At 43.7% G+C, this 57,671-nt stretch carries 62 protein-coding genes and 5 pseudogenes (1 of these 67 only partly in view); 29 read left to right on the plus strand and 38 right to left on the minus strand.

The window, feature by feature from the left end; translation table 11 throughout:
* A protein-coding gene (locus ACUN2T_RS24990; protein WP_445495555.1) for a Tn3 family transposase crosses the window boundary here: on the minus strand, positions 1 to 2,776 show its 5' portion. The gene continues 191 nt to the left of window position 1, outside the view; 2,776 of the gene's 2,967 nt are visible here — the first part of the coding sequence; the start codon lies at positions 2,774 to 2,776; its stop codon lies beyond the left edge, outside the window.
* Positions 2,777 to 3,035: 259 nt separating this feature from the next.
* On the opposite strand from ACUN2T_RS24990, the gene ACUN2T_RS24995 reads away from it, so the two are divergent.
* Positions 3,036 to 4,085, plus strand: coding sequence for an SIR2 family protein (locus ACUN2T_RS24995; RefSeq protein ID WP_445495556.1), 1,050 nt, complete (start codon positions 3,036 to 3,038; stop codon positions 4,083 to 4,085).
* Positions 4,082 to 4,603, plus strand: a complete 522-nt coding sequence (locus ACUN2T_RS25000) for a hypothetical protein (RefSeq protein WP_445495557.1) — start codon at positions 4,082 to 4,084, stop codon at positions 4,601 to 4,603. The genes ACUN2T_RS24995 and ACUN2T_RS25000 overlap by 4 nt, the downstream gene beginning before the upstream one ends.
* Here ACUN2T_RS25000 and ACUN2T_RS25005 read toward each other — a convergent pair.
* Positions 4,517 to 5,782, minus strand: a complete 1,266-nt coding sequence (locus ACUN2T_RS25005) for an IS4 family transposase (protein ID WP_445497818.1) — start codon at positions 5,780 to 5,782, stop codon at positions 4,517 to 4,519. The two genes, ACUN2T_RS25000 and ACUN2T_RS25005, sit on opposite strands and share 87 nt — an antisense overlap.
* 106 nt (positions 5,783 to 5,888) lie before the next feature.
* On the opposite strand from ACUN2T_RS25005, the gene ACUN2T_RS25010 reads away from it, so the two are divergent.
* Together ACUN2T_RS25010 and ACUN2T_RS25015 are read left to right on the plus strand one after the other, a co-directional pair.
* Complete coding sequence (locus ACUN2T_RS25010; RefSeq protein ID WP_445495558.1) at positions 5,889 to 7,241, plus strand: ATP-binding protein; 1,353 nt, start codon at positions 5,889 to 5,891, stop codon at positions 7,239 to 7,241.
* Positions 7,235 to 7,792, plus strand: a complete 558-nt coding sequence (locus tag ACUN2T_RS25015; RefSeq protein ID WP_445495559.1) for a recombinase family protein — start codon at positions 7,235 to 7,237, stop codon at positions 7,790 to 7,792. The genes ACUN2T_RS25010 and ACUN2T_RS25015 overlap by 7 nt, the downstream gene beginning before the upstream one ends.
* Here the strand turns inward: ACUN2T_RS25015 and ACUN2T_RS25020 are convergent.
* On the minus strand, positions 7,789 to 7,932 hold the full coding sequence (locus ACUN2T_RS25020) for a hypothetical protein (protein ID WP_445497998.1): 144 nt from the start codon (positions 7,930 to 7,932) through the stop codon (positions 7,789 to 7,791). The genes ACUN2T_RS25015 and ACUN2T_RS25020 overlap by 4 nt on opposite strands.
* On the opposite strand from ACUN2T_RS25020, the pseudogene ACUN2T_RS25025 reads away from it, so the two are divergent.
* Positions 7,895 to 8,692: pseudogene (locus ACUN2T_RS25025) on the plus strand (phage portal protein); the annotation flags it as partial. The gene ACUN2T_RS25020 and the pseudogene ACUN2T_RS25025 sit on opposite strands and share 38 nt — an antisense overlap.
* Positions 8,693 to 8,753: 61 nt before the next feature.
* Here the strand turns inward: ACUN2T_RS25025 and ACUN2T_RS25030 are convergent.
* From ACUN2T_RS25030 to ACUN2T_RS25045, 4 genes and pseudogenes are all read right to left on the minus strand, one after another.
* Positions 8,754 to 9,059, minus strand: a complete 306-nt coding sequence (locus ACUN2T_RS25030; RefSeq protein WP_051691050.1) for a helix-turn-helix domain-containing protein — start codon at positions 9,057 to 9,059, stop codon at positions 8,754 to 8,756.
* 14 nt (positions 9,060 to 9,073) lie between these two features.
* Positions 9,074 to 9,403: a type II toxin-antitoxin system RelE/ParE family toxin gene (locus ACUN2T_RS25035; protein WP_445495560.1), complete on the minus strand. Its 330-nt coding sequence runs from the start codon at positions 9,401 to 9,403 to the stop codon at positions 9,074 to 9,076.
* A 388-nt stretch (positions 9,404 to 9,791) separates the two neighbouring features.
* Positions 9,792 to 10,892: pseudogene (locus ACUN2T_RS25040) on the minus strand (DNA cytosine methyltransferase); the annotation flags it as partial.
* A 2-nt stretch (positions 10,893 to 10,894) separates the two neighbouring features.
* On the minus strand, positions 10,895 to 11,122 hold the full coding sequence (locus tag ACUN2T_RS25045) for a hypothetical protein (RefSeq protein ID WP_445495561.1): 228 nt from the start codon (positions 11,120 to 11,122) through the stop codon (positions 10,895 to 10,897).
* A gap of 55 nt (positions 11,123 to 11,177) precedes the next feature.
* Between ACUN2T_RS25045 and ACUN2T_RS25050 the strand changes: the two are divergent.
* From ACUN2T_RS25050 to ACUN2T_RS25065, 4 genes and pseudogenes are all read left to right on the plus strand, one after another.
* A pseudogene (locus ACUN2T_RS25050) lies at positions 11,178 to 11,720 on the plus strand (tyrosine-type recombinase/integrase); the annotation flags it as partial.
* Between the two features lie 331 nt (positions 11,721 to 12,051).
* Positions 12,052 to 12,294, plus strand: a complete 243-nt coding sequence (locus tag ACUN2T_RS25055; protein WP_036811444.1) for a type II toxin-antitoxin system ParD family antitoxin — start codon at positions 12,052 to 12,054, stop codon at positions 12,292 to 12,294.
* Entirely contained in the window at positions 12,287 to 12,571 is a 285-nt protein-coding gene (locus ACUN2T_RS25060) for a type II toxin-antitoxin system RelE/ParE family toxin (RefSeq protein WP_105394682.1), read from the plus strand. Before ACUN2T_RS25055 ends, ACUN2T_RS25060 begins: the two co-directional genes overlap by 8 nt.
* 576 nt (positions 12,572 to 13,147) lie before the next feature.
* Positions 13,148 to 13,423 carry a helix-turn-helix domain-containing protein gene (locus ACUN2T_RS25065; protein WP_036811420.1) on the plus strand — a complete coding sequence of 92 codons (276 nt, stop codon included), beginning with the start codon at positions 13,148 to 13,150 and terminating at the stop codon, positions 13,421 to 13,423.
* Positions 13,424 to 13,567: 144 nt separating this feature from the next.
* Here the strand turns inward: ACUN2T_RS25065 and ACUN2T_RS25070 are convergent, their stop codons facing one another.
* From ACUN2T_RS25070 to ACUN2T_RS25195, 26 genes are all read right to left on the minus strand, one after another.
* Positions 13,568 to 13,786, minus strand: a complete 219-nt coding sequence (locus ACUN2T_RS25070) for an ogr/Delta-like zinc finger family protein (protein ID WP_149616300.1) — start codon at positions 13,784 to 13,786, stop codon at positions 13,568 to 13,570.
* Positions 13,787 to 13,840: 54 nt separating this feature from the next.
* Entirely contained in the window at positions 13,841 to 14,950 is a 1,110-nt protein-coding gene (locus tag ACUN2T_RS25075; RefSeq protein ID WP_445495562.1) for a phage late control D family protein, read from the minus strand.
* Positions 14,947 to 15,411, minus strand: a complete 465-nt coding sequence (locus tag ACUN2T_RS25080) for a phage tail protein (protein ID WP_445495563.1) — start codon at positions 15,409 to 15,411, stop codon at positions 14,947 to 14,949. Before ACUN2T_RS25080 ends, ACUN2T_RS25075 begins: the two co-directional genes overlap by 4 nt.
* Positions 15,408 to 17,864 carry a phage tail tape measure protein gene (locus tag ACUN2T_RS25085; protein ID WP_445495564.1) on the minus strand — a complete coding sequence of 819 codons (2,457 nt, stop codon included), beginning with the start codon at positions 17,862 to 17,864 and terminating at the stop codon, positions 15,408 to 15,410. The genes ACUN2T_RS25080 and ACUN2T_RS25085 overlap by 4 nt, the downstream gene beginning before the upstream one ends.
* Before the next feature lie 8 nt (positions 17,865 to 17,872).
* A complete protein-coding gene (locus ACUN2T_RS25090) occupies positions 17,873 to 18,034 on the minus strand; it encodes a hypothetical protein (RefSeq protein WP_445495565.1) in 162 nt (53 codons plus the stop codon).
* Positions 18,027 to 18,146, minus strand: a complete 120-nt coding sequence (locus tag ACUN2T_RS25095; RefSeq protein ID WP_051560792.1) for a GpE family phage tail protein — start codon at positions 18,144 to 18,146, stop codon at positions 18,027 to 18,029. The genes ACUN2T_RS25090 and ACUN2T_RS25095 overlap by 8 nt, the downstream gene beginning before the upstream one ends.
* A gap of 14 nt (positions 18,147 to 18,160) precedes the next feature.
* Positions 18,161 to 18,478, minus strand: a complete 318-nt coding sequence (locus ACUN2T_RS25100) for a phage tail assembly protein (RefSeq protein ID WP_214089442.1) — start codon at positions 18,476 to 18,478, stop codon at positions 18,161 to 18,163.
* Positions 18,479 to 18,523: 45 nt separating this feature from the next.
* Positions 18,524 to 19,039 (minus strand): phage major tail tube protein, encoded by a 516-nt coding sequence (locus tag ACUN2T_RS25105; RefSeq protein WP_445495566.1) that lies wholly within the window; start codon positions 19,037 to 19,039, stop codon positions 18,524 to 18,526.
* 10 nt (positions 19,040 to 19,049) lie between these two features.
* A complete protein-coding gene (locus ACUN2T_RS25110) occupies positions 19,050 to 20,222 on the minus strand; it encodes a phage tail sheath protein (protein ID WP_445495567.1) in 1,173 nt (390 codons plus the stop codon).
* Between the two features lie 313 nt (positions 20,223 to 20,535).
* On the minus strand, positions 20,536 to 20,982 hold the full coding sequence (locus ACUN2T_RS25115; protein ID WP_445495568.1) for a tail fiber assembly protein: 447 nt from the start codon (positions 20,980 to 20,982) through the stop codon (positions 20,536 to 20,538).
* Entirely contained in the window at positions 20,983 to 22,506 is a 1,524-nt protein-coding gene (locus tag ACUN2T_RS25120) for a phage tail protein (RefSeq protein WP_445495569.1), read from the minus strand.
* Entirely contained in the window at positions 22,503 to 23,111 is a 609-nt protein-coding gene (locus ACUN2T_RS25125; protein ID WP_149616308.1) for a phage tail protein I, read from the minus strand. The genes ACUN2T_RS25120 and ACUN2T_RS25125 overlap by 4 nt, the downstream gene beginning before the upstream one ends.
* Positions 23,104 to 24,012, minus strand: a complete 909-nt coding sequence (locus ACUN2T_RS25130; RefSeq protein ID WP_445495570.1) for a baseplate J/gp47 family protein — start codon at positions 24,010 to 24,012, stop codon at positions 23,104 to 23,106. Before ACUN2T_RS25130 ends, ACUN2T_RS25125 begins: the two co-directional genes overlap by 8 nt.
* A 2-nt stretch (positions 24,013 to 24,014) precedes the next feature.
* On the minus strand, positions 24,015 to 24,356 hold the full coding sequence (locus ACUN2T_RS25135) for a GPW/gp25 family protein (protein ID WP_036773187.1): 342 nt from the start codon (positions 24,354 to 24,356) through the stop codon (positions 24,015 to 24,017).
* A complete protein-coding gene (locus tag ACUN2T_RS25140) occupies positions 24,353 to 24,991 on the minus strand; it encodes a phage baseplate assembly protein V (protein ID WP_445495571.1) in 639 nt (212 codons plus the stop codon). The genes ACUN2T_RS25135 and ACUN2T_RS25140 overlap by 4 nt, the downstream gene beginning before the upstream one ends.
* Before the next feature lie 37 nt (positions 24,992 to 25,028).
* A complete protein-coding gene (locus ACUN2T_RS25145; protein WP_445495572.1) occupies positions 25,029 to 25,694 on the minus strand; it encodes a phage virion morphogenesis protein in 666 nt (221 codons plus the stop codon).
* A gap of 1 nt (position 25,695) precedes the next feature.
* Positions 25,696 to 26,112: a phage tail protein gene (locus ACUN2T_RS25150; RefSeq protein ID WP_445495573.1), complete on the minus strand. Its 417-nt coding sequence runs from the start codon at positions 26,110 to 26,112 to the stop codon at positions 25,696 to 25,698.
* On the minus strand, positions 26,099 to 26,281 hold the full coding sequence (gene lysC / locus ACUN2T_RS25155; protein WP_445495574.1) for an Rz1-like lysis system protein LysC: 183 nt from the start codon (positions 26,279 to 26,281) through the stop codon (positions 26,099 to 26,101). Before lysC ends, ACUN2T_RS25150 begins: the two co-directional genes overlap by 14 nt.
* On the minus strand, positions 26,253 to 26,633 hold the full coding sequence (locus ACUN2T_RS25160; protein WP_445495575.1) for a hypothetical protein: 381 nt from the start codon (positions 26,631 to 26,633) through the stop codon (positions 26,253 to 26,255). Before ACUN2T_RS25160 ends, lysC begins: the two co-directional genes overlap by 29 nt.
* Positions 26,630 to 27,025 carry a structural protein gene (locus ACUN2T_RS25165; RefSeq protein WP_110085764.1) on the minus strand — a complete coding sequence of 132 codons (396 nt, stop codon included), beginning with the start codon at positions 27,023 to 27,025 and terminating at the stop codon, positions 26,630 to 26,632. The genes ACUN2T_RS25160 and ACUN2T_RS25165 overlap by 4 nt, the downstream gene beginning before the upstream one ends.
* Positions 27,018 to 27,341, minus strand: coding sequence for a phage holin, lambda family (locus ACUN2T_RS25170; protein WP_113049722.1), 324 nt, complete (start codon positions 27,339 to 27,341; stop codon positions 27,018 to 27,020). The genes ACUN2T_RS25165 and ACUN2T_RS25170 overlap by 8 nt, the downstream gene beginning before the upstream one ends.
* 3 nt (positions 27,342 to 27,344) lie before the next feature.
* A complete protein-coding gene (locus ACUN2T_RS25175; protein ID WP_323835372.1) occupies positions 27,345 to 27,548 on the minus strand; it encodes a tail protein X in 204 nt (67 codons plus the stop codon).
* Complete coding sequence (locus tag ACUN2T_RS25180) at positions 27,548 to 28,012, minus strand: head completion/stabilization protein (RefSeq protein WP_110085761.1); 465 nt, start codon at positions 28,010 to 28,012, stop codon at positions 27,548 to 27,550. The genes ACUN2T_RS25175 and ACUN2T_RS25180 overlap by 1 nt, the downstream gene beginning before the upstream one ends.
* An 82-nt stretch (positions 28,013 to 28,094) precedes the next feature.
* The gene (gene gpM / locus ACUN2T_RS25185; RefSeq protein ID WP_445495577.1) at positions 28,095 to 28,760 is read right to left on the minus strand and encodes a phage terminase small subunit; all 666 of its coding nucleotides are present in this window, start codon (positions 28,758 to 28,760) and stop codon (positions 28,095 to 28,097) included.
* Positions 28,760 to 29,863, minus strand: a complete 1,104-nt coding sequence (locus ACUN2T_RS25190; protein WP_113049718.1) for a phage major capsid protein, P2 family — start codon at positions 29,861 to 29,863, stop codon at positions 28,760 to 28,762. Before ACUN2T_RS25190 ends, gpM begins: the two co-directional genes overlap by 1 nt.
* Before the next feature lie 12 nt (positions 29,864 to 29,875).
* Positions 29,876 to 30,712 carry a GPO family capsid scaffolding protein gene (locus ACUN2T_RS25195; protein WP_445497980.1) on the minus strand — a complete coding sequence of 279 codons (837 nt, stop codon included), beginning with the start codon at positions 30,710 to 30,712 and terminating at the stop codon, positions 29,876 to 29,878.
* A gap of 142 nt (positions 30,713 to 30,854) precedes the next feature.
* Between ACUN2T_RS25195 and ACUN2T_RS25200 the strand changes: the two genes are divergently transcribed.
* Complete coding sequence (locus ACUN2T_RS25200; RefSeq protein ID WP_445495578.1) at positions 30,855 to 32,612, plus strand: terminase ATPase subunit family protein; 1,758 nt, start codon at positions 30,855 to 30,857, stop codon at positions 32,610 to 32,612.
* Positions 32,612 to 33,496: a phage portal protein gene (locus ACUN2T_RS25205; protein ID WP_445495579.1), complete on the plus strand. Its 885-nt coding sequence runs from the start codon at positions 32,612 to 32,614 to the stop codon at positions 33,494 to 33,496. The genes ACUN2T_RS25200 and ACUN2T_RS25205 overlap by 1 nt, the downstream gene beginning before the upstream one ends.
* A gap of 7 nt (positions 33,497 to 33,503) precedes the next feature.
* On the opposite strand, the gene ACUN2T_RS25210 is transcribed toward ACUN2T_RS25205, so the two are convergent.
* The 4 genes and pseudogenes from ACUN2T_RS25210 to ACUN2T_RS25225 all read right to left on the minus strand — a co-directional run bounded on the left by ACUN2T_RS25210 (position 33,504) and on the right by ACUN2T_RS25225 (position 35,872).
* Positions 33,504 to 33,809: a helix-turn-helix domain-containing protein gene (locus ACUN2T_RS25210; RefSeq protein ID WP_051691050.1), complete on the minus strand. Its 306-nt coding sequence runs from the start codon at positions 33,807 to 33,809 to the stop codon at positions 33,504 to 33,506.
* Positions 33,810 to 33,823: 14 nt separating this feature from the next.
* Entirely contained in the window at positions 33,824 to 34,153 is a 330-nt protein-coding gene (locus ACUN2T_RS25215) for a type II toxin-antitoxin system RelE/ParE family toxin (protein WP_445495560.1), read from the minus strand.
* 400 nt (positions 34,154 to 34,553) lie between these two features.
* Positions 34,554 to 35,642 (minus strand): annotated as a pseudogene (locus ACUN2T_RS25220) (DNA cytosine methyltransferase); the annotation flags it as partial.
* Positions 35,643 to 35,644: 2 nt separating this feature from the next.
* The gene (locus ACUN2T_RS25225) at positions 35,645 to 35,872 is read right to left on the minus strand and encodes a hypothetical protein (protein ID WP_445495561.1); all 228 of its coding nucleotides are present in this window, start codon (positions 35,870 to 35,872) and stop codon (positions 35,645 to 35,647) included.
* A 55-nt stretch (positions 35,873 to 35,927) separates the two neighbouring features.
* On the opposite strand from ACUN2T_RS25225, the pseudogene ACUN2T_RS25230 reads away from it, so the two are divergent.
* Positions 35,928 to 36,470, plus strand: a pseudogene (locus ACUN2T_RS25230) (tyrosine-type recombinase/integrase); the annotation flags it as partial.
* Positions 36,471 to 36,708: 238 nt separating this feature from the next.
* Here the strand turns inward: ACUN2T_RS25230 and cpxP are convergent.
* Positions 36,709 to 37,200, minus strand: a complete 492-nt coding sequence (cpxP, locus tag ACUN2T_RS25235; protein WP_445495580.1) for a cell-envelope stress modulator CpxP — start codon at positions 37,198 to 37,200, stop codon at positions 36,709 to 36,711.
* A 158-nt stretch (positions 37,201 to 37,358) separates the two neighbouring features.
* On the opposite strand from cpxP, the gene cpxR reads away from it, so the two are divergent.
* From cpxR to ACUN2T_RS25320, 17 genes are all read left to right on the plus strand, one after another.
* On the plus strand, positions 37,359 to 38,054 hold the full coding sequence (cpxR, locus tag ACUN2T_RS25240; RefSeq protein WP_445495581.1) for an envelope stress response regulator transcription factor CpxR: 696 nt from the start codon (positions 37,359 to 37,361) through the stop codon (positions 38,052 to 38,054).
* On the plus strand, positions 38,051 to 39,421 hold the full coding sequence (cpxA, locus tag ACUN2T_RS25245) for an envelope stress sensor histidine kinase CpxA (protein WP_445495582.1): 1,371 nt from the start codon (positions 38,051 to 38,053) through the stop codon (positions 39,419 to 39,421). The genes cpxR and cpxA overlap by 4 nt, the downstream gene beginning before the upstream one ends.
* A 416-nt stretch (positions 39,422 to 39,837) precedes the next feature.
* The gene (locus ACUN2T_RS25250) at positions 39,838 to 41,148 is read left to right on the plus strand and encodes a nucleotide sugar dehydrogenase (RefSeq protein WP_445495583.1); all 1,311 of its coding nucleotides are present in this window, start codon (positions 39,838 to 39,840) and stop codon (positions 41,146 to 41,148) included.
* A gap of 13 nt (positions 41,149 to 41,161) precedes the next feature.
* Positions 41,162 to 42,211 carry a Gfo/Idh/MocA family protein gene (locus ACUN2T_RS25255; RefSeq protein WP_445495584.1) on the plus strand — a complete coding sequence of 350 codons (1,050 nt, stop codon included), beginning with the start codon at positions 41,162 to 41,164 and terminating at the stop codon, positions 42,209 to 42,211.
* Positions 42,212 to 42,229: 18 nt separating this feature from the next.
* Positions 42,230 to 42,820, plus strand: coding sequence for an acyltransferase (locus ACUN2T_RS25260; protein WP_445495585.1), 591 nt, complete (start codon positions 42,230 to 42,232; stop codon positions 42,818 to 42,820).
* Positions 42,821 to 42,833: 13 nt separating this feature from the next.
* Entirely contained in the window at positions 42,834 to 43,904 is a 1,071-nt protein-coding gene (locus tag ACUN2T_RS25265; protein ID WP_445495586.1) for a DegT/DnrJ/EryC1/StrS family aminotransferase, read from the plus strand.
* 5 nt (positions 43,905 to 43,909) lie between these two features.
* Positions 43,910 to 45,139: a lipopolysaccharide biosynthesis protein gene (locus tag ACUN2T_RS25270; protein ID WP_445495587.1), complete on the plus strand. Its 1,230-nt coding sequence runs from the start codon at positions 43,910 to 43,912 to the stop codon at positions 45,137 to 45,139.
* Positions 45,136 to 46,242, plus strand: a complete 1,107-nt coding sequence (locus tag ACUN2T_RS25275) for a D-glucuronyl C5-epimerase family protein (protein ID WP_445495588.1) — start codon at positions 45,136 to 45,138, stop codon at positions 46,240 to 46,242. Before ACUN2T_RS25270 ends, ACUN2T_RS25275 begins: the two co-directional genes overlap by 4 nt.
* Before the next feature lie 338 nt (positions 46,243 to 46,580).
* Positions 46,581 to 47,468 carry an O-antigen polymerase gene (locus ACUN2T_RS25280; RefSeq protein ID WP_445495589.1) on the plus strand — a complete coding sequence of 296 codons (888 nt, stop codon included), beginning with the start codon at positions 46,581 to 46,583 and terminating at the stop codon, positions 47,466 to 47,468.
* Positions 47,469 to 47,479: 11 nt separating this feature from the next.
* Positions 47,480 to 48,568 (plus strand): glycosyltransferase family 4 protein, encoded by a 1,089-nt coding sequence (locus tag ACUN2T_RS25285; protein ID WP_445495590.1) that lies wholly within the window; start codon positions 47,480 to 47,482, stop codon positions 48,566 to 48,568.
* 5 nt (positions 48,569 to 48,573) lie between these two features.
* Positions 48,574 to 49,644: a non-hydrolyzing UDP-N-acetylglucosamine 2-epimerase gene (gene wecB, locus ACUN2T_RS25290; RefSeq protein ID WP_445495591.1), complete on the plus strand. Its 1,071-nt coding sequence runs from the start codon at positions 48,574 to 48,576 to the stop codon at positions 49,642 to 49,644.
* Complete coding sequence (locus ACUN2T_RS25295) at positions 49,641 to 50,882, plus strand: glycosyltransferase family 4 protein (protein WP_445495592.1); 1,242 nt, start codon at positions 49,641 to 49,643, stop codon at positions 50,880 to 50,882. The genes wecB and ACUN2T_RS25295 overlap by 4 nt, the downstream gene beginning before the upstream one ends.
* Before the next feature lie 240 nt (positions 50,883 to 51,122).
* Entirely contained in the window at positions 51,123 to 52,193 is a 1,071-nt protein-coding gene (locus ACUN2T_RS25300) for a glycosyltransferase family 2 protein (protein ID WP_445495593.1), read from the plus strand.
* 10 nt (positions 52,194 to 52,203) lie between these two features.
* Positions 52,204 to 53,361 carry a DegT/DnrJ/EryC1/StrS family aminotransferase gene (locus tag ACUN2T_RS25305; RefSeq protein WP_445495594.1) on the plus strand — a complete coding sequence of 386 codons (1,158 nt, stop codon included), beginning with the start codon at positions 52,204 to 52,206 and terminating at the stop codon, positions 53,359 to 53,361.
* Positions 53,362 to 53,973 carry a sugar transferase gene (locus ACUN2T_RS25310; RefSeq protein WP_445495595.1) on the plus strand — a complete coding sequence of 204 codons (612 nt, stop codon included), beginning with the start codon at positions 53,362 to 53,364 and terminating at the stop codon, positions 53,971 to 53,973.
* 9 nt (positions 53,974 to 53,982) lie between these two features.
* Complete coding sequence (locus ACUN2T_RS25315) at positions 53,983 to 55,860, plus strand: polysaccharide biosynthesis protein (RefSeq protein WP_445495596.1); 1,878 nt, start codon at positions 53,983 to 53,985, stop codon at positions 55,858 to 55,860.
* Positions 55,861 to 56,209: 349 nt separating this feature from the next.
* Positions 56,210 to 57,163, plus strand: coding sequence for a DMT family transporter (locus tag ACUN2T_RS25320; RefSeq protein WP_445495597.1), 954 nt, complete (start codon positions 56,210 to 56,212; stop codon positions 57,161 to 57,163).
* Positions 57,164 to 57,671: the final 508 nt, after the last annotated feature.

The following is a 57,671-nucleotide window of genomic DNA, read 5'->3' on the forward strand; positions in this document are numbered from 1 at the left end:
CATTAGATACCAGACTCAGGGCGCTGGCTTTATTCATGATTTCTTCGTAATCACCAGTCGTGAATTCGCCCTGATTTGCAAAAAAGATCCATCTGGGTAACTTATGTCGGTATTCGCCTTTATTGAGCTGAAGCTGAACCGTACGACGCAAATCCTGATCGGTCATATAGCGCAGAATATATTCCGTCTTAATAATTCGCCCCAGATTGGTAAACGCCTTAGAAAGACGATCAGATGGAAAACTGTTGGTGAGCCTCTCTACGATGACATGGGCCGGTGCTGTACGTTCTTTGAGAGATTGCGATACATGGATCATCGCATCCCATTGCTCCTCAATGATGTCCAGATCTGCCGTTTTATTCAGTAATGGTGTGAAAACGCCATAATTAACCGTACGGTCAACCCGATAAAGTTGTTGATCTTTCAAATCTTTTATCCGTGGCATAAAATAATAACCAAGCAGATAACACAGCGCGAAAATTATTTCGGTATAACCGTGGGTATCTGTAGTATGTTCGCGAATTTTCAGGATTGTGTTATTTTCCAGAATCCCGTCAAGTACATATAAGGCTTCTCTTGGATTACAGGAAATCGCTTTGGTGCTGTACACCGAATATTGATCTGATACGTGCGTATATATCCCAATCGCCTTTTCGTAATAACCATAATAGCGGGGGTAATAGGCTGCAAGGAGGCTGTCTGCTCTGATTCTGAAACGCTGTGCATCAGAAGACGACAATTGCCCCGAACCGTGTACCTGACTGAAAGGAAGTTGATGATGCTGATTTACAATTTCTGCACTGGCGGCTTTAATCGTGTCTTCCCGGACGTAAAACTGCAATACATGCCGCAACATGTCGACGCTGATATCGTTAACGCTGGTACTCATAGCCACCACGCCAAGATTGGTTGCCTGTGATATCAGTGCGGAGATGAGAGTCTTATAAAAATGTTTTGGTCTGCTGTTATGCTGCTGATCGGGAATGAAATGCCTGCTGAAGTGAGTTTGCTGATCAACTTCCATGAGTAATTGCTCTATGCGAATAGAGGGCATACTGGCATCTATGACTTTTTGTAGGCGGGTGACTGACTCAGGAATTTCGGCTTTATCGTCCCGTTGAAGCCTCAGGTTTCCCCCTTTTATTTCGGCAAAAGAGTCAAGTTCGAATCGTTTTTCAGCCTCACCAACTATCTGATGGAATTCAAGTATCAGTGCTGTCTTAACGTTTTCCTGAGTTGGCTGTTGCAGCTCTGTATAAGCCGCTTCACGGGTTGCCTGCCAGTGATGTTGATCCAGCATCAGATCCCAGAACGAGACATGTTGTTTGCTCTGAGGGACAAAGAGATCGCCAGAACGAAGCGCATCCTTCATGGCGATAGCTACACCAAGCTCCCATGCGTTTCGTTGTACTTTTCCATCCTTCCTATTCAGTATCCGCTGTAGCTCGTATGGAACAAAATATGTAGGGACATTACCAGGCAATTTTTTGATTTCACCACTATCAAGCTGGCGCAGGAGCATAATAGCGTCCAGGAGTGATTCTGTTCCTGCTTTTGCCCTGAATGGCAACCGAAGAAACTCAGAAAAGTATTTACGGAGTCCTGGATAACGGGCAACCAGAATATCACCAAGACCACGCTCCTCAAGACGTTTAAAAGCATGCAGGTCGTCCACTGACCCCAGTAGTCTTTTTTCGTTAACAGATTGCCAGAGATCTTTTTTAAATAATGGCCCGTCATCCTGACTACCCAGAAGCCAGTTTGTTACCTCAAGTATTGTATCGATTGCTTTTTTCTGTCGTTTACGAAGCTCACGATGTTTCTGTTCATGAAGACGTTTTCCGTGACGTAATAAGTCCATAATAAACTGGTCGTGCATTTTCACCAGGTTATCGAGTAATACCTTCCGGGTTTCCAGCAAAAAACATAACATCAGAGAATAGCGCTTTGGTGCCTTAAAACGCTTAATATCTCTGGCAGAGTAACGACACGCCAGTTTATAGAGGTAACTCATAAACGCGGGATCAACAACAACCGAACTGATAGTATCGAGTTCACAATTATCAAGCACATAATATCGTTTCATATAGCGCTTAATTGACGTGACTGTGGCTGATGGCGGGGACTCCTTGAGCAGATAGAACAATGAGCGTTGATCTCCTGGCAACGTTACCAGCAGATCATCGATAGCCAGCTTAATCCCGGCAGAAAGCTGGTTATGCAGAGTTTCGAACATTCGCTCATGTACCTGAGCACAGATGCTGATAATTAGACGCTCAATTACTGTTGGTCCTGGCAAAATTACCCTGGCAGAAAGTAAATATTGCCCGGCCCGAAGAAACAGATCGTCCGGTAAAAAACCTTTCTCAGCCTGTTTTACTAACCAGATTTTAAGGTCCGACTGAATGTTTTCGTCATAACGGATAAAGCCCAGATAGGTCAGTATATTTTTACGTTGTTCAGCAAGTGTCGCTTCTCGCTCAGGTGAAGCAACGCTCAGTGATGGTGGTAAGGCAAGCTGGTTATTCAGGTAGCTCACAATGCGTGGTGATACGCTACCTATGTCCTGGATAAATCTGCCATAAAGACGGACTGCGCAAATCTGAATGGCGATAAACAGACGGGAACGGGCCCGGTAGCGACCAATTTCCTGTTGATCGGATGTGGTTAGCGTCCAGTCCCTCGCCATTTCCTCGTCAGAGAAATCCTGTGGCAACGTAACCGGCTGGTAACGTTGTCGCTGAGTCAGAAATCTTTCGTTTGCTGACACCGTCACCACCTCCTGAAGTTTACCGTCCCGTTGATATGTTTGTGAGGAACATGGCCGCACTCACACAGTAAAGAAAACCCTGGTTTGTGAGAATCGAATGTGTCGCTTTTCGCATGACGCAGTTTCAGAGTTTAGCGATTCTCGAAATCCATTCTTGAAACTCTATTCTTAATTCACTATGCTCACAATGAGTTTCGATAAAATAAATATTGATATGCTCAGCCGCGCCGATTGGTACCACAATAAGTCAAGGTAAATTGATACTATGGAACACATGGCACTCGATACCATCAAGAAGCATCTTCAGGAGCATTTCAGTGATGGCTTAGTGATGATCGTGGGGTCGGGTCTGTCTTGTGCTGAAGGACTTCCTGGTATGGGAGAATTGGCTAGGCACTTATCTACCGAGTTGGGTGCAGGGCTTTCCGTACCAGATATAGAACTGTGGAATAGAATCCAACCTCGTTTAGCAACTCAAGGACTCGAGGCCGTACTACTTGAAATAGCACCAAGCGCAACACTTGAAGCCGCAATAACGGCCTCAACCGGGGCACTTATAGCCAATAGAGAGAGGCAGGTAGTGTCTGAAGTTTTTAATGGTGGAAAGACGCTTCGATTAACCCGGCTTCTTGCTCATTTACTGAAGCCCCCATCTGGATTACCGATCATAACAACGAACTATGACAGGCTTGTTGAAATTGCGGTTGAAGAGGCTGGGATTGGCGCAGATACAATGTTTATTGGAAGATTTGCTGCTTCTCTGAATGAACGAGAGAGTAAACTGAGTTTTTGCCATAAAGTTACCTGGAAAAAGCCAAACATAACTTATCACTATCGCCAAAGGGCTTTAATCTGCAAACCTCATGGGAGCCTTGATTGGTATCTTCGCAATGGGGGCCCCGTGGCCTACCCTGGTGAATTGGATGAGGTAATACGCCTTATCATTACCCCAGGACAGAACAAATTCAGGAACGGTTATGCAAGTCCATTTGATCATCATCGAAACAAAGCGAATGACTCGATCGATAGGGCAAGTAGATTTTTGATTCTTGGCTATGGGTTCAACGATGATCACTTGGAAACCCATCTGATTCCAGCGATAAAAAACGGCAAGCCTACCCTTATTTTATCCCATACGCTGACGCAGAATGCGGCGAATTTGGCGCTGACATATATGAATGTCACAGCTATTGAAAGTCATACCGAAGCGGGTGTTATCGGAACAAGATTAACGATAAACAAAATGCAGCAGTTTATTCCACACCTGGAAATCTGGGATGTTCACAAATTTATAGATGAGGTTCTTGAACCATGAGCGAAAATTTTGCAGCTCTTCAATTCTCTGATACTGAACAACTAGGTAAGGTTGCTGCGGTCGATACCAGCCGTGTCACTATTGATGTTTCAAATTCCGTTCTTCTAACTCGCCTTGGGATCGGTAATTTGATCGCGATTAGGGGCAGCACCGAAAGGGAGTATCTGATCGCGATGGTGGAACGGGTAACCCGTAGTATGCGTGATGAATTACCCGATGAGCTACCGGAAGAAGGCGAAGATGGAATACTGGTATCTATGCCCACAGATCTGGTTCGGGGGGCTTTGATTGGTACCTTTCGCACAGTTGATGGTGATAAGAAAAATACGTTCAAACGTGGAGCTGATACTTTCCCTCAGATTGACCGTGATTGTTTCGTTATAGACGCGGCAAATTTACAGAGGTTTATGGGTATCTTCATATACAGGATCTTAAGAATTAAGTCGTTCAAAACACGCATCCAATGTTTTGTTTTTAGACGACTTTCTTTGCGGTGTTTTGAATGCATTCTGGGATAAATAGGCTTTGGCTTTTTCCAGCCAAAAACACGTTTCCGACCATGCCCTTTGGAGGAGATTTTCTATTATGGGTTTTAACCAGATCTCCGTATTTTGGGCCGCTTTAAGCAGTGAAACCGCTGGGAATAATCGCCTTGCCAGCGAGCGTCTGAGCAACAACGCTAATAAGCTCAGCCAGATAAGCCCCGTGACCAACGTTTCTTTTCGTGTCGTAAACCGGTGCCAGTTCGTGTGTGATTTGAGTTCTTTAAACAACAGTTCTATTTGCCAGCGGCAACGATAAATATCCATGATGTCATTGGCTGTAAATTCCTCGACTGATAAGTTAGTCAGCCAGAGACAGAAACGTTTTTCTTCAGCAAACCAACGGCGGATCAGGCGAAACTCATAGCCATTACGCCGACAAATCAGCTCCAACACCTCAGAACGATTCGTTCTGCGTGTCACGGATTTCAGGGGCTTATCGGACAGCTTCGATAAGATTTTTCCCTGACCATTGCGTGCCCTGATTATTTGGGGATTAAGCGATTTACCGCCCCGCACAATAAACGAACCGCCTGAGCGTGAGAGTTGTTCAAAATACTCAAAATCGACATAACCGGCATCCGCTAATAATAATTGGTCATGCAATGTTGCCGGAATAGGCAGGTGAGTCCGCTCAGAGGCGGTATCTGCAGTAACAGCCATTTTCACGGGAGACTGGGTTAATAATGACAAGGTCATGTGACATTCCACTGCCGCTGCGGTTGCCTGAAATCGACAAGGAAAAACATCAGCCAGTGCCGAATGGACTTTAAATGAACTGCCATCCTGTAAAATAACATTTTGAAATTTGGCGAGTTTTTTGGGCAGGACGAGGTGCTTTTCAGCCCATTGTGCCATGGCAAACCTGACCAATATTTTGACAAATTCAACAAAAGCCGCTTTCCGTAGCTGATTATAAAAAGGACGGTAGCTAACGTGTTGTTTTTCATCGGGGCACAGGCCATTAAATTTTTGGTGTAGCTGAGCTATAGACGTCACTTTCCCCGAACTGAGCGCTGTGATAAGACTGAGAATAAGCGTATGAGGCTCGATATTTCTCACGCGCTGAATAAACCCGCAGCGAAGCGCCATTTTTTGCAAAGAAACGTCACTGAAGAATTGCATTAATTGGTGTTTTATAGCGATAATCGTCACAGGCTTCATCCGTGGTTTTGGTATTAGTTTGGCGACGATTATCAGATCATAAATGAAGCCTTTTTTCTATCTAAAATATACAGTTACTGCTTAAGAGCCTGTATATGTGGGTATCTTAGGAGCTGAATATCCTGAAAACGAACGTTTAAAGTTGGGGAATTTTGTTGCGGACAGAAAGGCAGAGGCCGTCATTAGTGGGGACAAATTCTTCCAGCGCCACGCCGCTATTTTAGGTAGCACCGGCTCAGGTAAAAGCTATGCAGTAGCTCTTATCTTGGAGCGAGCATCGAAACTAAAATATCCGAACATCGTGGTGTTCGATATGCATGGTGAATACGCTCCCTTGGCTAATACCGAAAAAGGTGGTTTTGCGACACGTTTCCGTATTGCTGGACCAGGGGACCTGGAAAACCCGAAGGGTGATGCTCTTTTTCTCCCTTATTGGTTACTCAACCGGGATGAAATGCTTTCAATGATCCTTGATCGAAGCGATCAAAATGCCCCTAATCAGGCATCACGTTTTACTCTCCATGCCCGGGCTCTGAAACAACTGACGCTAGAAAAAGAGGGGAAAGTCGACGTTCTTAAAACATTCACAGTAGACTCGCCTGTACCATACTCACTTGAGGGACTACTAGAGTTGCTTCGAAAGGACAATGTAACCAAAGGTGTTGGTAAAAATGGTAGCCCTATAACAGGCGAATGGGAAAATAAATTAACACGTTTCATTTCCCGACTTGAAGCCAAGCTCGACGATCGCCGATATGGTTTTATGTTCGCTCCTCCATCAGCAGCGAATGAATACGGATGGCTCGGTACTCAGGTACAACGATTACTTACATCTGATAGTGGTCAGGGAATAAAGATCATTGATTTTTCTGAGGTTCCCTCTGATGTATTGCCTGTTGTTACAGGAACTCTTGCACGGCTTTTGTATGATGTACAATTTTGGACAGAACCTACCAAACGGTCGCCAGTCACACTTTTATGCGATGAAGCCCATTTGTACCTGCCGGTACGTAACGACGCGGATGCAGTACAAAAGCAGGCATTAGGCGCGTTCGAACGCATCGCTAAAGAAGGACGAAAGTATGGATTCTCCCTTTTGGTAGTGAGTCAGCGACCATCGGATGTTAGCAAAACTATTCTGAGTCAGTGCAATAATTTCCTGTCTTTACGCCTTACCAACGATTCAGATCAAGGAGTGATAACTCGTCTGATGCCTGATTCGCTGGCCGGACTCACGAGTATCCTGCCACTTCTTGATACTGGTGAAGCATTGATGTTAGGTGATGCCGTATTATTGCCATCACGGATCCGACTGGATAAGCCTGTAATCACTCCTGATAGTGCTACCCGGGATTTCTGGAAGGAATGGGGTTGCCAACCAGCTAATACCGAAGCTATTAATCTTGCAGTTGAAGCATTGCGCAGCCAGACGCGAGACAAGCCATGTTAATCGGTTACGCGCGGGTTTCAACACAGGACCAATGTCTTGATTTACAGAAAGAAGCTTTAATAAAAGCAGGGTGCGAAAAAATATTTGAGGACACCGTGAGTGGTATGCGCTCCGATCGTCCCGGCCTAGCTAAGGCAATGGAAATATTGCGTAAAGAGGATACTTTGGTCGTCTGGAAGCTGGATCGTCTTGGCCGAAGCGTTAAACAACTGGTAGATATGGTTGGAAATCTGCACAAACAAGGTATCCAGTTTAAGAGTCTCACTGATGCTATCGATACAGGCACGCCATCAGGGCGTTTTTTTTTCCATGTAATGGCTAGTCTTGCTGAAATGGAGCGCGAACTGATTGTGGAACGTACTCGTGCCGGACTAGAAGTTGCCAGGCAGTTAGGTCGTAAAGGAGGACGGAAGCCTAAAATGACCAGCAGCAAAATTGAATCAGCCAAAAAACTACTGGCCGGTGGTATCCCTCCCAGAGATGTAGCTAAAAATCTCGGTGTCTCTGTACCAACGTTATACCGTTGGCTACCGGCATCAAAGCATTCTTAGATTGCATACACATGCAGGAATTTACGGTTTAAATACTCCACAAAAAGTGAAACCGTAAGTTTCTGTTCAAATGCTCCCGCTGGTCCAAAACGCAATCCGGCGGTGAAAACCACGGCCAGCCCATCGATTGAAGCATTCACCTTTGGCGATCCGATCCCCGTCCTTGACCGGCGCGAGGTGTTTGATTATTTGGAATGTGTGCTAGTCGATAATTGGTATGAACCCCCAATCAGTTTTAACGGGCTGGCGCTGTCGTTTCGCTCGGCACCGCACCACAGCAGCGCGGTTTATGTCAAACGCAACATCCTGACCAGTACCTTTATCCCACATCGGCTACTTAGCCGACAGGCATTCTATTCATGGGCGCTGGACTTTATGCTGTTTGGCAATGCTTATCTTGAACAACGCAAGAATCGCCTCGGCCAGCCTTTGAAGCTGCATCATTGCCCAGCCAAGTTCACCCGACGCGGTGAAGACCTGGAAACCTACTGGTTTGTGAAATATGGCTACAACAACCAGCCGTACCCGTTCCCGACGGGGCAAGTGTTTCATCTGATTGAACCCGATATTAATCAGGAACTTTACGGATTGCCGGAATATTTAGCTGCTTTGCCGTCGGCATTGCTAAATGAATCGGCTACGCTGTTTCGCCGCAAGTATTACCTGAACGGTTCCCATGCAGGCTACATCCTGTATATCAGCGATGCGTCACAAAACCTATCCGACATCGACAATATCCGCGATGCGCTGAAAAATTCCAAGGGGCCAGGTAATTTCCGCAATCTATTTTTATATGCGCCGGGCGGTAAAAAAGACGGTATCCAGACTATTCCACTATCTGAAGCCGCAGCTAAAGACGAATTTTTAAATATCAAGAATGCCAGCCGTGACGACAGATTGGTGCGGGGAATGGGGGGTTATGCCCCCTTATGCGCACCCGCAACAAAAGAATAAAAAACGATCACTTTATTAATGATAAGGATATTTTGATATCGTTAACACCACAGGCACGCGCATAGCGACTGAGTGTATCAATGGATGCCTTAACGATATTTCTTTCTATTTTTGATACAGTCGGTGGTTTGATACCCATTTTTTCAGCAACCTGAGCGCTGGTCAGCCCAGCATGTTTCCGCCATTCAGTCAGCATATTCTGCATCTCAATCGCGAACTCAAGCTCTTTCTCCTCTTCCGCTAACGTGGCTTTAAATCGGGGGTTTTCTTTGGTTCTTTCCTCAATGTAGAGGTCTAAGTCATCACGCATCATATTTCCTCTTAATCTCATGATGGTTCTGTCAGTTCATTTTTTCGCGCAATCGCTATCCTGAGTTCATTCAGGGGAGTGGCATTAGTTTTTTTCACAAAGCATCTTAACAGATAGATTTTCTTCCCTGCGGCATAACAAAAAAAACTTCTGGCTATTCCGTCTTTGGCTTTTGCTCTCAACTCAAACAGCCCTTTATATCCCTCTATCGGTTTTGAATGCGGCTCTCTCAGGCTGGTTGGGTTTTCCCTCAAACGCTTAATTAACGCGACCATGCGCAATTCCAGCGAGTCAGGCAGTGATTTTAATTCTTCCTTAAAAGCATCATGAAACTTAATTTCAAACATTCGACAATCCCCGATTGATGCCTAAATAATAGCCCTTGAGCTAAATTAGCGCAAGAGCTAAGTTAGCCCTTGTGCTAATAATATCTAGCATCGACACATAGCAATAACCCGCTTTGAAAGCGGGTTTAGTGATAATCGCGTGACATGTCACACAATCACAACTGCAATTTTAGTTCATACCAGCCCGACGTATTCCAACAGGCAGCCTCGCCAAAGAAGCAGTATTCCGTCACCGGATGCGGATCAGCAACGCCAGATATTCAACCACCTCATAGGGATCGTGCCCCGGTCGTTTCAGTGAACAACTTCGATTTAACGAGGTAATTCATCATTTCCTAGAGTGATACTCCGTTGTAACGCATCATTATTTATTCCTCGCTTGCATTAAAATTCGTTTCCCAATCCATGCTATTACAGGCACAGCCATTGAATTTCCGATTGCCCGGTAACGGTGACCATCAGGACAATCAGCTGAAGCCTTGCCATTCCACGGAATTTGGGTGTGATTATCGGGAAAACCTTGCAACCGCTCGCACTCAATAGGCGTTAAACGACGCACGACACCCCGCGTTGCGATCAGGTCAGTGGCGCTTTTATCGTCTCTAGCTCTCAGGGTTGAGGAAATATCATCCGTTCGGTACTCACCAAACGAAAGCAAACGGTATGTTGATATCAGTCCACTGCCACGCTGGGAAAACAGCTCCTGATTGCTCATTCCGATACCGCCGACATTGTGGCTCTGGTTTAATGTCGGATGCGGGTTTAGTCCTGACTCCCAGTGACTGCCGATAACAGTACGGCTTCCAGCATTTCCGGTAACTGTTTCCCTCGCCGTTCTGCGCGGTTCAGAATCCCGGCACATGCTGCCTGGCTCAAAAAGTATTTTTGCGGGACAGATGTCTGTTTTAGCACTTGCGACAACAAACACACGGCGACGTCGCTGGGCCACTCCGAAATATTGAGCGTCCAGCACCCGCCATGCAACAGCTCTTTGTGGTCCAGACACATAACCTGAGTTCGTCCATTTCTTCCTTGACGACTGCAATGGTTCATCTTCTCCGGTAAGTCCCGCAAGAAAACAACCAAAGGCATTATCCTTACTGGATAGAACTCCGGGGACATTTTCCCAGACGATAATTGAAGGCTGTTCTCCGTTTGCTGCTCTGACTGAATCAATGACATTTGCCAACTCCACGAATGATAATGTTAGTTTTCCCCGCTCATCGTCCAACCCATTACGCAGACCCGCAATGCTGAACGCCTGACAGGGTGTACCACCAACCAGAATATCCGGCGCATCGGCCTGATTTTCGGTAATCATGGCGGGGATTTCAGTCATATCCCCCAGATTTCGGACATAAGGCCAGTGATATTGCAGTACCGCACTGGGGAATTTCTCAATTTCACTGAACCATGCCGGAGACATACCCAGCGGTTCCCATGCCACACTGGCTGCTTCAATACCGGAACAAACCGAACCGAAACGCATATTCACGATAGGTTTTTCCTCATTTCACCAATATTCTTAATCCGCTGCCACAGCACATCACGGCGCTCCTGTTTCTGACATTCCGTTTCTATCGGAATAAAACTGCCATCCGTCCATAACTTGAACGACTGTTCACCTATGTTGATTTTTCCTCCGATGATTAATGACTTCGCCATAGCCCGGCTAAAATCCATGCCGATTGAATCCGCATAATCAATAACTTTTTCCACTAACAGATCACCGCCTCTGGCCGCACTGTCACACCCCGTACAGTTATTGACAGAACTCCAAGGATTAGAACCATTAAGCGAGAAAAATGTTGCTATGACCTATCTCACAACACCAGAGATAGAACTACTGCTTAATTCTCTAAATAAAGAGGAAAAAAAGCTGGCTTTACTTTGCCTTAGCACTGGCGTTCGCTGGGGGGAAGCGGAAAGTCTGGCCGCTCAACAGGTATTAAAAGGCCGTGTAATTTTTCTAAATACCAAAAATGGAGATCAACGCATCGTTCCCATTTCTGACAAATTAGAGAAAGAAATCCGTGGTAAAAAGAAAATGGGCAAGCTGTTCAATGTTGACTACATAAATTTCTGCAAGATCTTACATGTAGTAAAGCCCGACTTACCTAAAGGACAAGCAACTCATGTCCTCAGGCACACTTTTGCCAGCCACTTCATGATGAATGGAGGGAATATAATTGCATTACAACAGATATTAGGGCACGCCAGCATAATCCAAACAATGGTCTATGCACACCTTGCCCCGGACTATCTGCAACATGCCATTACATTAAACCCTCTTAAGGGTGGGATAGACGTAGAATAAAGCTAGAGAGTGTGGCGAGCGTCCACCGAACGTCCACACTCAAAAACTTTCGTATACTTTCTAACCCCTTCATCCTTTTTTATGTTGTTGTTTTACAAAGAAATGCGTTGTAAGTGACTGAAAAAAAAGGCCCTAAAAAGGGCCTGAAAGACAGGGATGGCGTTTGTTTTTCAAACATAACACATTGTAATAAAAGGATTTATTTAAGTAAGTGTCCACACTTTGACCACATCGACATAAGCCCCGATTTTTTTCGGGGCTTCAGGACATTGGTAATGCAGCCTCATTTGCTGTACACTTGATGTATTAACTATTAATACATCGGTGAAATATGAGAAAAATTACTACTGTCAGTATGGGCGAACAACTTGACAGGTTCGTACAGCATATGATTGAAAGTGGCCGTTATGGAAATGCCAGTGAAGTTATGCGTTCGGCGCTGCGTTTGCTGGAGCAACAAGAAGCTTACGATGAGATTGTACGCAAAGCGGTTATTGCTGGCTTGGAAAGTGGGGAAAGCTCGCTGACCCTACGGGATATAGCGGAACAACGGAAACACAGACATAATGTATAAGCTCACGGATCAGGCTGCTGAAGATTTTGCTGGGATTTATGATTATACACTTTTGCAATTCGGTGAAGTTCAGGCTGACCATTATACGGAGGCACTGGAAGCATTTTTTGACACACTAGCTGAAATGCCACATATAGGGAGGGAATACCCATCTGTCCCAGGTGTCATGCGGGTTGAGTTTCACCGCCACACAGTTTTCTATACTATCCGGGATACCGATATTCTGATTGCACGTATCCTTCATCAACAGATGAATCACCCCCGTTATCTTCTTTGAGCGGGCGGGGGATTAGACCGGGTTAATGAGGAAAATGGAGACATTATTATTCATAATGAAAGAAACCCCGTTATTTTCAACGAAGTTTGTCAGCAGTTTGAAACCCCTCATATATGTATGAGGGGTTATAAGCCCTTTGCGGGAGAAATTTTTAACAAAGCCCTCACGGGGAATAATCATACTCTAGTTGATAAAATCCAAAAGTCAACTTTCAGATTTACCGATAAGATTTGATGCTCCAATGATTTTGGTTATTGCACGTTGTATCTTTTCAATATCTTCACACGTCAAATATTGCTGAAATCGTTCATAGTCAAAATAACGTGCTCAAGCATCAAAAATATTCGTTTTTGGTAACTAATCTTCATGCCACTTCACCTTGCCAAAAAATTTATACACAAGCCATTTTTGCAAAAACAAACCAGATTAAATAAAATATATAGCAATTAAATCTTTAATTATCATAAATAACAAATTAAACATTAAGACTATTGTTAAGTAAGTTTTGACAAAAAAAGCACCAAGAAATGTTACATATATCGTCAGCTATATTTCTAATAACTGACGGTTAACTTTATGATTAACAAACGTTTAAAAGCAGCTCGTTTACGTGCAAATATCACGCAAGAAAAACTCGGAATTGCGGCTGGCATAGATGAAAAGTCAGCACGAGCGAGAGTGTCGCAGTATGAAAATGGAACGCATCAGCCAACCTTTGAAATAATGTGCGCATTTTCCAAAGTGTTAAACGTTCCTGAATGTTATTTTTATATTGTAGATGATGATTTTTCTGATGCTGTTTTAGCTATCCATCAGATTTTAGTGAATTACAGACACGCACCTGAAAATTGAATATAGTTTAAGGCGACTATGGGATAAATCCTTTCCCCACCACACCGAGGCCCCTCAGAAAAAATATTTTTCACATAAAAAAAGCGCCCCACTATAAATAATGGAACGCTTTTTTTAATTATTTACTCATCGACAACTATTCGTTCAGAATACCAGCACGGTCTGTTGTCCACTATCAGGATGCGGTGGAACCGCTTCAATCAATGTCGGCTTGGTGACGAACCGCACAAAGGTTTCATGACTAACAAACGTTGAGCCACAATTAATATTTTGGCACTGGTTGTAACGTTCCTTAGTTTGGGTTGTGTGTTCAAAACTGCTGCGAGTGTGGGCGGCATGACCGCATAAGGGGCATCTCATCACAACGCGAATACCTCAACAAGCAGGTTGCCATAGCTGAAACTGGCACTAAAGCAACTATATCATATCTGAATCAGAAATTTTCACTTCCAATTGCAAGGATGACGTTAATCCACTGTCATTCAGTGTGTGTGTGACAGTCACCAGCGTCCAGTCTGCCGTGTCGATTTCGGGCTTAAAGCCGCTCACCCTGACTTTCATTTCAGGGAACAACTCTGGCCGCCCCTTTGCCAGTTGGATTGAGAACGAAGCAACACCGCGCTGAATTTTCTCCCATTCTGCTTTAGCTGCACGTTCGGCATTGGCCTTGTTAGCATAGATGTGCTTCATCACAAAAACGTTGCCCTCACTGCCAACCAGATAATGGTCCTGTTTTTTCTCTTCTTGCTGCTGATTGGTCTTACTTCGCTTGCGTTTGACAGTGATATTCTCTTTTTGCTTCGGGTTACGGATATTAAGCCAACTGGCGGAAACGCCGGTGTAAGCGCCCCGGTCAGCCAGTGAAAAACAGTGACCGTCTCCAGACTGCCGGGTAATGATAACCGAAGGCAGGGACTGTCCGCTGGCGGCTTTGTTCTGCCCCTGTCGGATAAAAAGCAAATAGCCATTCTTGATCATGGCAATGGCACCCTCCTGTTTTGCCAACCGGGTTAGAAAATTGCCGTCGGATTCGCTGGTCTGGTCAATATGACTGAGGGTGATGTTGGCTAGCATTTTGTCCACTTTCGGCGTCAAATCGTTACGCATGGCAATAGTGTGCACAATATCGCTGATCGTTTTCTGGTGATAAGCCACCTCGCGATTGATATTAAGCGTCGCCCGAAAATCTGCACTACGGGCACGGATGATTATCTTGTCCGGCGCACCACTGTATTCGATTTCATCCACAATAAATTTACCTTTGTGGATCAGTGATTCCCCCTGCCAGCCCAGATGCAGAGATAACTCCGTCCCACGACGAGGCAGAGATAACAGACCATCGCTATCATTCAGTTCAATATCCAACTGGTCAGCCTCAAAACCCCGATTGTCGGTTAGATTCAGGGAAATTAACCGTGACTGAATGCGGGCATTGACATTTTTGTCACCAGCACTGAGAACATACACAGGTGTATTAGTTTTGCCGGTTACCCAATCTAGTTTTAGCATATCAGGTAAAGAAATCATGAAAATAGCCCGCCCAATTTGTGTGTGACACGGGTTTTCAAGTCAGTCATTTGGGTGCGAAGGTCGCCGAACATCTCCCCTAAATTGTCATCCACACGGCGCAACGTGACGGTAAAGTCAATTTTACAAGCGGTACCGTCGATAAAAAATTCACTTTTGGTCTGGTCGATACTTTCAATAATAAACATGCCGTAAATCGTGCCGCTACCATCCAGAAATGACCATGCCTTGCCACTCTCAGCCATCAATTGCAGGGCCAGCAAGGACAACCGGCCTCCGGTGATTTCAGGGTACAGGGTACCGGACAGTATAATAGTATCGTTATTTGGCCCCATAAACTGGAAAGCAGGACGGGCACCCACCCGATTGTTAAATCCATAGCGCCATGATTGTTGGTGTTGCAAGCTCTGGTATGGCGTGGTTTTCAGCATAAAGACAAATAAACCCAATGCGGCCATCATGAATAAAAGTCCTCTCTATCAGAAAATGAGCTACGGGCGCGGGCGCGTTGTTGTTGCTCACGGCGATCCAGTTCACGAGCCACCGCCTGAGCAATATCCTGTGCGGATTGTGCGGGAACGGCGTGTATATGAATTTCATAAATGGATCGTCTGTTGTCCTGGATCTGGTTAGCAACTGAAACAACCGATGTCTGATACTGTGACGCGGGCAAACTGTATGGATGCAACGGAGCATTTTGGGCGCTGACTGGCGAGACTGCCCCTACAGATAGGGCCGCGATTGTCGCCAATGCAGCCGTTTGACGGCGACTGGTGACGCGGGCGGGGCCATTGATGATCTCCGGGCCATATTCCCCCACGATACCAATCTTGCCCGTCGGGATGTAACCACCTTTATCGAATCCACCCGCCAGTATGCCGCCAATCGTACCAGTAGCTTCCTTATAAGCATTCAATGCCGCCTTTTGCCTGGGATCTTGGTTTTCTTCCTGCATAAAGTCAGGAGTCAAGGCGTCTTTAACCATCTTGCCCAGTTCGGAGAATTTCTTTTTCAGGGATTCCCATTTTTCCTCAATGCCTGCCTTAAGATTTTCAACAAACTCACCGCCAATCTTCTTAAATTCGGACGGAATTTTTTTCGTGTCAGCGACCAGCTCATTCCATTTGGCTAATGCCCGCTGTTTGATGTTTTCCCATGTGGTGGAAACAGAGTTCGAAATGTTGTTCCATAAGTTCTGGAACCACGGGCCGAGTTTGTCCCAATATTTCCAGATCAGGTAAGCGCCCACAGCAATCAAACCGATAACCGCTAAAATGGGGTTTGTCCACATAACATGCCCCAGCCACATCGCCATTTTCCCAATATAGGAAAACACGTTACCAAGACGTAGCATTGAACCTGCTCCCTTGATACCCAACACTGACAGGCCAAATTTAACGATTGCCAGTGGTCCCAACAGAGCAACCAATGCCAGCGTAATCGCACCAAAAACCGTCAAAATAATACCCAGCCCGATACTCACCATTGTTAACGTTTTGGTCAATTCAGGGTTGGCCTTCATCCACTCACCCGTTTTACTGATAATTTTGGTGATACGCTGGGTGATCCCACTCAAGGGACTGTTCACACCGCCAAAAATTTGAATACCGATATCTTCCCACGCCGATGACAGACTTTTCAGGTCGCCGTCAAGGTTATTAGTCATAGTATCGGCGACTTTCCTGGCCTCACCTTGGGCGTTCTTCAATTCCTTGATGAATTTCTGCAATTCCCCCGTACCGGCTCTTTCAGCCAATACCGACAGAGCGGAAAAGGCTTCTTCCCCGGCAATGGCTTTGAAAATGCCGGCACGCTGAGCGTTACCCATTTTAGTCGTTTTCTTGTCCAGCTCAGTCAGGATATCCGGCAAGGCACGGAGATTACCCTTGGCATCCTTAGTCTGAATGTTCAGTTTTGCCAACGCTTTCGCGGCAGCAGCAGGCGGTTCAGCCAGTCGTCCTAAAATGGATCTTAGGGAGGTACCCGCCATACTACCCTGAATACCGGCATCACCGAGCTTACCCGTCGCCGCAGCGGCGGTTTCAATATCAACCCCTAAGCCTGCCGCTACAGGGGCAACATACTTCATGGTGTCACCCAGCATCATCAGATTAGTGTTAGAACGAGTAAAGGCACCCACTAGTACGTCACTCACCCGTTCCATTTCTTCGGATTTCAGCTTAAAACCCGTCAGGATATTGGAACCAATGTCCGCCGTCGCGGCTAAATCGGTATCACCCGCCAATGACATCGCCAATGTACCAGGCATGGCTGATCGTATCTGGTCTGGAGTAAAGCCGGCCATTGCATAAAAACTCTGTCCCTGCGCGACCTGATTGGCGGTGAATGCCGTTGTTGCGCCTAAATGCCGCGCCTGCTCCTGCAATTTTTTTAGTTCGGGAGAATGCTTATCCAGACGGGTCAGCGCTTGCACCTTCGACATCCCCACGTCAAAGTCATAACCCGGCATCATCACCCGTTTAGCACCATAGAGCGCACCAACACCCGCTGCCGTTACCGCAGCACCGGTTGCCGTCATTTGGTTATGCACATCTTTCATTTTTTGGTAGCGAGAGCGGGCATTAGCCAACCGTTGTTCCTGCTGTCTCAAACGCCCAAGCTGCTGCTCCTGTTGCTGGAGCATATTGGTTGTGTGGTTGATGTCCGCGTTTATCCGTCTCTGCGCCTGTCCAAGCTGGTTAGTTGAGATACCGCTGGCGCGCAAGGCATCACGCTGACGTTGCAGGGACTGACTCAGGGATTGATTTTTTTCCTCGAACTGCCTGGCTGCGTTTTTTGCCCGCTGTAGCTGGTTGATTTGGGCCTGTGTCGGGTTCTGACTGGCGTTAATTTCACGGTTCAGTGCTGCCACGCGTTCGGTAGCGCTGCGGTAAACCTGCCGGGTTTCTAGCAATTGGTGCTTTACCTTGCGAAAACCATCGATCCGTCCTCCCGGAGTTGCTGGCGCGACTGGCGAAGGGTTTCAGCCAGCCGTTTGTTAGAAGCCTGCGCACTCTTGAAAGGACGGGTAATTTTATCAACGGCATTCAGGATAACTTGCAGGCGTAAGTTTCGGTCACTCATTATCGGCCCCACTCCGTTTCATGGCCCGGTAACGCCATGCCAACAATTCAGGCAGGCCCATCTCAGTTGTCACAGCAGGCGGCCAATGAAACACGGTGGCAATATCTGCCACCAGTTCATCAACGGTTATTGATGCTGGAAATCGGACTTCACCGACTTCGGCAACAAAAAATTAACCACCTCAATGCAGAGGTTAATCAGATCGCCGGGCGACATCAGCAACAAATCATTTTTAGTCAGTGCCGGCGCGGTGACACGAGGCAAAACCAACATCATAGAATCGACGTCCATTTCCATCAGGGCCTGCAAACGGGCACCACGCAGTGCGCCACTGTTGGGCTTACGCACAACGACATCGCTGATGGTGGTTGCACCACGGGTAATAGGTTCTTCCAATGTCACTGTAGCGTGTTCCGGCTGGGCAACAGGGGTTTGTTCAATCATGGTGAATGTTCCTATGGTGATTTATAGATGATAAGCGTTCAATTGTTACAAACCGATGGCGCGTCGGTGGGCTTCCAGACGGTCAACACCACCAACGATTTCCACCATATTAACGGTGTCGATTTCGATCAGGACTTCTCCATCCCACGTTAGTTTAAAGTAGGTATTTTTGGCGCTGACTTTGGTCTGGCTGTTGTCGCCCTGTTTGTAGCTGCCGTGGTCAAATTCCAAAAAGCGGCCACGCATCACGACTTCGACCGCAATCACTTCCCCGGTATCATCACGCTGAAAGGAACCGTTAAAGCGCAGAGAAACACCGTCCACTTTCTCAATACCCCACTGTCGGTAAAGTTGGGACTCGACACCACCGAGAGAAAATTCGACATCTAGTGCGCCATCATCCAGCCCCAAGTCCACCGAGGCAGTGCCATTCATACCACCGCCGCGATAGGCTTCAAGCTTACGGCTCAGTTTAGGAAGCGTCATTTCTTCTACAACACCGATGTAATTGTTGCCGTCATTGAACAAATTCAGGTATTTGAGTTTACGAGGTAATGCCACGAGTAGCCCCTTAGCTGTTAATGCCGTTGGCGAAATTCATCAGGTACTGGTCAGTGATGCGCTGGCGCAACAGCAGGTTTTCCAATGGCGGGATCGGCGTGTAGTTGTAATCAATGAACAGTTTGCCTGCTTTCAGGGTGTCCTTGGTGTTAACACTGTCGTCATACCAGCACTGACCGTCGATCAGGTAACCATTGGATTTCAGTTCACGCAGCTTGGCATTAATACCTTCGATAATGTCGCGTACCAGCGAAGGTGTCAGTGGCTTGTCAATCGCCCACATATGCGCATCAGCCATCGTGTCAGCCAGTACCTGCGCCGTGCGTGTGTAACTTTCGAACTGAAACAGTGGATCATCCGAACAGGTGCGGGAACCCCAGAAGCGAAAACCGTCCTTGCGGATCAAGGTCGTAACGGCGCTCTGGTTAAGTAGGTTGGCATCGGTGGCAACATCTTGCAAATCCCAAAAAACATCGGCAGAAATCCCTGTCACACCATTAACACCAACGTTGGACAGGGTTTTATGCCAGCCGGTTTCCTCGTCGATTTTGGCACGCAGGCCCAACGCACGAGCAGTTGCGTATGCAATAGACCCGCTATTTTTGACCGTATCCCAACTGAGGAAGTCCGGCCAAATCAACATCAGTTCGCGCTGGTTAAAGTTGTTGCGGTAGTTGATAGCCTCTGAGATGGTCTTGCAGCCATAGGCGTTTACATAAGCCATTGCCCGCAATTTCTGGGCAATACCCGCGAGAGCCGCCGCAACAGGTTGGGCATCGTGACCGGGTATACCTAGAATGCGTGGTTTAACACCGAGCTGACCTTGTGCCGCAAGCAGCGCCTGCATTCCCATTTTTTTACCATCGTCGGTAACACCGCCAATGATATTCGACGTGGTTTCGACTTCGGTTTCCCCTTGAGCCACACGCACAACAACAGTCACGGGTTTGGACTGGTCGGCAATTGCTCGCAGAGCATGGGACAGTGTGCCCGTTTTTCCAGCCTTACTACTGGCAGTCAGAACGTCGGTTAACAAGACAGGTGTGTTCAAGGGAAAAGTTTTGGTGTCAGCATCATCCGCTGTGCAGACTAGCCCGACAATAGCGGTGCTGACAGTGGTAATGGTGCGCGTGCCCTCATTGATTTCCTGCACGCGGACGCCATGATGATAATCTTGTGCCATAGCGAAAGACTCCCGTAATGATGATTTCGCTATGGTGATCGCTGTGACAATAAAATTCAGTTGATTGGGTAAGTATCAGGGATAGCACAAAGTGGAGGATATCAAAAAAGTCACAAGGACATTTACCCCCTGAGCAATTAATAAGAAGTCATCGAATTAAAAGATTCAGTCGTTACATTACGCACTATGAAACTTAAAATAGAAGAAGTTGCATAAATAGAGATGAGAAATAGGGTAGATACCTCACAGACTCCCGATATCAAATAGTCAGAGCCGCTCAAATAAGAACTAAACTACTGCGGCTCTGATTCCATTATTCTGAGGGGTTTTCAGGCCAATGAATATCTGGTACTAAATTAACATCAACGCGGTTCAGTAATACCCGATATTTTTTCAAAGCGGCTAACAGCGATTTTTCCTCATCACTCGCCATCCCCAAATCTACCGCATCTTGTAACGGGGCTATCTGTTTACCTACCGTGAGCATAATTTGCTGTTTCTTATGTTCTGCTTGTTGCTGCTGTTCCTGCCTAAGTTGTACCTTGCCACTTTCTGATATTGTCCACTTTTCACCATCATATTTATGATAAACGGACGGAGCACGTTCAATGAGTACTGGATAACCCTCTTTATTACTGACAATTGATAAACCGCGCGATTGCCCGGCGAGTAATTCATTGTGTTTTTCTGCTGTTATTTCAACGCATTCTTTATAAGCTTCATTATAAAAAGCGCCTTCTTTTCTGGAGAAATAAACCATTTATACCCCCCAAAATAATATATGTACAACTCTGTCTGGATTCTCATTATTGTTAGGAGTGCCAGCTTGATACTCAAATGTCGATAGTGTTGCATTACGTACTAATGTGTGACCCGTTGATGTATTGATACTCGACATACTAGCAATATAGCCAAAAAACTTATTTTTAAAAGAAATTGGATAATTGACTTTTACCCATGATTGTTGACTGGATGTAACTTTAACCCATTGAATAATTATCCCCGTATCCCCACATTGCCACCAACCATTTTCAGATTTTATCGCTGCATTTTGTAATGCAAGAGTACCACTTCGCTCAGGTATTAATATATTGTAACGCCGCTGATTGCTCGGATCGTTAGAATAAATATGAAACCACTTTCCTTCTGAGCCGTTAATTCCTACCACATACCCATCTTTCGATTTGAAACGCAATTCAGGAAAGGGCGTTTTGCTATCAATCAGTAAACTACCAACGGTGGCGCTTTTATCGCTAGAAATACGCAAGAAAGTATTATCATTCTCTGCTCGCGTATATGCTCCCACATCTCCAGCACTCAAACTTAGATCCCCTGTCAACGCCTTACCGTTGATTTTCCGGTTGCTCGGTACTGCTCCTTTAGCCAACACTACCGTTTCCAACAAATTGAGATTTTTCACAAAAACATTTTTGTCAGGAATGTCAGCGCCATTCTCTTTCCTGGACAATCGACTATTTGCATTATCATTAGCATCGGTCGCATTCTGGTTTGCCGTGTTTGCCAGTATGTTGACTTCATTCACACGAGAATCAATTTCCCCTTTGGTATACGCCCCAATATCCCCCGCATTCAGTGAAATATCAGAGGAAAGCGCCTTCCCGTTCACCTTACGATTAGTAGGCACACGGCCATTAGCGTTATTGTCCGCGACATTTGCCAAGTCATACGCCGCCTTAACCGCCTTCGGGGTTGCCGCGTGGATTTCGCTACTACTGTCTACCGCACTACTCAAAACAACGACACCTTTATCTTTTAGCGTAGCGTCAGGGTGGTTAGGGTTCTTCACATGAGTTTGAATCGACTCGTCCACATATTCCCGCGTTGCCAGCACCACGGAGGGATCAACTTTCAATGTTACTGTGTCAGTGCTGCTGACAATCAAGACCATACGAATAGTCTGTGTACGCCCTGAGCCTTCCTGTAACTGCGGTTTGTAAGTCTCCGCGCAATTTCCGACTGCAATCAGCACGCCGTCTTTATCAAACAGGCCAATTTCCCGTATCCACCAACCACCCTCGTTTTCGGGGATTACCTGCTCGGCAATAATCTGGTTAGTATTCTTGGGATCAACATTTAGCTCATTAATCGCCGCACGACGGCGTTCGTTAACCAGTTTAGTCTGTGCAGTATCTGGTGTCGGCAAGCTTCCGCCACCATCACCAACAGCCATATGGGTGATTTCACTCTTGGTACCCAACGCGGCGGCATTTGCCAGCTTATCCGCGCCCAATTGAGTTAACAGGGCAAAATATTTGGTCCTCATGACTCAATCCTCACATCATCAATAATATGCACTCCAACCCCTACTACATCAGAGCCAATGGCGGTAATTAATTCCGAGATATAGGGGTAAACGGTTAATACATCACCGCTGTAACTGGCGACAGCGCAATAATTTTCGCCACTGGTCTCCAACTGAATAGACATACCGACCAAATGCCGTGAAGCGGGTTTGGCATCAAAAATCAACCGTTCTAGTTCTTGATAGGTGGTCTCGGTGATCCCCGTTTCCATGACGCCAATATCCAACCGGAAAGTACCGGGGACATCATTGGTTTGCCACCATTCGAGAACACGGATGAGATAACCGAATGGTTCCACTATTCGCCGGATTGCGCCAATGGTTCCCTTATGTTTATGAACAAACATCGACGCCTTAATTGACTCGCGTTTAGTATTCTCCGGCCAGTCCATATCCCAGCGGTCAACCGACCACGCCCACGCCAGATAGGGGAGCAACTTCACTGGACACCGCTCAGGACTCCACAAGTCACGCAGGGGAACCGGCACATTTGACAGACTGGCGAGGGCTTCAGCGGCGGCCACTTCCAGCAGTGATGATCCAACAGGTAACAAACGGTTATTCATCCGCTCCCCCAATCACTACCTGCGCACGTGTGCAAAAACTCGCTTGAGTTTTATCCAGAATCTCATCCTGAGCCGGAGCTTTCAGGTGAACACGCTGAACACCGGGCATATGCAAGACAGCAAAAATGGCACTACGCACGATATCGCGGCCAATCCGGTGTTGCTCGGCAGTGTAACGCGCCAGCCGTTCACGCACAGCCTGCAATATCGGCTCATATTCCGGGGTTGGGTACAGGTACAGCACGGCATCAATTTGATAATCGACAATCTCCGCAGACTGTACAGTCAGACGATCCGCCACGGGGCGAACGTTTTCATCATTCAGAGCAGTATTCACGACCGCAATCAATTCATCACTGGCCGCGCCGTTCCCCTCACGTGACAAAATACTGACTGTGACACAGGCAGGCGCTGGGCTGATCACCGATGCATCGGCAACCCGTCCGTCAGCACTGCACGCATGGTATTCATAGGATGCCACAGGGCCGGCGACGCTTAACCCCTCGAACGCTTGCGGAATGCGTACCCGAAAATCAGCGTCAGATTCCAGCACCGCAGAGATAGGCGGTATGGCATGATTGTTAGCGGGCCGTAATACCAAACGCCGCACATTGTTATTCATCCCCAGTTGGTCTAAGTCGCTGCCTGTGGCATACGCCACCATCGCCGCCCGCGCTGCCTCATTGACGCGTTGGCGCAAGAGCAACTCACGGTAAGCATTTTCCTGTAACAACTTAGTAATAGGTTCAGACTCCAGCGTTAAAGTACGGGTGATTGCTTCACGCTGTTCTGGCGGATACAGTGAAATCAGTTTTTCTTTTCGCTCGGCCAGCAGAGTTTCGAAATCCAGCAGTTCGACAACCTCCGGCGTCGGTAACTGGCTAAGGTCGATGGTCGGCATGGTCACCCCACAGGCACAGAAAAAACAACCGGGACATTGGATAGCTGATATTGTCCGCTGATATCAACAATCATATGTCCGGCTTCACCCTGATTGATAGTGATAGCGGTCAGGGTAATGCGGGGTTCCCATCGCTGGATGGCGGTATAGCACGCAGCCATAATTTGCAGACGTAAAGCAGGATTTTGGGGCGCATCAATCAGTTCGGATAACAACGAACCATATTGGCGGCGAGTAATACGGCTACCCATCGGCGTTAGCAAGATATCGCTGACTGACTGGCGAACATGGGCAATATCGCTGATAGCCTCACCCGTCTGTCGATTCATACCAAGGTACATCATGATATGGGAACTCCCGATGTACTGTCACCGGAGCGCACACCGTTGTGTCGGTGCGAATCCACCACAACCCCGTTAGAACTGAATTCACCCCCTACATGAACGATATTGCCACGCATAGTGCCGCCTTTTTGCACTTCCAGACTGCCCGTAGTCAGATGGTGAGTGCAAATGACGGTGGGTGTATCCAATGTGATCTGATTGTCGGCCATACAAGTGATTTCTGGTGCAGTAACATGCACGGAAGCCGACGCGGTAATCGTGGCGGTCTTAATACCTGTGACAGTTAAGGCGCTGATCTGTGGTTCGTATTCCATCACAGCACCATCAGGAAAAGCGATACACACCGCTTCTGGTGATGCCGAAGGGGCTGGAAACTCATCAGAAAAAATCGCAGGCAGTATAAAGGCCGTGGTCAAGTCACCACCAAGGGATAACAATAAAACCTGCTCATCAACACTGGGTACCCACCATGTTCGGGAACTTCCCGCTCTGGATGTCAACCAATGCAACCAGTCAGTTTCAAGATTGCCTGTCATAACCCGGCACATTCCCCGTGTAGTATCTACCTGGGTAATAACACCGATTCGGATCAGGTTGCGCAATCGGCGCAACAGTTCAGTTAATTGTGTGTTCATGCAGACAACAATGTCACCCCAAACCCTCACCTGCACGTCATAGGGTTTGTGTACTGACTGGCACACATCCGTGGGTGAGATGGGAAAGTATCTGGTCTTCGATATGTTGAATATCACTCTGTGTCAGTCCCAAAAGTCGCCGCGATGGATATTTGACTTCAATGTTTTTCCCTTTCATGCGCTCCTTTAACCCGAACTGATGCACACGAGCAACCGCAGTGACTTTCGATGCGAAAAAGATAACGGCTTCCCGATCACTGGCGGACAAACGTAAGTAACGCGCGGTAGCCAGTTTCTTAAACATGCGGGTCTTTTTATTGGATTTTCGGGTACTGATCCGGTCGGTTTTGACGTCCAGAAAACGTTGGATATCGCGTTTGTAAAAAGTACGCTGACTTTTACGCTCAGCATCATAGCCAGTAATCATTTCACCCTTCTTGCCCTCTCGGATTTGCCCATTTTTCAAGGTGCGAGGTTCACCACGCCAGATGAATTTTATACCATGCTGTACAGTGCGGGTTTGTGCCTTGCGTTGGGTAAAGCGGCTGCCGTCAGGGTTACGCTGGGATCGGATACGCTGTATTTGGCTCTGTCGCAAGTCCCGCGCAATATCACGGGCCAGTTGCTTTCGACTGGCGGGAGAAAGTTGATTCAACAGGGCGGTTAGTGCGGTATCCAAAGGCTGCAATGCGTCACTGTTCATCTCACCACCTGTCAAACGGGTTTTCAGGCTCAGAAATGGCGCTCACCGTGCTGACTGGCCCTTGCTGGGTGACCAGTATACGCTCGGTCAGTTTCAGGTCGATACTGATATCAGCGGTGTCATCATTGAGAATATTCACGTCAAAGGTAAAGCCGCTGCGGCGATTGTCAGGATGAGCGAAAATATCTGGCTGGTGCTCGCGTATCCAGTGCCCGATAACCGCCATGAGCACATTCTGATCATCGGGATAGGCTTCAATAATCAGGTTTAGCGTGTATTCATATTCGTAAGACAAGGAGAGCGCCATTGTCGCCAGCACGGCACCATCTTCAACAAACAAATGCAGGTATTCAGGGTTGTCGCACAAGTAGGGGATCTTTTCTGTCAGGACCTTTCGCAAGGCGTTAGGCTTCTTCATGTGTCACCTGTCTAGTCTGTTCTATTTGTCGAATGGCCTGTTTATCCAGATTGCACTGTTCAATAACCGCCAGTAACTGTGCATTCAGCAACAAGCTATCACCCCATGCCATTGAGTCGGCTATGACCGGGGGCAGACAGTCAGCGAGCAAATGCATCGGAATCGGCATCAACGGTACCTGAACGTATTCGGTTCGCGTGCTGCTGCAACCGGATAACAGCCCTATCAGGAGCAGCACGACGGGCGCAATCATTCCCGACAACAGCGGAATTGATAGCCGCCTGAATTTGTGCGGAATCCAGGGCGGATCGCTTCCGATTTTCGTTATTAACCCGTGAGATATCATTGATTATCCTGATGGTCTGGAATGCGTTATCGGTAATGGTTTGCTGTTGCTCATACCGCTGGTTCAGCGTTTGGTATTCATCGCTTTTTTGCTGATACTCACCGTAATAGAACCAGAGCAGGCCAGACACTGCCACCAGCGTACTCAAGGTGAGTATGTGCAGATTAAACCTCATAACAGCGCAAACGCCCGTTTAATGATCGTATCAGCATACGGTTGCTGTCCGTTTTCCATTTGAATGATGGCGCAAACCAATCGGGTCATGATCACCGGATTATCAACATCAATCACCGCATTACAGGGAATACCAACCGCCCGGCTCATATATGCAATGTAATTTTCGGTATCATTTTCATTCGGGGGTGCCCAACGAGAAATTATCTGCCGGATACTGTTCAATCCGTATTTTCGTTCATAATTGCGGATAATCTTGATAATGGCCCGTATGCCGTATTCTGGTGATACAAATTGACAAAATGACGGGTCTGTTTGTGTGTCGTGTAATCCCAGCCATTTATCGCCGTGGCGGATATTGCCCGGATTATGGTTGCGAACACCTCTAGTCATGTGATTTGTCTCCCAAACGTTTATTGATTGCGCGAAGGGCAAATTCACGCAGTTTTTCAACACCAATAAAACCAATGGTGCCTCCCAAAGCCGGTGAAACACTGCCGGGAATGCCAAACAGTTCCAGCCCGCTGGAAACACCCCACGACAACGCGCCACATAGCAACGGTTCAACCCAGCGTTTTTTTCGCGCTACACCGTCATAAATCAGGCGACCATAACAGATCAGTACAGCCAGTAAGGAGCCGGATATCTGCGGCCATGAATTTCTCAGGCCATTCAATAAATCGGCCCATAAATCCGGTTGTTTGTCCATTTTCTAATCCCATAATTGAATGATAGGCGTTACAGCAGCAGGCATTATTTCAGGCAGTTCAATCTCGGTACCCTGCGGCAAGATGGCCCCAACATCGGCCAAACCGGGATTGGCTGCTAATACCCGTTCGGTGACTCCCTGTGTTCGTCCATAGTGGCGCCAGCATAAGGAATCCACGGTGTCATACTGTTGTGCCCTTACCCGCATTAGATCAGCGCCACAATGACATGATCCCGCCCCTGTATCCGGCGCATCGCCCATTGCGCATCCCGCCACAGGTCGTCAATGGTGATTTCCATTGCCTCAGCCTTTTTACTGCCGGTCTGAGTCGTGTCGATATCGCGGTAACGCTCGATCAGATTCGCCTTAGTCAGGCAAAACACCGCTCGACGATAGAGATAAACCAACTCACTCTCGCCATTGAGAGTGCCGGCGGGAATATCGGCCAGTGATGAGTATCCCTCATCAATATGGCTCAGCCGCCAATGGTTCAGCTCGCGATTAACCTCAACAATGGCGTTGGAAATTGCTTGATGTAATCTCGGCGCGGTGACCGTACCATCTGTGCGCATCTCGTCACGGTAACGACTGATCTCAATAGCAGGAAAAAACGGGGCACTGGTCATGGTGGCCTGTTTATCCGTTGCGGGTGCGGTTGAAATAAAATCCATATTGCCCCCTAAATAGGTGGGCGGTGAACAGGGCGTTGAGACTTCGCCACCCCGTGCCGCCCCGGCGCGTTGGCACGTTCGGTTATGTGTTGTCGTGTTTCTGACTGCGGAGCGCTCTGGCAAGTTGCTCTAAGTCTTTTTTCACGCCAACATGATTGTTCAGTTCTAAAGCCCTGCTCAGCGAACAATAGGCAGGCTGCGGCTGATTGTTATCCCGCTGGCTGTAACCGAGCCATTTATATAACTCCGCCCTCACCTTATCGGGCATATCCTGATCGTGGGTGAGATTGGCCGCCCGTTCCAGCGTGGCAAGAGGCACCGGAGATTTAGCGGTATAGCAACGCTGGGCTGCTTCGGCGATCTCTTCTGTAACGGCACAGCCCGTTGTCCGCTCATGATTTTCAGGCATAGCAAGTCGGTGCTGTAACGCATACTCGGCGATATCCAGCGCACCATCATAATCACCGGCATCAATGCGCCACAGCAGGACATACATCAGTACATCATCTTGATGACCTATGCCCCCCTGTAATACCCCAGTAATCCACGGCGCATATTTAGGCAAGATCTGCCTTTTGTGCTGCGCTTTGCGCTCCATAGACTGGATTTTTTTAAGGTGACGGCGGTCTTGCTCCAGCATCAGCAGCATCTGGTTATAACCGCCGTGATTTTGCAGCGCGGGGCTACTCAGTTGAGCGGCCTCGGTCGCCTGTAATCGCATTCGGTGACGCTGCCACGGGCTAGCCATTATGGTTCCTCAGTGTCGGCATTGTGCTCAGGTACGGCATTATCTGGCTGCAATGACGCTGCTTTTTTGCTGGCTGCCAACATCTCGATATTTTCAATCAGGGCCACACTGCGATAGTCTTCAACGACATACGCCTCATTGACTGATTCGTAGTTTTCAATGCGATCACGTTTGGGGTTATCCAGCACAGAACGTCGGCGGGTGCCTTCCTGATAATAGATAGACAGATTATCCAGACGGCTAATTAGCAAGGCTTTGGGCGGGAAATACGGTACACGCACTGCGGGCAAATTACCGATACGTTTCTGGCTGATAATCACATCTGCCGCCATTTTTTCGGTGTTGGGCTGCGACTGATTGACCAACGGGAAATATTTATCAGCCAGCAGTTCACGGCCACAGATGACCACCAGTTCCGTATCATCCTGATATTCTGGGTCGATAGCATTGTTGACGGTATCTATCACTAATGCGTCAAGATTATTAAAATCTCCCCCATCTCCTACACGGATGGTTTCAGATATAACCTTACCGGCTTCGTTAGTGATATTGCTCATAACATGATCCGGTGCATCCTGTCGGATTTTTTCCAGCCAGCCGATATTTACATCCTGCAATAGTGGATATTGAACGCGGTTTGAAGTTTTGGCGCGTTTAACCCCATTCCAGCCGATCATAATGCGGTCCAATGCCTGACGACGGATAATGGCGTTACGGATACGTAACTGGAAATCTTGAAATTTCGCCCACAAGTCAAGTTTTTTGTAAGGAATGCTGGTATCAAAGTTGGTTTGTTCGCATTTATACTCAATAGCGTTGAGTCGGGTCGGATCGGAAGTTTCTCGCTCCTTACTGTCGGTGTCTGTCGTCCCTGCAATAGTCGAACCGACACCTAGCCCAATCGCTTCGCCCGACTGCTCGCTGACGGGAACCATGTTAATTTTTTGCAGAAAATCGGCACTTTGCTGGATTTCATCTTCCAACGTCTGGGCAACGGATGGATTGACTTCTACCTTGCCTGTAAATGCCGTCGCGTCCACACCGTAAATTTCACCCAGACGCATCAGAAAGGCGTTAAATTTAAATCGAGTTTCGTTCTTCATGGGGTTGTTCCATTAACAGTTGGTCAGATGTTTACTGACTGGCGTGTCGGCGTTCGGCGATCCCAGCGAAACCGGTCGGTGTGTTTTCTGGCTGTCTTGCTGACTCAACTGAGTTTTTAAGTCACTAAGCTGGGTTTCAAGTTCGGTCTGCTTCTGTTTGATAGCAGTTATTTTGCCTATTTGTTGAGAAAGTGTGTTTACGGTTTCCACCGTGGCCTGCTGCTCTTGGGCACACAGTTCGACGGCCCGATGGATATCGGTAAAACGAGTATCATCACTCTGCTGCTTTTTCTGGAAGAACGTCTGTACACAGGAAAAGAGAGAGATTTTTTCGGTTTCCTCTGACAAATCAATAAATTCGAGCAAAGTTTCTTCCGCAGCAGTAAAAACATTGTTCGGGTGCTGCTTGCGTGAATTCAGCGGGTTATTGGTCGCATTAGCGCTAAACTGCAACATTTCAGTGCCAAGGCTCGCCGGACTGTCAGTAACGGCCAATCCCACCAGATACGCCCCGCCGAAGTCAGCAAAATCCAGGTTGATTTCGGCGGAGGTGTAAACCTTTTGACGCTTACGGTTCATTTCCACCAGATCATCGGTGGGTAAAAGTATCCCATACAGCCCCAGCTTGCCCGCCAGCGCACCGTCCTTGATTTCTTCGGTAAAAACCGATTCCACATCGCCAAAGCGCGGACTCCACGAAAAATTGTAATGTTCCATGTTGATACGCGCACCGTAGGTCTGCGGGTCATAGTTGGCGGCAATCTGTGTCAGCCATTCGCGCTGAACCTTGCGCCCGTCTGTGGTTGCACCTTCCACACAGATTCGAAAGGGTTTGGATTTCTTCGGCATTGTAAGCCCCAATTATCAATGAATCAGTCATGGCCTACTAGTTTGTATCGTCATGTCGAGGAAACAATAAAATGCGGTTGTGTCTGGGCTGGCACACAGGGCAGACACAGAGAAATGACGGACGGGTCTGTAGTCTGGCAGCATGAAAACAACGCCCGATTTTGATCCCCGTAAGCACGCAATGCACCTGTATTTTAACGGGTACCGGATCGCACGGATTGCGGAAATGCTCAACGAGAAAGCATCAACTATCCATAGCTGGAAACGTCGCGACAAATGGGATGAGGTGACCTCGTTTGAACGAATCGAGTTATCTCTTGAAGCACGGTTATGTCAGCTTATCGCCAAGGAGCAAAAAGAAGGCAAGGACTTTAAGGAAATTGACCTGCTGCACCGTCAGTTAGAACGACAAGCGCGGATCAGGAAATACAGCCGCGGCGGTAATGAAGCCGATCTGAACCCCAAAATTGCTAACCGCAACAAAGGTGAGCGCCGGCCACCGGAAAAGAACGTGTTCAGTGAAGAACAAGTCAAAAAGCTGGAAGACATTTTCCGCTCGACCCTGTTCGATTATCAACATGATTGGTATCACGCCGGATTAGCGCATCGTATCCGCAATATCCTGAAATCCCGCCAGATTGGTGCGACATTCTTTTTTGCCCGTGAAGCCCTGATCGATGCGTTGACTACCGGACGCAATCAGATATTTCTCTCTGCCAGTAAAGCACAGGCCCACGTATTCAAGCAGTACATCCTGGAAATGGCGCGGGAAGTGGACGCCGAACTAAAAGGCGATCCGATCACCCTGAATAATGGCGCCACCCTGTATTTTCTCGGTACCAATGCCCGCACCGCGCAAAGCTATCACGGCAATCTCTATCTGGATGAATATTTCTGGATTCCGAAGTTTCAGGAACTGCGTAAGGTAGCATCCGGTATGGCGATGCACAAAAAATGGCACCAGACTTACTTTTCTACACCGTCCAGCTTAACCCACAGCGCGTACCCGTATTGGTCAGGCAAACTGTTTAACCGTGGCCGCGCCAAGGCCAATCGCATTGACATTGATATTAGCCATCAAGCATTAGCCAGCGGCTTACGATGTGCCGATGGTCAGTGGCGGCAGATTGTCACGGTTGAAGATGCCGTCAGAGGCGGCTGTAACCTGTTTGATATTGACCAGTTACGGCTGGAATATAGCCCGGACGAGTACCAGAACCTGCTGATGTGTGAATTTATGGACGATATCGAATCCATTTTCTCACTGCAACTGATGCAGGGTTGCATGGTCGATAGCTGGGAAATCTGGGACGATGTGCAGCCCCTGATGCTACGCCCCTATGGTTATCACCCTGTCTGGATCGGTTATGATCCCGCCAAAGGTGGCGAGAATGGCGACAGTGCCGGCTGTGTCGTAGTCGCTCCACCGCGAGTACCGGGTGGCAAATTCCGCATCCTTGAACGTCATCAGTGGCGTGGCATGAACTTTCGCGCTCAATCTGACACCATCAAACGACTGACGGAACAGTACAACGTCGAATATATCGGCATTGACTCGACCGGCGTCGGGCATGGGGTTTACCAAAACGTCAAAGAATTTTTCCCGTCCGTGCGGGAATTTGTCTATAACCCCGCCGTTAAAAACGCGCTGGTACTTAAGGCATGGGACATTATCAACCATCGTCGGCTGGAGTTTGACGCCGGCCAGACCGACATTGCACAAAGTTTTATGGCGATCCGCCGTTCTACCACCGCCAGCGGCAACCGTCCGACCTATCAAGCCAACCGCAGCGAGGAAGCCAGTCACGCAGATCTGGCATGGGCCACCATGCACGCCCTGTTTAATGAACCGATTACCGGTGACACTCCCCACCATAGAAATATTGTTGAGGTTTACTGATGAGCCGTAAAAACAGAAAACGCAGCCCGGCGGTGAAAACCACGGCCAGCCCATCAATTGAAGCATTCACCTTTGGCGATCCAATCCCCGTCCTTGACCGGCGCGAGGTGTTTGATTACTTGGAATGTGTGCTAGTCGATAATTGGTATGAACCCCCAATCAGTTTTAACGGGCTGGCGCTGTCGTTTCGCTCGGCACCGCACCACAGCAGCGCGGTTTATGTCAAACGCAACATCCTGACCAGTACCTTTATCCCACATCGGCTACTTAGCCGACAGGCATTCGATTCATGGGCGCTGGACTTTATGCTGTTTGGCAATGCTTATCTTGAACAACGCAAGAATCGCCTCGGCCAGCCTTTGAAGCTGCATCATTGCCCAGCCAAGTTCACCCGACGCGGTGAAGACCTGGAAACCTACTGGTTTGTGAAATATGGCTACAACAGCCAGCCGCACCCGTTCCCGACGGGGCAAGTGTTTCATCTGATTGAACCCGATATTAATCAGGAACTTTACGGATTGCCGGAGTATTTAGCCGCGCTACCGTCGGCATTGCTAAATGAATCGGCTACACTTTTTCGCCGCAAGTATTACCTGAACGGTTCCCATGCGGGTTACATCCTGTATATCAGCGATGCCTCACAAAACCTATCCGACATCGACAATATCCGCGATGCGCTGAAAAATTCCAAGGGGCCAGGTAAGTTCCGCAATCTATTTTTATATGCGCCGGGCGGTAAAAAAGACGGTATCCAGACTATTCCACTATCTGAAGCCGCAGCTAAAGACGAATTTTTAAATATCAAGAATGCCAGCCGTGACGACAGATTGGTGCGGGGAATGGGGGGTTATGCCCCCTTATGCGCACCCGCAACAAAAGAATAAAAAACGATCACTTTATTAATGATAAGGATATTTTGATATCGTTAACACCACAGGCACGCGCATAGCGACTGAGTGTATCAATGGATGCCTTAACGATATTTCTTTCTATTTTTGATACAGTCGGTGGTTTGATACCCATTTTTTCAGCAACCTGAGCGCTGGTCAGCCCAGCATGTTTCCGCCATTCAGTCAGCATATTCTGCATCTCAATCGCGAACTCAAGCTCTTTCTCCTCTTCCGCTAACGTGGCTTTAAATCGGGGGTTTTCTTTGGTTCTTTCCTCAATGTAGAGGTCTAAGTCATCACGCATCATATTTCCTCTTAATCTCATGATGGTTCTGTCAGTTCATTTTTTCGCGCAATCGCTATCCTGAGTTCATTCAGGGGAGTGGCATTAGTTTTTTTCACAAAGCATCTTAACAGATAGATTTTCTTCCCTGCGGCATAACAAAAAAAACTTCTGGCTATTCCGTCTTTGGCTTTTGCTCTCAACTCAAACAGCCCTTTATATCCCTCTATCGGTTTTGAATGCGGCTCTCTCAGGCTGGTTGGGTTTTCCCTCAAACGCTTAATTAACGCGACCATGCGCAATTCCAGCGAGTCAGGCAGTGATTTTAATTCTTCCTTAAAAGCATCATGAAACTTAATTTCAAACATTCGACAATCCCCGATTGATGCCTAAATAATAGCCCTTGAGCTAAATTAGCGCAAGAGCTAAGTTAGCCCTTGTGCTAATAATATCTAGCATCGACACATAGCAATAACCCGCTTTGAAAGCGGGTTTAGTGATAATCGCGTGACATGTCACACAATCACAACTGCAATTTTAGTTCATGCCAGCCCGACGTATTCCAACAGGCAGCCTCGCCAAAGAAGCAGTATTCCGTCACCGGATGCGGATCAGCAACGCCAGATATTCAACCACCTCATAGGGATCGTGCCCCGGTCGTTTCAGTGAACAACTTCGATTTAACGAGGTAATTCATCATTTCCTAGAGTGATACTCCGTTGTAACGCATCATTATTTATTCCTCGCTTGCATTAAAATTCGTTTCCCAATCCATGCTATTACAGGCACAGCCATTGAATTTCCGATTGCCCGGTAACGGTGACCATCAGGACAATCAGCTGAAGCCTTGCCATTCCACGGAATTTGGGTGTGATTATCGGGAAAACCTTGCAACCGCTCGCACTCAATAGGCGTTAAACGACGCACGACACCCCGCGTTGCGATCAGGTCAGTGGCGCTTTTATCGTCTCTAGCTCTCAGGGTTGAGGAAATATCATCCGTTCGGTACTCACCAAACGAAAGCAAACGGTATGTTGATATCAGTCCACTGCCACGCTGGGAAAACAGCTCCTGATTGCTCATTCCGATACCGCCGACATTGTGGCTCTGGTTTAATGTCGGATGCGGGTTTAGTCCTGACTCCCAGTGACTGCCGATAACAGTACGGCTTCCAGCATTTCCGGTAACTGTTTCCCTCGCCGTTCTGCGCGGTTCGGAATCCCGGCACATGCTGCCTGGCTCAAAAAGTATTTTTGCGGGACAGATGTCTGTTTTAGCACTTGCGACAACAAACACACGGCGACGTCGCTGGGCCACTCCGAAATATTGAGCGTCCAGCACCCGCCATGCAACAGCTCTTTGTGGTCCAGACACATAACCTGAGTTCGTCCATTTCTTCCTTGACGACTGCAATGGTTCATCTTCTCCGGTAAGTCCCGCAAGAAAACAACCAAAGGCATTATCCTTACTGGATAGAACTCCGGGGACATTTTCCCAGACGATAATTGAAGGCTGTTCTCCGTTTGCTGCTCTGACTGAATCAATGACATTTGCCAACTCCACGAATGATAATGTTAGTTTTCCCCGCTCATCGTCCAACCCATTACGCAGACCCGCAATGCTGAACGCCTGACAGGGTGTACCGCCAACCAGAATATCCGGCGCATCGGCCTGATTTTCGGTAATCATGGCGGGGATTTCAGTCATATCCCCCAGATTTCGGACATAAGGCCAGTGATATTGCAGTACCGCACTGGGGAATTTCTCAATTTCACTGAACCATGCCGGAGACATACCCAGCGGTTCCCATGCCACACTGGCTGCTTCAATACCGGAACAAACCGAACCGAAACGCATATTCACGATAGGTTTTTCCTCATTTCACCAATATTCTTAATCCGCTGCCACAGCACATCACGGCGCTCCTGTTTCTGACATTCCGTTTCTATCGGAATAAAACTGCCATCCGTCCATAACTTGAACGACTGTTCACCTATGTTGATTTTTCCTCCGATGATTAATGACTTCGCCATAGCCCGGCTAAAATCCATGCCGATTGAATCCGCATAATCAATAACTTTTTCCACTAACAGATCACCGCCTCTGGCCGCACTGTCACACCCCGTACAGTTATTGACAGAACTCCAAGGATTAGAACCATTAAGCGAGAAAAATGTTGCTATGACCTATCTCACAACACCAGAGATAGAACTACTGCTTAATTCTCTAAATAAAGAGGAAAAAAAGCTGGCTTTACTTTGCCTTAGCACTGGCGTTCGCTGGGGGGAAGCGGAAAGTCTGGCCGCTCAACAGGTATTAAAAGGCCGTGTAATTTTTCTAAATACCAAAAATGGAGATCAACGCATCGTTCCCATTTCTGACAAATTAGAGAAAGAAATCCGTGGTAAAAAGAAAATGGGCAAGCTGTTCAATGTTGACTACATAAATTTCTGCAAGATCTTACATGTAGTAAAGCCCGACTTACCTAAAGGACAAGCAACTCATGTCCTCAGGCACACTTTTGCCAGCCACTTCATGATGAATGGAGGGAATATAATTGCATTACAACAGATATTAGGGCACGCCAGCATAATCCAAACAATGGTCTATGCACACCTTGCCCCGGACTATCTGCAACATGCCATTACATTAAACCCTCTTAAGGGTGGGATAGACGTAGAATAAAGCTAGAGAGTGTGGCGAGCGTCCACCGAACGTCCACACTCAAAAACTTTCGTATACTTTCTAACCCCTTCATCCTTTTTTATGTTGTTGTTTTACAAAGAAATGCGTTGTAAGTGACTGAAAAAAAAGGCCCTAAAAAGGGCCTGAAAGACAGGGATGGTGTCTATGGCAAGGAAAAATTCACACTTACTACTACTACTTTGCTCTACTACTACTTTGCTGCTATGGGTATTACAAATCAGTTCGGTAACTGAGACATACGCTGCCGATAATGTTGCTCCAATTGCGCTTGTTGCTCAGGCGTCAACAGTTGGTACATCTGATGATGAATACGGACCATTTCTAGCTGACGTTCCACATTACACCTGACCATCTTTTCAACCAGAGCTTTTACTGCCACTTCATCAAAATCCTTCGCAGTGACCAGCTTACGCATCTCTTCACGTTCTGTGCGACTCATGGACATTGACAAACGCTGTTGATGCTTCTGCCCCACCAAATCACGCATTTGCTGACGCTGTTGCTCAGTGAAAGTGATACCATTAAACATATGGTCATTATCACCGATATCATTATTACGGTAATGATGGCCTCCCTCGCTTTTATAACCACAAGGTGCACAATTACCGGGTACCGTAGCAGCGTGCACTATACTTGCTGTTCCAGCTAAAAATGCGGCCGAACCAAGAACAAATATTGACGCTAAAACTAACACTGCTATGTTACGCATTAAACAACTCCTCGTTTCCCCGAACGATGCTATTCGATTCAAATTGTGGACAACTATACCTACACGGCTGCAAACTAGCGTCAGAGCTTGTAAAAGAACGTAAAGTCGTGGAATAGCAAAGTTTGTTATCGTATTTTTGCTCTTGGAGGAAGTAATCAATGCATAAAATCCTATTAGTTGATGATGACCGAGAATTAACATCACTATTAAAAGAATTACTTGAAATGGAAGGATTTAACGTTGTTATTGCTCATGACGGAGAGCAGGCCTTAAAATTCCTTGACGATTCAATTGATCTGCTACTACTCGACATTATGATGCCGCGTAAAAATGGCATTGCAACCCTGAAAGAACTTCGGCTAGACCATCAAACCCCAGTCATAATGCTAACAGCACGTGGAAGCGATTTAGATCGCGTTCTGGGATTGGAATTAGGGGCAGATGACTATCTCGCCAAGCCATTTAACGATCGTGAGTTGGTAGCACGTATACGGGCTATCCTTCGCCGTTCAAACTGGAGTGAACAGCAACAGGCAGAAAATGGCCCTCCCCCCCTTCAGGTTGATAAACTGCAATTAAACCCTGGCCGACAGGAAGCCAGCTTCGCTAATCAAATATTAGATTTAACCGGAACTGAATTCACCTTGCTTTATTTATTGACTCAACACTTAGGCCAGGTTGTTTCCCGCGAACACATGAGCCAGGAAGTACTAGGTAAACGACTGACCCCGTTTGACCGGGCAATTGATATGCATATTTCCAACCTGCGCCGGAAATTACCTGAACGGGAAGATGGCCTGCAATGGTTTAAGACATTACGTGGCCGCGGATATTTAATGGTTTCCGCAACATGATAAACAGCCTAACAGCACGCATCTTCGCCATTTTCTGGTTTACCCTGGCATTAGTCCTGATGTTAGTCTTAATGGTGCCGAAACTGGATTCCAGACAACTCACCTCCCTGTTGGAAAATGAATACCGGCAGGGCGTCATGCTGGAACAACATATTGAAGCAGAATTAGTTCAAGACCCGGCTAATGATTTACTTTGGTGGCACCGTTTATTTCGCGCAATTGAAAAATGGGCACCACCAGGACAGCGCCTGATCCTGGTGACCAGTGAAGGGCGGGTTATTGGCGCCCAGAGAAGCGAAATGCAAGTTGTCCGCAACTTTATCGGACAATCAGATAACGCGGATCATCCGAAAAAGAAAAAATATGGCCGTTCTGAGATGTTAGGGCCATTTTCTATCCGGGATGGGGAAGATCATTACCAACTTTATTTAGTTCGCCCGGCGAACAGCTCGCAATCAGACTTTATTAACCTGATGTTTGACCGGCCACTATTATTATTAACGGCCACCATGTTAATCAGTACACCATTACTATTATGGCTGGCATGGAGTTTAGCTAAACCTGCCCGTAAATTAAAAAATGCCGCCGACGACGTTGCGAAAGGTAATTTACGTCAGCATCCCGAACTGGAAGCGGGGCCACAAGAGTTTCTGGCAGCGGGTAACAGCTTCAACCAAATGATCAGCGTATTGGAGAGAATGGTCACGGCGCAACAACGGCTCATCTCCGACATCTCCCATGAACTGCGCACACCTCTTACCCGTCTGCAACTCGCCACGGCGTTACTTCGCCGCCGTCATGGTGAAAGCAAAGAATTAGAAAGAATCGAGACAGAAGCCCAACGTCTGGACAGCATGATTAACGATCTGTTAGTGCTCTCCCGCAGCCAGCATAAAAATGAACTCCTGCGGGAAAATACTAAAATAACCGATTTATGGAACGATATTCTTGAGAACGCTATATTCGAAGCTGAACAAATGGATAAAATCCTTGAAGCAACCTTACCACCGGGTTCCTGGACCATTTACTGCAACCCATTAGCGCTTGGCAGTGCTTTTGAAAATATCGTGCGTAATGCCTTACGTTACTCCCACCACCATATTGCGGTCGCATTCCATGCTGATCATCAAGGGATCACCATTACCGTTGATGATGACGGCCCAGGAGTCAACCCGGAAGACCGCGAACACATATTCCGTCCTTTCTACCGTACAGACGAAGCCCGCGACCGGGAATCCGGCGGCACAGGCCTTGGTCTGGCGATTGTTGAAACCGCCGTTAGCCAGCACCGCGGCTGGGTACGTGCTGACAACAGCCCATTAGGCGGCTTACGTCTGGTCATCTGGCTACCGCTTCATGGGCGATAATACAAATATCAAGATCAACTAACCTTATTCTATCAATTCATCAAACAAGTATTCTGTCAGGCTTGACCCGGAAGGGCTGACAGTTTACTCTTTTCAACAATCATTAAAAAACCTTATCTTTTGTTGTTTTTTGTTGCGACAAGCGACAAAGAAAAGTATTGAAAAATCAAAACATTAAATGAACCTATAACATTATATGGATTTCTGGGAACCAATAACCTAGTGCGGTAGCTTTATTATTATTTCACTATTTATTATTTCAACAATAGACCTTACACAAACTATTTAAAAATAGCCTGTTAAAGTTTCATCTGCCAAATAAAACTTATGAAAATAAATAGCACCCTAATTAAACATTTCGAAATGTTATTTATTTTCACAAGTACATTTTCAGGTCATAATATTAAAGGCAAAATATGTCATCACTAAACATTCTCACCGATAAATTTGATAATAAAACAGCCATCATTGCCATTGTTGGTCTTGGTTATGTTGGCTTACCACTAATGCTGAGATATAACGATATTGGCTTTAAAGTTATTGGGTTTGATATTGATAAAGAAAAAACAGATAAATTAAATCAGGGCCAAAGTTATATCGAACATATTCCCGCAGCCAAAATTAACCAAGCCCTCCATTCCGGTTTCGAAGCCACAACAGATTTCGCCAAAATAGCCGAATGTGATGCAATTATTCTTTGCGTCCCCACCCCATTAAATAAATACCGTGAACCCGATATCAGTTTCGTAATTAACACCACGGAGATGATAAAACCCCATTTAAGAGCCGGACAACTCCTTTCCTTAGAAAGTACCACTTATCCCGGCACCACCGAAGAAGAGTTATTACCCCGGGTGGAAGAAAACGGGTTAACAGTGGGTGAAAACTTCTTCCTGGTCTATTCACCCGAACGCGAAGATCCCGGTAATCCTGATTTCGAAACCCGCACCATCCCGAAAGTCATTGGCGGCCATACGGCGAACTGCTTAAAAGCCGGGATGGCCGTTTACCAACCTGCAATTGACCGGGTGGTTCCCGTCAGCTCAACCAAAGCAGCCGAAATGACTAAACTGCTTGAGAACATACACCGGGCGGTCAACATTGGTTTAGTCAACGAAATGAAACTGGTCGCCGACAAAATGGGCATTGATATCCACGAAGTTATCAGGGCTGCGGCAACCAAACCCTTCGGCTTTGTCCCCTATTACCCCGGCCCGGGATTAGGTGGTCACTGCATCCCGATTGATCCCTTCTATTTAACCTGGAAAGCCAGAGAATACGGTATCAATACCCGCTTTATTGAACTCTCCGGTGAAGTCAACTCATCCATGCCCGATTATGTTGTCACCAAAACGGTCTTAGCCCTGAATAAAGTGAATAAATCCATTAATAATAGCCGTATCTTAGTCTTGGGGATCGCCTATAAAAAGAATGTTGACGACATGCGAGAAAGTCCCTCAGTCCATATCATGGAAAAACTCAGGGATTTAGGTGCCAACGTGGAATATTCCGACCCTCACGTCCCGATATTCCCTAAAATGCGTGAACACCATTTTAATTTAATCAGCCAGCCGGTAACTGAAAAGAGTTTAAAAGAATTTGACTGCGTTATTTTAGCCACCGATCACGACAAATTTAATTATGAATTCATCATCAATAACGCAAAATTAGTCGTTGATACCCGCGGTAAATATTCTCCAAATCACCAAAACGTCATAAAAGCTTAATCCAGGAAAAACCATGCTTAACATAATTAAAGACAGAAAAATAAAATTCGCTTTAGTGGGTTGTGGAAGAATTGCTAAAAATCATTTTAATGCTCTGGAAGCACATCAGGAACACGCTGAATTAGTGGCAATCTGTGATAACGACCAAGCGGTATTAACAGCGACGATAGAAAAAACCGGCGTCCCGGGTTTTAACAACCTCAATACCCTGCTGGATAATATCACCGCCGATATCATCATCCTGACCACCCCTTCCGGGCTGCATCCCGAGCAAGCTATTACCTGCTTTAATAAAGGCTTTCATGTCGTCACCGAAAAACCGATGGCGACACGACTGGCCGAAGGCGAAAACATGGTCAAAGCCGCCGATAAAGCCGGAAAACATCTCTTTGTCGTCAAACAGAATCGCTTAAACGCGACATTACAATTACTGAAACGGGCCGTCAGTGAAAAACGGTTTGGCAAAATCCATCTGGTTCACCTCAATGTTTTCTGGACCCGTCCGCAAGCATATTACGATCAAGCCGCCTGGCGGGGCACATGGGAATTTGATGGCGGGGCCTTCATGAATCAGGCCAGCCACTATGTTGACTTAATTGAATGGCTGATCGGCCCGGTAAAAGATGTGCAGGCCATGACATCGACACACCTGGATATCGAGACAGAAGATACCGGCGTACTGAATATCCGCTGGCGAGACGGGACCTTAGGCTCGATGGCTGTCACTATGTGCACTTACCCGCAGAACCTTGAAGGCTCTATCACCATTCTGGGTGAAAAAGGCACGGTCCGGGTGGGGGGTTTGGCCGTCAATGAAATTCAGGAATGGCATTTTTCCGACGAAAAAGAGTATGACCAGCAAGTCAAAGCAACCAGCTATGAAACCACCTCAGTTTATGGGTTTGGTCACCCGCTGTATTACAAAAATGTCATTGATGTGATGAGAGGGGAAGCCCAACCCATCACAGATGGTCGGGAAGGCTTAAAATCATTAGAGTTGCTTATCGCTGCCTATCTCTCAGCCCGAGATAATAAAACCATTTCTTTACCTTTAACGTATTAAATCAAGGGAAAAGGCATCATGTCAGCAGAACACCTAATGATACATCCCAGTGCCATCGTTGATGAAGGGGCCCAAATTGGGAAAAACAGCCGCATTTGGCATTTTACGCATGTCTGTTCCGGTGCCCAAATTGGCGAAAGCTGCTCTTTAGGCCAAAATGTCTTTATTGGCAATCAGGTCACCATCGGCAATCGCTGCAAAATACAAAATAACGTCTCTGTTTATGACAACGTTCATTTAGAAGAGGGCGTATTTTGTGGCCCAAGCATGGTGTTTACCAATGTCTATAATCCACGCTCATTGATTGAAAGAAAAAGTGAATATAAAACCACCCGGGTGAAAACAGGTGCCACGTTAGGCGCCAACTGTACCATTATTTGTGGTACCACCATTGGTGCCTATGCCTTTATTGGTGCCGGCGCGGTCGTCAATAAAGATGTGCCGGATTATGCCCTGATGGCCGGCGTGCCGGCCAAACAGATTGGCTGGATGAGTGAATTTGGTGAACAATTAGATTTACCCCTGCATGGACAAGCCATAACAACCTGCCCGCACACGCAGCATATTTATCAACTCAACCATCATACCGTGACCCGAATTAAAGTATAAAAGGTAAAGAAGAATGCAATTCACCGATCTCGCGGCACAGCAACGCAGAATTAAAGATAAAATTGACGCGAATATCCAGAAAGTCCTCACCCACGGCAAATATATTTTAGGGCCCGAAGTAGCAGAATTAGAAGAAAAGCTGATGACCTACACGGGAGCCAAATATTGCATTACCTGTGCGAACGGCACCGATGCCCTGCAAATTGCCTTAATGGCGATTGGCCTCAAACCCGGCGACGAAGTTATCACCCCCGGGTTTACCTACATTGCCACCGCGGAAACCGTTGCGCTGCTGGGTGGCATTCCGGTCTATGTTGACGTCAAGCCCACAACCTATAACTTAGATCCGGCCCTGCTGGAAGCCGCTATTACACCGAAAACCAAAGCGATCATTCCGGTTTCTTTATTCGGCCAGTGTGCCGATTTTGACGAAATTAATGCCATCGCCGAAAAACATAACCTGACCGTAATAGAAGACGCAGCCCAAAGTTTTGGCGCAACTTATAAAGGGCAGCGTTCCTGCAACTTAACGACGATCTCGTGCACCAGTTTCTTCCCCAGCAAACCCTTAGGTTGCTACGGTGATGGCGGGGCTATTTTCACCAACGATGAAACGCTGGCAAAAATTATTCGTCAAATTGCCCGCCATGGTCAAGACAGACGATACCATCATATCCGAATCGGCATTAACAGCCGCTTAGACACACTACAAGCCGCCATCCTGCTGCCCAAACTGGATATCTTTGAGGAAGAAATGGCAATGCGTCAGATTGTGGCAGAAAACTATCATCAAGCACTGAATAAAATCGGCATCATGACCACGCCATATATTGAACCCCACAATCTCTCTGCCTATGCACAATATACTATCCGGGTTAAAAACCGCGATGCATTACAACGCAGATTAAAAGAACAAGGCATTCCAACCGCCGTGCATTACCCCATTCCCTTGAATAAACAACCCGCAGTGGTCAGCAATATTGTTCTGCCTGTCGGTGACAAAATAGCGCAAGAAGTGATGAGTTTACCTATGCATCCTTATTTATCCATAGATTTAATTAGCAAAATTTCCAGCGCGATTTAAACTCTATGAATAATAAGTTTATAAAAAATTTATCTGGCTTATTACTTTCGTCATTATTAAGCCAGATATTATTACTGCTATCAGTACCTGTACTGACAAGACTATTCTCACCCGAAGAATTAGGAATTTATGCTTCACTTTCATCTATTCTAAGTATTTTGGCCGTAGGTGCTTGCCTCCGTTATGAATTTTCAATAAGTGCATCAGAAAAAGAACGTGAAATCAATTCATTAGTCACATTATCTTGTATAATTTCAATCATCATTAGTTTTATAGCAATCACTATTTTTGCAATATTCAGTATCTCAGAAAAAATAATTATAGGAAATCACATATACTATATACCTCTAGGTATTATTACTTACGGGTTTTATAGAGCAATGAGCTTCAACAGCATAAGAAAAAGACAATACCGCGAGTTCTCTATCACTAAAATAGCTCAAACGGTCACCATGATAAGTATTCAAATAGTTGGGGGAATAGCCAGTTTGGGCGCAAGCAGCCTTATCTTAGGGCAGATATTAGGCCAATCCTTAGGTGTCCTATTTTTGCGTAAAAAATCTCAATATCGCCTGATAATAAGGAAAAACGAGTTTAGAAAAATAAGACTTCTTGCTAAGAAATATTACAAATTTCCAGTTTATGATTTCCCGGCTAGCTTAATTAACACTGTCAGTAATGAACTACCTCAATTGTTTATAATGTCTGCCTACGGACTGAAACCTGCTGGATTTTATTTAATCGCATCTAAAATATCAGGTGCACCCATTACACTGCTAAACCAAACAGTTTCATCTATATTACAAGGATATTTAAAAGGTACGCCTGCATCATCTTTCTTAAAAATCAAAAAAACATTCTATTACCTGGGACTAATTTCTCTTTTATTTGCCATAGTAACATACTTGATTGGAATACCAACCATAACATTTGTTTTCGGTGAAGAATGGCATGAATCAGGTAAATATCTATTATGCTTAATACCCCATTTATCTGGGCAAATAATATATTCATCCTTATCAGTATATTTATCCATTTATGAACACCAGAAGAGCAATTTATTTATCCAATCAACATCTATTATATTAAGATTTATAGCCCTTCTCGTCGGATATTTATTAGGAGATATTTACCTCACCATTTTATTATTTTCACTCACAAGTTTCAGCCTTTATCTAATGAGTACAGCTTATATCTTAAAATTATCTTTTATGCGGAAGAGAAGGTTAGAATGAAAAAAACAAAAAATATAATGAAAATAATCCCATATATAATTATCGTAATAATCGTTAGTTATACATTCAATAAATATGCTTATGAGCTAGATGAATTCAACAGCAGTGTTAGAAACTTAGTCATGAAAGGGAAATTTACCCAACGTGAATTTAATAGCAATGGTTTTCCATTATCACATTCACCACGCATCCCTAAACCATTTCTATCCCCGTTTTATGTCGTTCACTATGGAATCATATACTCTTCCTTAAGCTTAGAGAAAGACAATGCCAATATATTATGGAGAACGGATTCATCCTTACCCGGATGGAATGTCCCCCCCCCTACATTCAATAAAGAGGAATTAATTTATAATTTTAAATTCTCAGCCGACTGGTTATTGAACAATATCAAGTTATTCCATGGTGAGAATCATTACTTATATGATTTTGATTGGCCATATAAAGGATATGAAAATAATAAACTCTCTGCTCCCTGGTGGTCTGGATTAACAGATGCGTATGCAATTATTCTCTTATTAAGAGCTTATGACTATTTTGATGATGATAAATATCTATTAACGGCCCGCTTACTATACAAATCATCGCTAGCTCCGGCCAATCAAGGAGGTAGCCTGACAATTTTAGATAACATGCCCTGGATTGAAGAATATGTTGATCCTAAAGCAAGTTCAAAAAAATTAGCCTTTGTATTAAATGGCATGATTTACTCTACTTATGGTATTGAATCCTTCGAAAATTATCTCAATATAGATAAAAGTAAAAGAACATCCGAAAGCCTATATAAGTCAATCAGTAGCAATATATTTAAGTTCGACATAGAAAATGAATGGTCCAGCTATGATTTAGTGGGTAATCCAGCGAATATGAAATATCATAGAATACATACCCTTCTTCTAAAAGATCTTATAGATAGAAATCAAGATTTTAAAAACAAAGAAATAATAAACTTATATAATAACTGGAATAGATCCGTCTCTAATATCGGGTATTATTACATAAAGCATGGGCCTATTAGTTGGGCATACTATCAATTTATCACTATGTACTTACTATCTATATTAGTATTATCAATCATTTATTTTTTTATTAGAAAAAAATGAAAAATAAAATTAAAATAATACTAAAAATATTCCTTTACCAGGTAATTATATATCTAACCTCTGTACTTATATTAGACACGTTCCACGAGGTAAGAGGCTATAATATTAATCCACAAGGTCACTTAAGTATCTTATTCTGCTGGATATCATTATTACCACTACTCTTACTTAATAACCAAAAAAATCCAATTATGGTTTTTTTATGGTTAATATATATAATTTACATTATACCCATATCAATTATATTCCCTTTAATTAATTCAGCCTCTATATATTCAGTAATTTTTATATCTACAATAAACATACTATTTTTATTATCTATATTATTCTTTCGAATAATGAATAGAATTACGTTACCAAAACTACAAATCCCCTGGGATTTATATAAAGCACTGATAATAGGATGCGGAATTATTGTTTTATTCTTTATTATTACTAACCCTGCATTCAGTTTAATACCACCTAATATATTTAAAGTTTATACAGTGAGAGAGCATTTCAAAGAAAACACATCATTATTAACCATGTATATTATAACAAGTGGGGGATACGTAATTTCACCCTTATTATTATTAGTTTCATTCTATGTAAAAGACTTTGTTAAATATCTCCTTATTGCAATAAGCATTATGATTTCCTATTCAATATATTGCTCTTCAGGATTAAAAAGTATAGCATTCATGAACATCACCGTTATAATACTATTCTTCTATATCAAAGGGAAAAGAAACATAAGTAATTCCGTGATAAACATAATTCTATATTCATTCCTTGTTGCCGGATCACTGTATTTTATTTTCGATTTCTATGACCCACTGATACACTGGTTACGCAGAATATTCTTCACACCAACATTAAATACTTTCTATTTCTATGATTACACATTCAATAACAATAGAGAATTCACTAACGATGCCCCAAAGATAATCTCTCAGATATATTATGGCACCATAGGCTCTGCTAATACAGGCTTTATTGGGGACGGTATAGCCAGATATGGTATTGCTGGCTTAATAATAAATTTCTTTATATTTAATATACTCATCTTCGCAATGGACCTGAGTTCAAAAAAGGTTCCATTTGAATTTTCAACAACATTATATTTGCCATTCGTATATACGGCATCAAACACGGCAATTACAGCACTACTATTGACATATGGGCTGCTGATATTAAGCATACTATTATTTTTATTTCCTACAAAAGATAACAAAAATTCCTTATGAAAATTACACATATGACATCTGCACATCCACGTTTCGATACACGTATTTTTCTAAAAGAGTGCTCTGCTTTGCAAAGAGAACATGAGGTATCTCTTATTGTCGCAGATGGTAAAGGTAATGAAATAAAGAATAACATATCTATCATTGATGTAGGTATATTGTCAGGCCGATTAAATCGAATATTCAAAACAACCAATAAAGTTTATAAAAAAGCATTAGAATTAAACTCGGACCTATATCATTTTCATGATCCCGAATTAATACCTATAGGATTAAAACTTAAAAAGGAAGGTAAAATAGTTATTTTTGATGCCCATGAAGATGTCCCCAAACAGATCCTGAGTAAACCTTATTTAAATAAATTGACAAAAAAAATTATTTCTAAAACATTCTCTCTCTATGAAAAATATGCTATCCCTAAATTTAACGGAATTATTACTGCTACACCTTCAATAAGAGATAAATTCTTAAAAATAAATAAAAACACAATAGACATTAATAACTATCCGATATTAGGCGAGCTAAGTAATAATAACAAAGATTGGGATGAAAAAGAAAAACAAGTATGCTATGTCGGAGGCATATCTGCCATTAGATGCATAGAAGAAATGGTTGAATCAATATCTTACCTTAAGACTGATACAAAAATAAAATTAGCGGGTGATTTCTCTGAAAAAGATTTAGAAAATAAAATAAAAAGCATGAAAAATTGGCATAAAATAGATGAACTTGGATTTTTAGATCGAATAGAAACAAAAGAACTTTTATCTAAATCTATTGCTGGAATTGTTCTATTCCATGCATTACCCAATCATATCGATGCACAACCTAATAAAATGTTCGAATACATGAGTGCAGGCATTCCTGTTATCGCGTCAAATTTCACATTATGGAAAGATATTATTATAACAAACCATTGTGGAATTTGTATCGATCCATTAAACCCTAAAGAGTTAGCTGATGCGATAGATCATTTATCGAATAACTATGATATAGCGGAGAAAATGGGTAATAACGGATTTTTGGCAGTAAATAAAAAATACAATTGGAATATTGAACAGAATAAACTTATTGAATTCTATCAACAACTTGAAAGTTAATAAACATGAAGAAAATAATAACCGTATTAGGCGCAAGACCCCAATTCATTAAGGCAAGCCCTGTATCTCGCGCCCTACAAGATCAGAATAAATTCGAAGAAATTATCATTCATACAGGACAGCACTTTGATACTAATATGTCTGATATATTTTTCAATCAATTAAAAATTCCTAAACCTGACTACACGCTTAATATTCATGGCGGCTCGCACGGTGAAATGACAGGAAAAATGCTAATTGACATTGAAAAGGTACTTATCACAGAAAAGCCGGATGCAGTCATGGTATATGGTGATACAAATTCCACTTTAGCTGGCGCACTATCTGCATCTAAATTACATATTCCAGTTATACATATTGAAGCCGGTTTACGCAGCTTTAATATGAATATGCCAGAAGAGATAAATAGAATACTCACAGATAATGTTAGCTCAATTCTTTTCTGTCCCACAGAGACAGCAACCAATAACCTACAAAGAGAAGGCTTCAATTCAAAGCCAGTTAATATAAAGAAAGTGGGTGATGTGATGGAAGATGCTGCTATATATTTTAGCCGAATGGCAAAAAGACCTGACGAACTGATTTCCACACAACATTTTATATTAACGACACTCCACCGTGCTGAAAATACCGATAATCGAGAACGATTAACTGAAATAGTGAACGCATTAAATAATATACATAAAACAATTTATCCGGTTGTCCTTCCTCTTCACCCAAGAACTAAAAAAATGTTGGAAAAATACAGCTTACATTTAGATGTTCACTTAATCGAACCGGTTGGCTATTTAGAAATGCTATGGCTACTCAAAAATACAGCGCTGGTTATTACAGATAGTGGGGGACTACAAAAGGAAGCTTTTTTCTTTAGAAAACCGTGTGTAACCGTTAGGGATCAAACTGAATGGGTAGAATTAATTGAAGCCGGTGTGAACAAATTATCAGATGCTGAAAATAAAAAAATAACCCAATCAGTTCATAATATGATTAATACTAATATATACTCCGTTCAATCTATATATGGTGGCGGCATTGCTGCTATAAAAATTGCTGACGAATTAGAAAATTTATTATGAATATAGTATACATAAATCATTATGCAGGTTCACCGGATCTTGGTATGGAGTTTAGACCATATTATCTGGGTCAAGAATGGATTAAATCTGGACATAATATTACCATACTCGCAGCCTCTTACTCTCATGTCCGGACAAAACAACCTAAACTAATAAATAATAAAAAAACCACTGAAAACATTAGCGGATTAAAATTTATCTGGTATCCAACGCCTCATTATAAAAACAATGGAGTAAGCCGGTTAAAAAATATATTTTCTTTCTTAAAGCAGATATGGCTTGATACACATAATTTAATCAAAGAAAATAAACCAGATATCGTTATTGCATCAAGTACTTATCCCTTGGATATTTTGGTCGCAAAGCGCCTGGCAAAAAAATCTAAAGCTAAATTAGTTTACGAAGTTCACGATTTATGGCCTCTATCGCCTATCGAAATAGGCGGTATGTCCCCAAATCACCCTTTCATAAGATTATGCCAATTTACCGAAGACTTTGCTTATCGCCATTCAGATACTGTCATTTCAATACTCCCTAATGTACATGCTCATATGAAAGATCGTGGCTTGGACCTAAAAAAATTGCATATTATACCTAATGGTATAGTTGAAAATCATTGGAATATTGAAAAGATTAATCCTATTCCACCTCATATCAGAGAAGTAATCGATCACTGTAAAACAGAGAATAAAATCATTGTGGGTTATACCGGATCGCTTGGAAAACCCAATGCCATGAACTACCTTATTGATGCTGCAAAATTATTAGAAAAACAAAACTTTCATTTCCTGTTGGTAGGTTCTGGGCTAGAAAAAGAAAATCTAGTAAAACAAGCCAATTTACTTAATTTGAAAAACATTACCTTTAGTGATCCAATACCGAAAACACAGATCCCTGCTCTGCTCTCATTATTCGATATTGCTTATATAGGTTGGCATAGAAAACCTATATATAGATTTGGGATTTCACCGAATAAACTAATAGATTATATGATGGCAGGATGCATAGTATTACATTCTGTTGAAGCGGGTAATGACATTGTTACTGATGCAAATTGCGGATTATCCATCCCACCTGAATCTCCTCAAGCCATTGCAAATGGCTTACTTAAATTAAATAAACTCTCAAAGGAAAAGAAAATTGAATTAAGAAATAACGGTAAAAAATACGCATCAAAAAACCACACATATAATACTTTATCAAATAAATTCCTAAAGGCAATGACAAATCATAAATAACAAATGCTTTCCTTTCACGTTACCTGAAATTGAAAAATCTAAAATAGATAAAATTATTGATTGACTTAAAACTGGTTGGATAATTACCGGCCCAAAGCCAGAAGATTTGAACAAAATATAGAAATGATACCCTATGGATTTCAAGATGGATCGCGGCGGCAAGGGAGCGAATCCTCGGGAGCATAGATAACGATGTGACCGGGGTGAGTGAGTGCAGCCAACAAAGAGGCAACTTGAAAGATGACGGGTATACACTTAAATAACTATCATTACTGTCCAAATAGAGGTTATTATTCAATCATGATAAATATATCAGTAATTTGCCCTATATTAAATGAAGAGAAATATATAAAAGGATGTATCGAATCACTTCTGAAACAAGATTACTCTACCGAAAAATTAGAGATTATCTTTATAGATGGCTATAGCTCAGACAATACTCTACAAGTCATTCAGAGTTATACTGAGAAATATCAATTCATAAAAATACTATACAATCCTGAGAAACATGTACCTGCTGCTCTGAATATTGGTATAAAAAACTCATCAGGAGAATATATAGCCAGAATCGATGCTCACTCTAACTATCCTAGCAACTACTTATCCAAACTATATAATTTATCAAAACAATTTGATATTGATAATATAGGTGGAGTTCTTAGTACAAAACCATGTAATTCTACGATTATTGCCCATACTATTTCATATGCCTTAGGTAGTCAGTTTGGTATGGGTAATTCCTATTTTCGAGTTGGCGTCAATAATATAAAAAAAGTTGATACAGTCCCTTTTGGTTTTTTCAGAAGAAATATATTCGATAAAATAGGGCTATTTGATGAGGATTTAATTAGAAACCAAGATGATGAATTTAATAGCAGAATTATAAAACATGGAGGTAATATATATCTTGTCCCAGAGATTATTGTTGATTATTACCCCAGAGATTCAATTAAAAAAACTTGCTCTATGTTCTATCAATACGGTTTATTTAAACCACTAGTCAACTTAAAATTAAAAAAAACAACATCATTCCGACAATTAATACCACCGACTTTTGTCTTAGGGTTAATCCTGGGACTAATCCTTTCATTCACTAACCCAATATTTTTATATCTATATATAAGTTGTATTTTTATCTATTTATCCCTGGCTTTATTGGTATCAATAAAAGCCCATATTAAAAATAAAAAAAACTATATTCTCTTACCCTTAATATTTCTGTGCATACATTTATCTTATGGATCAGGGTATCTCATTGGAATAATGAAAATTATATTCAATAAGAAATTCCACGTAAAAAATAAAAGATAAGGATTATATCATGAACTCTTTTTTTCTCCCTTTCGCACTCCCAGAAATTGGTCAAGAAGAAATTGATGAAGTTATTGATTCACTTAAAACAGGTTGGATAACTACCGGACCTAAAGCCAAAAGATTTGAACAAGATTTTGCTCACTATTTAAATTCTGACATTGAAGCAATCGCGGTAAATTCAGCAACGGCGGGATTGCACTTAGCGTTGGAAGCCATTGGTATCCAACCAGGTGATGAAATCATCGTCCCTACCTACACCTTTACTGCAACAGCAGAAGTTGTCCGTTATCTGGGCGCACACCCTATTTTTGTTGATTCTTTACCTAACAGCCTGAATATTGATCCAACAGCAATAAGAAAAGCAATAACCTCCAAAACTAAAGCGATTATACCGGTGCACTTTGCCGGTTTATCCTGTGATATGGATGAAATCATTGCTATAGCTAAAGAATTCAATCTACGAATCGTTGAAGATGCAGCTCATTCATTCCCAACCTTATACAAAGGAAAAAAAATTGGCACTCTGGACACCGATGTAACCGTATTTAGTTTCTACGCCAATAAAACCATGACAACGGCTGAAGGCGGGATGCTAGTAACCCGAAATCCAGATATTATAAAAAGAGCAAAAATCATGCGTCTCCACGGCATGAGTAAAGATGCTTTTGACCGATATCAATCTAAAATACCCGCCTGGTACTATGAAGTCATTGAACCAGGCTATAAATATAATATGCCAGATATTTGTGCAGCCATCGGTATTCACCAATTACAGAAAATAAACTCTTTTCAAAAGAAAAGAGAAGAGATGGCTAAACTTTACGATAGTGAATTAAAAAATTTACCCATTATTTTACCGGCTAAACCTAAAGAACCTAATAGTCAACATGCCTGGCATTTATATACTATTAGACTGAATGATGAAGTTAAAATATCAAGAGACGACTTTATAATAAAAATGGCAGAAAAAAATATAGGTTGTTCTGTCCATTTTATCCCACTGCATAAACAACCCATATGGAAAAACACCTATTCTCTTGATAAAAATAACTTTCCAGTAGCAGAAGAAAACTACAAAAGAATTGTATCCATTCCTTTATACACAAAAATGACCCAAGAAGACCAAATCTACGTTATCAAAACAATTAAAGGAATTCTTGAATAAATGAAAATAAATTATTCAATAATAAAAATAGTTTTTGATTTCATTGCATCTTCAATTGGATTAATTATCCTTTCTCCTATCTTAATTGCGATTGCCATTTGGATAAAAATAGACTCGGAAGGGCCTATTTTTTTCCGGCAAAAACGCGTAGGTCAATATAATAAAGATTTTTATATTCACAAATTTAGAAGTATGACTACCGGTTCAGAACAAAAAGGCCAACTCACTGTAGGTCATGATCGACGTATTACAAACTCTGGAAAATTTATACGCAAATACAAACTTGATGAGTTAGCTCAACTCATTGATGTTGTTCAAGGAAAGATGAGTTTAGTCGGACCAAGACCAGAAGTCCCACAATTTATGGATAAATACCCAGATGACGTAAGGAACAAAATATTATCTATCAAACCTGGCATAACAGATTTAGCTTCTATAGAAATGATTGATGAAAATCAAATATTAGATAAATATGCAGATCCTCACCAAGCCTATATCGATATTGTGATGCCTATAAAAGCCAAATACTATTTAGAATATGTTGATGACAAGTCATTTTTCCATGACCTGAAGATTATTTTTAAAACAATCTACAAACTAGTTTTTAGGTAATTAAAAACCATGAAAAAAAGAATAGTTTTTAGCCAAAATAGACTAATAAAGACCCTCATTCTTCTGGTAGTAGATATATTTATAATCAGTATTTCATACTGGCTAAGTATGTGGTTGCGTCTTGACAGAGAAGTACCGCTCTACAGCTTACAACATTGGATAACTATTATATTCACAGTACCCTGCACGCTATTTATTTTCTTAAGAATTGGCTTTTATAGATCGATATTGAAATACGTTAATATGAGTATATTGAAATGGGCCATTATTGGCTCATTATCATCGACACTATTCCTAACAGCATTCTCCTTATATCAACAGGCATTCTTACCCAGAACGGTACCTATTATTTATTTTTCTTTTTTGGTTATCTCACTCTGTGGCACAAGGTTCTTATATAGAACGCTGCGTAATCTATTAAAATATAAAGGAACCCCAGTAATTATCTATGGCGCAGGAGAATCTGGTCGGCAACTTTTACCCATCTTAACAATGCATAGAGAATTCAACCCCATTGCCTTTGTTGATGACAATACTAAATTACATAATCTATCTATTCATGGGGTTTACGTCTTCTCTCCAGAAAAGATAAATTTCCTGATAGAAAAATATAATATAAAGAAAATATTACTAGCCATACCCAGTGCTTCAATATCCAATAGAAAAAAAATAATCGAGAGACTACAAAAAGAACATTGTGAAATACTCACAATCCCAAGCTTCAATGATCTGGTTGAAGGAAAAGCCCAAATAAACTCACTAAAGCGGGTTTCCATTAATGACCTGCTAGGAAGAGAACAAGTTAACCCATTACAAGACTTACTCAGTAAAAACATCAGAAATAAAAACGTACTGATTACAGGCGCTGGCGGTTCAATAGGATCTGAATTGTGCAGACAAATCATCAATCAGTCACCATCTCAGATAATATTATTTGAGCTAACAGAATATTGCCTTTACTCAATAGAAATGGAGCTGCAAAAAATAAATCTGGAAAGAGATCTCAATATAAGTATCATTCCGATTTTAGGTGATATAAAAGATTCGGATAAGATAAATAAAATAATAAACAAATTCAACATTAACACAATATACCATGCTGCTGCATATAAACACGTCCCACTGGTAGAAATGAACACACTGGAGGGTATAAATAATAATATTTTTGGTACACTCTCACTTGCACAAGCAGCCATTAAACAAAAAGTCGAAAAATTTGTATTAATCTCTACCGACAAAGCCGTTCGCCCGACAAACACAATGGGAGCAACAAAAAGATTTGCAGAACTTATACTGCAAGCCTTTGCGAAAGAAAACAGCCATACAAAATTCTCGATGGTTCGTTTTGGCAACGTTCTTGGCTCATCTGGCTCAGTGGTCCCCCTTTTCGAGCAACAAATGGAAAATGGCGGGCCAATCACGCTAACTCACAAAGATATCACACGTTACTTCATGACTATTCCGGAAGCCGCCCAATTAGTTATCCAGGCAGGCGCGATGGGCAACAATGGCGACGTCTTTGTTCTGGATATGGGCGAATCAGTAAAAATTTATGACCTAGCCCGAAAAATGATTAATCTCTCCGGCCTGACAGTGAAAGACAAAACGAATCCTCATGGTGATATAGAAATCAAAATTACCGGATTAAGGCCAGGAGAAAAGCTTTATGAAGAGTTACTCATTGGTGATAACGTTTCTGACACCAATCATCCTAGAATAATGACAGCAAATGAAGTATTTTTACCTTGGGATAAATTAAACTCATTATTAAATGACCTAAAGATATCTTGTGAAAACTATGATTTCGAAAACATTAGAAAGATTCTTATTAACTCCCCTATTGAATTTCAGCCCAAAAAAGATCGTATTTACGATCTTTTGAAATAATATCTAAGCTTTCTAACTGCTAAATAAACATAATATAACCATATTAATTGCCAGAGGAGATGACTATACCAGCTCACACACTGCATCCGTGAAGATACTCAATGGATCCGGCTGAAAGCTATATTGCTTATCTGGATAAACAACAACCCTATGAAATTTTTAATACATGAGTAATTAAACATTATATAATTCAAAAAATCAAAATAACAAGCCAACAAAAACCTCATCATTAGATATATCATATGCATTATACTTCCTTCAGTTTTTGATTCAAAAAAGGAAAATGGAAATTATGGAATTAACCTCTTAATACGAGCCCATAAATTTATGAAAAAGTACCCAAATAGCTATGTTTATCAACCGTAAAGTAACAGCAAATGCCTATGGACTATTCTCTGGTATTTTTTGGGGACTCACAGGTGTTCTTTTAGCTATTTTATTAAAAAACAACATTCTTTCCTCTTACTTTATTATTCCTATCATTATTGCCTTCCTAAATGACCTGATTTCATGTGTATACATGTTTATATATCTACTATATCAGAATCAATATCGGACAATAATCGCCATCACCAAGAATAAAAAATATTGGATAATCGTACTGGCAGCTATGTTGGGTGGCCCAATAGGCATGTCTTGTTATATCCTGGCAATTCAACATATTGGTGTTGGTTACACAGCAATTATCGCTGCAACCTACCCTGCTATTGGTTCTCTAATATCATTCTGCCTATTTAAAGACAGGATTCACCTTATAGGAACATTAGGCCTGATATTAGCCGTTGTATGTACCATAATACTGGGCTATACAACAACAACGCCAACAATATCTAATTGGACAGGATTCCTGTTTGCCTTTATCTGTGCACTGGGTTGGGGATCTGAAGTTGTTATCAGTTCCTACGGAATGAACAACAATATACCGGCTGACATCGCCTATTTCATAAGACAACTCTCCTCTTCGGTAGGTTATATTATCCTTATCACAGCCTTCATATTCTCTCTGCCTAATGTGATAGACATCTTCTCAAGTTTCACACTATCCAGCCTGCTACTCATAACATCACTGACAACGACCATATCATACCTCTTCTACTATCGGGCAATCAGCATACTCCAACCTATTCGTGCGATGGCTTTAAACATCACCTACACCGTTTGGGCAATATTCTTTGCCTACTTCCTTCTGGATGAATCTATATCCATAAAATTATTAATCCTGTGTATAGGCGTTTCCTTAGGCTCATTCCTAACCGCCATCAACCCCCGTAATATCAAAAAATTAATATTGGATCTAAAATGAGTGAAATTATAAAGAATTTTTTCACAGTGTAACGAGGTTAAAGTTAACCAATATTCTAAAATAGGAAATATAAATAGCGGACTATCATTGTGGACAACATTGAATGGAGGAAATACCTTATGTATTGATCTAAATGGCTCTGCGCCAAAGGCAGTGGAGAAACATAGATTTTACGATATAAAAGAAAGAACTTAATAAAATAAGCTTATTACCCAACCCTCTTCAAAGTGACACCACTGATCAGAAAAAATAACATTTTCACACCTTTCTTTAATTAAACAGCTAACTGAATCCTCCTTAAAACTACCGGACTTGACTCTCGCCTAACAAATAACCTCGAATCCAGCCGCAAGAACGATTCCAACAAAAAACCATCAAAATCCCCGATTGGCCGCCTTATTCTATCAATTAATTAAACAAGCAGCGTATTAAGCTTGACCCAGAGAAACTTACAGTTTACTCTCACCCCAAATAGTTACAAAATCTTATCCCCCCATTACTTTTTGTT

Source organism: Photorhabdus machadonis (assembly GCF_052657765.1).

Coding starts and splice junctions, on each gene's coding strand:
- ACUN2T_RS24995 (WP_445495556.1), top strand. CDS start 3,036: ATGGAACACATGGCACTCGATACCATCAAGAAGCATCTTCAGGAGCAT.
- ACUN2T_RS25000 (WP_445495557.1), top strand. CDS start 4,082: ATGAGCGAAAATTTTGCAGCTCTTCAATTCTCTGATACTGAACAACTA.
- ACUN2T_RS25015 (WP_445495559.1), top strand. CDS start 7,235: ATGTTAATCGGTTACGCGCGGGTTTCAACACAGGACCAATGTCTTGAT.
- ACUN2T_RS25030 (WP_051691050.1), bottom strand. CDS start 9,059: ATGATGCGTGATGACTTAGACCTCTACATTGAGGAAAGAACCAAAGAA.
- ACUN2T_RS25035 (WP_445495560.1), bottom strand. CDS start 9,403: ATGTTTGAAATTAAGTTTCATGATGCTTTTAAGGAAGAATTAAAATCA.
- ACUN2T_RS25055 (WP_036811444.1), top strand. CDS start 12,052: ATGAGAAAAATTACTACTGTCAGTATGGGCGAACAACTTGACAGGTTC.
- ACUN2T_RS25060 (WP_105394682.1), top strand. CDS start 12,287: ATGTATAAGCTCACGGATCAGGCTGCTGAAGATTTTGCTGGGATTTAT.
- ACUN2T_RS25065 (WP_036811420.1), top strand. CDS start 13,148: ATGATTAACAAACGTTTAAAAGCAGCTCGTTTACGTGCAAATATCACG.
- ACUN2T_RS25075 (WP_445495562.1), bottom strand. CDS start 14,950: ATGATTTCTTTACCTGATATGCTAAAACTAGATTGGGTAACCGGCAAA.
- ACUN2T_RS25080 (WP_445495563.1), bottom strand. CDS start 15,411: ATGATGGCCGCATTGGGTTTATTTGTCTTTATGCTGAAAACCACGCCA.
- ACUN2T_RS25090 (WP_445495565.1), bottom strand. CDS start 18,034: ATGAGTGACCGAAACTTACGCCTGCAAGTTATCCTGAATGCCGTTGAT.
- ACUN2T_RS25100 (WP_214089442.1), bottom strand. CDS start 18,478: ATGATTGAACAAACCCCTGTTGCCCAGCCGGAACACGCTACAGTGACA.
- ACUN2T_RS25110 (WP_445495567.1), bottom strand. CDS start 20,222: ATGGCACAAGATTATCATCATGGCGTCCGCGTGCAGGAAATCAATGAG.
- ACUN2T_RS25115 (WP_445495568.1), bottom strand. CDS start 20,982: ATGGTTTATTTCTCCAGAAAAGAAGGCGCTTTTTATAATGAAGCTTAT.
- ACUN2T_RS25120 (WP_445495569.1), bottom strand. CDS start 22,506: ATGAGGACCAAATATTTTGCCCTGTTAACTCAATTGGGCGCGGATAAG.
- ACUN2T_RS25125 (WP_149616308.1), bottom strand. CDS start 23,111: ATGAATAACCGTTTGTTACCTGTTGGATCATCACTGCTGGAAGTGGCC.
- ACUN2T_RS25130 (WP_445495570.1), bottom strand. CDS start 24,012: ATGCCGACCATCGACCTTAGCCAGTTACCGACGCCGGAGGTTGTCGAA.
- ACUN2T_RS25135 (WP_036773187.1), bottom strand. CDS start 24,356: ATGATGTACCTTGGTATGAATCGACAGACGGGTGAGGCTATCAGCGAT.
- ACUN2T_RS25140 (WP_445495571.1), bottom strand. CDS start 24,991: ATGAACACACAATTAACTGAACTGTTGCGCCGATTGCGCAACCTGATC.
- ACUN2T_RS25145 (WP_445495572.1), bottom strand. CDS start 25,694: ATGAACAGTGACGCATTGCAGCCTTTGGATACCGCACTAACCGCCCTG.
- ACUN2T_RS25150 (WP_445495573.1), bottom strand. CDS start 26,112: ATGAAGAAGCCTAACGCCTTGCGAAAGGTCCTGACAGAAAAGATCCCC.
- lysC (WP_445495574.1), bottom strand. CDS start 26,281: ATGCCGATTCCGATGCATTTGCTCGCTGACTGTCTGCCCCCGGTCATA.
- ACUN2T_RS25160 (WP_445495575.1), bottom strand. CDS start 26,633: ATGAGGTTTAATCTGCACATACTCACCTTGAGTACGCTGGTGGCAGTG.
- ACUN2T_RS25165 (WP_110085764.1), bottom strand. CDS start 27,025: ATGACTAGAGGTGTTCGCAACCATAATCCGGGCAATATCCGCCACGGC.
- ACUN2T_RS25170 (WP_113049722.1), bottom strand. CDS start 27,341: ATGGACAAACAACCGGATTTATGGGCCGATTTATTGAATGGCCTGAGA.
- ACUN2T_RS25175 (WP_323835372.1), bottom strand. CDS start 27,548: ATGCGGGTAAGGGCACAACAGTATGACACCGTGGATTCCTTATGCTGG.
- ACUN2T_RS25180 (WP_110085761.1), bottom strand. CDS start 28,012: ATGGATTTTATTTCAACCGCACCCGCAACGGATAAACAGGCCACCATG.
- gpM (WP_445495577.1), bottom strand. CDS start 28,760: ATGGCTAGCCCGTGGCAGCGTCACCGAATGCGATTACAGGCGACCGAG.
- ACUN2T_RS25190 (WP_113049718.1), bottom strand. CDS start 29,863: ATGAAGAACGAAACTCGATTTAAATTTAACGCCTTTCTGATGCGTCTG.
- ACUN2T_RS25195 (WP_445497980.1), bottom strand. CDS start 30,712: ATGCCGAAGAAATCCAAACCCTTTCGAATCTGTGTGGAAGGTGCAACC.
- ACUN2T_RS25200 (WP_445495578.1), top strand. CDS start 30,855: ATGAAAACAACGCCCGATTTTGATCCCCGTAAGCACGCAATGCACCTG.
- ACUN2T_RS25205 (WP_445495579.1), top strand. CDS start 32,612: ATGAGCCGTAAAAACAGAAAACGCAGCCCGGCGGTGAAAACCACGGCC.
- ACUN2T_RS25210 (WP_051691050.1), bottom strand. CDS start 33,809: ATGATGCGTGATGACTTAGACCTCTACATTGAGGAAAGAACCAAAGAA.
- ACUN2T_RS25215 (WP_445495560.1), bottom strand. CDS start 34,153: ATGTTTGAAATTAAGTTTCATGATGCTTTTAAGGAAGAATTAAAATCA.
- cpxP (WP_445495580.1), bottom strand. CDS start 37,200: ATGCGTAACATAGCAGTGTTAGTTTTAGCGTCAATATTTGTTCTTGGT.
- cpxR (WP_445495581.1), top strand. CDS start 37,359: ATGCATAAAATCCTATTAGTTGATGATGACCGAGAATTAACATCACTA.
- cpxA (WP_445495582.1), top strand. CDS start 38,051: ATGATAAACAGCCTAACAGCACGCATCTTCGCCATTTTCTGGTTTACC.
- ACUN2T_RS25250 (WP_445495583.1), top strand. CDS start 39,838: ATGTCATCACTAAACATTCTCACCGATAAATTTGATAATAAAACAGCC.
- ACUN2T_RS25255 (WP_445495584.1), top strand. CDS start 41,162: ATGCTTAACATAATTAAAGACAGAAAAATAAAATTCGCTTTAGTGGGT.
- ACUN2T_RS25260 (WP_445495585.1), top strand. CDS start 42,230: ATGTCAGCAGAACACCTAATGATACATCCCAGTGCCATCGTTGATGAA.
- ACUN2T_RS25265 (WP_445495586.1), top strand. CDS start 42,834: ATGCAATTCACCGATCTCGCGGCACAGCAACGCAGAATTAAAGATAAA.
- ACUN2T_RS25270 (WP_445495587.1), top strand. CDS start 43,910: ATGAATAATAAGTTTATAAAAAATTTATCTGGCTTATTACTTTCGTCA.
- ACUN2T_RS25275 (WP_445495588.1), top strand. CDS start 45,136: ATGAAAAAAACAAAAAATATAATGAAAATAATCCCATATATAATTATC.
- ACUN2T_RS25280 (WP_445495589.1), top strand. CDS start 46,581: ATGAATAGAATTACGTTACCAAAACTACAAATCCCCTGGGATTTATAT.
- ACUN2T_RS25285 (WP_445495590.1), top strand. CDS start 47,480: ATGACATCTGCACATCCACGTTTCGATACACGTATTTTTCTAAAAGAG.
- wecB (WP_445495591.1), top strand. CDS start 48,574: ATGAAGAAAATAATAACCGTATTAGGCGCAAGACCCCAATTCATTAAG.
- ACUN2T_RS25295 (WP_445495592.1), top strand. CDS start 49,641: ATGAATATAGTATACATAAATCATTATGCAGGTTCACCGGATCTTGGT.
- ACUN2T_RS25300 (WP_445495593.1), top strand. CDS start 51,123: ATGACGGGTATACACTTAAATAACTATCATTACTGTCCAAATAGAGGT.
- ACUN2T_RS25305 (WP_445495594.1), top strand. CDS start 52,204: ATGAACTCTTTTTTTCTCCCTTTCGCACTCCCAGAAATTGGTCAAGAA.
- ACUN2T_RS25310 (WP_445495595.1), top strand. CDS start 53,362: ATGAAAATAAATTATTCAATAATAAAAATAGTTTTTGATTTCATTGCA.
- ACUN2T_RS25315 (WP_445495596.1), top strand. CDS start 53,983: ATGAAAAAAAGAATAGTTTTTAGCCAAAATAGACTAATAAAGACCCTC.
- ACUN2T_RS25320 (WP_445495597.1), top strand. CDS start 56,210: ATGTTTATCAACCGTAAAGTAACAGCAAATGCCTATGGACTATTCTCT.